Annotated in this window: 55 protein-coding genes and 2 pseudogenes (1 of these 57 only partly in view); 15 read left to right on the forward strand and 42 right to left on the reverse strand. The window is 63.9% G+C overall.

Annotation, left to right across the window (positions count from 1 at the left end; translation table 11 throughout):
* The 4 genes from AC6LJW_RS01825 to AC6LJW_RS01840 form a co-directional block, all read left to right on the forward strand.
* On the forward strand, positions 1-3,745 hold a 3,745-nt coding region (locus tag AC6LJW_RS01825; protein ID WP_498086335.1), incomplete at its 5' end, for a cadherin-like domain-containing protein.
* Positions 3,746-3,804: 59 nt separating this feature from the next.
* Entirely contained in the window at positions 3,805-4,314 is a 510-nt protein-coding gene (locus AC6LJW_RS01830; protein ID WP_056571298.1) for a hypothetical protein, read from the forward strand.
* Positions 4,315-4,377: 63 nt separating this feature from the next.
* Positions 4,378-5,058, forward strand: coding sequence for a transglutaminase-like cysteine peptidase (locus tag AC6LJW_RS01835; protein WP_427987142.1), 681 nt, complete (start codon positions 4,378-4,380; stop codon positions 5,056-5,058).
* Between the two features lie 17 nt (positions 5,059-5,075).
* Entirely contained in the window at positions 5,076-7,037 is a 1,962-nt protein-coding gene (locus AC6LJW_RS01840; protein WP_498086336.1) for a bifunctional diguanylate cyclase/phosphodiesterase, read from the forward strand.
* A gap of 45 nt (positions 7,038-7,082) precedes the next feature.
* Here the strand turns inward: AC6LJW_RS01840 and AC6LJW_RS01845 are convergent, their stop codons facing one another.
* The 3 genes from AC6LJW_RS01845 to AC6LJW_RS01855 are packed head-to-tail and all read right to left on the reverse strand — an operon-like array spanning position 7,083 to position 10,449.
* The gene (locus tag AC6LJW_RS01845; RefSeq protein ID WP_056571587.1) at positions 7,083-7,922 is read right to left on the reverse strand and encodes a M48 family metallopeptidase; all 840 of its coding nucleotides are present in this window, start codon (positions 7,920-7,922) and stop codon (positions 7,083-7,085) included.
* 37 nt (positions 7,923-7,959) lie between these two features.
* Complete coding sequence (gene aroC, locus AC6LJW_RS01850; protein WP_056571304.1) at positions 7,960-9,030, reverse strand: chorismate synthase; 1,071 nt, start codon at positions 9,028-9,030, stop codon at positions 7,960-7,962.
* A gap of 36 nt (positions 9,031-9,066) precedes the next feature.
* Entirely contained in the window at positions 9,067-10,449 is a 1,383-nt protein-coding gene (locus AC6LJW_RS01855; RefSeq protein WP_056571306.1) for a putative bifunctional diguanylate cyclase/phosphodiesterase, read from the reverse strand.
* A 449-nt stretch (positions 10,450-10,898) separates the two neighbouring features.
* Here AC6LJW_RS01855 and AC6LJW_RS01860 point away from each other — a divergent pair, with 449 nt between their 5' ends.
* Together AC6LJW_RS01860 and AC6LJW_RS01865 are read left to right on the forward strand one after the other, a co-directional pair.
* Positions 10,899-12,869: a bifunctional diguanylate cyclase/phosphodiesterase gene (locus AC6LJW_RS01860; protein WP_498086337.1), complete on the forward strand. Its 1,971-nt coding sequence runs from the start codon at positions 10,899-10,901 to the stop codon at positions 12,867-12,869.
* An 8-nt stretch (positions 12,870-12,877) separates the two neighbouring features.
* On the forward strand, positions 12,878-14,425 hold the full coding sequence (locus tag AC6LJW_RS01865) for a sensor histidine kinase (protein WP_498086338.1): 1,548 nt from the start codon (positions 12,878-12,880) through the stop codon (positions 14,423-14,425).
* A gap of 30 nt (positions 14,426-14,455) precedes the next feature.
* Here the strand turns inward: AC6LJW_RS01865 and AC6LJW_RS01870 are convergent, their stop codons facing one another.
* From AC6LJW_RS01870 to AC6LJW_RS01880, 3 genes are all read right to left on the reverse strand, one after another.
* Positions 14,456-15,175 carry a response regulator transcription factor gene (locus AC6LJW_RS01870; protein WP_043518814.1) on the reverse strand — a complete coding sequence of 240 codons (720 nt, stop codon included), beginning with the start codon at positions 15,173-15,175 and terminating at the stop codon, positions 14,456-14,458.
* A gap of 211 nt (positions 15,176-15,386) precedes the next feature.
* Positions 15,387-16,874: a protein adenylyltransferase SelO gene (locus AC6LJW_RS01875; RefSeq protein ID WP_498086339.1), complete on the reverse strand. Its 1,488-nt coding sequence runs from the start codon at positions 16,872-16,874 to the stop codon at positions 15,387-15,389.
* Positions 16,871-17,242 (reverse strand): DUF2069 domain-containing protein, encoded by a 372-nt coding sequence (locus tag AC6LJW_RS01880; RefSeq protein WP_056571311.1) that lies wholly within the window; start codon positions 17,240-17,242, stop codon positions 16,871-16,873. Before AC6LJW_RS01880 ends, AC6LJW_RS01875 begins: the two co-directional genes overlap by 4 nt.
* A 17-nt stretch (positions 17,243-17,259) precedes the next feature.
* On the opposite strand from AC6LJW_RS01880, the gene AC6LJW_RS01885 reads away from it, so the two are divergent.
* Both AC6LJW_RS01885 and AC6LJW_RS01890 read left to right on the forward strand, forming a co-directional pair.
* Positions 17,260-18,573, forward strand: coding sequence for a YihY family inner membrane protein (locus AC6LJW_RS01885; protein ID WP_400522978.1), 1,314 nt, complete (start codon positions 17,260-17,262; stop codon positions 18,571-18,573).
* A gap of 37 nt (positions 18,574-18,610) precedes the next feature.
* On the forward strand, positions 18,611-19,069 hold the full coding sequence (locus AC6LJW_RS01890; protein WP_056315762.1) for a CBS domain-containing protein: 459 nt from the start codon (positions 18,611-18,613) through the stop codon (positions 19,067-19,069).
* Between the two features lie 34 nt (positions 19,070-19,103).
* On the opposite strand, the gene dusA is transcribed toward AC6LJW_RS01890, so the two are convergent.
* Positions 19,104-20,084 (reverse strand): tRNA dihydrouridine(20/20a) synthase DusA, encoded by a 981-nt coding sequence (gene dusA / locus AC6LJW_RS01895; RefSeq protein WP_427984746.1) that lies wholly within the window; start codon positions 20,082-20,084, stop codon positions 19,104-19,106.
* 217 nt (positions 20,085-20,301) lie between these two features.
* On the opposite strand from dusA, the gene AC6LJW_RS01900 reads away from it, so the two are divergent.
* Together AC6LJW_RS01900 and AC6LJW_RS01905 are read left to right on the forward strand one after the other, a co-directional pair.
* Positions 20,302-21,270: a homoserine kinase gene (locus tag AC6LJW_RS01900; RefSeq protein WP_056571317.1), complete on the forward strand. Its 969-nt coding sequence runs from the start codon at positions 20,302-20,304 to the stop codon at positions 21,268-21,270.
* A gap of 63 nt (positions 21,271-21,333) precedes the next feature.
* Positions 21,334-22,137: a BPSS1780 family membrane protein gene (locus AC6LJW_RS01905; protein ID WP_056571319.1), complete on the forward strand. Its 804-nt coding sequence runs from the start codon at positions 21,334-21,336 to the stop codon at positions 22,135-22,137.
* A 6-nt stretch (positions 22,138-22,143) separates the two neighbouring features.
* Here AC6LJW_RS01905 and AC6LJW_RS01910 read toward each other — a convergent pair.
* The 13 genes and pseudogenes from AC6LJW_RS01910 to AC6LJW_RS01970 form a co-directional block, all read right to left on the reverse strand.
* Positions 22,144-22,377: pseudogene (locus tag AC6LJW_RS01910) on the reverse strand (DUF192 domain-containing protein); the annotation flags it as partial.
* A complete protein-coding gene (locus tag AC6LJW_RS01915; RefSeq protein ID WP_498086340.1) occupies positions 22,374-23,258 on the reverse strand; it encodes a type II secretion system F family protein in 885 nt (294 codons plus the stop codon). The gene AC6LJW_RS01915 and the pseudogene AC6LJW_RS01910, both read right to left, overlap by 4 nt.
* A gap of 12 nt (positions 23,259-23,270) precedes the next feature.
* The gene (locus tag AC6LJW_RS01920; RefSeq protein ID WP_056571323.1) at positions 23,271-24,116 is read right to left on the reverse strand and encodes a type II secretion system F family protein; all 846 of its coding nucleotides are present in this window, start codon (positions 24,114-24,116) and stop codon (positions 23,271-23,273) included.
* Positions 24,113-25,804 carry a TadA family conjugal transfer-associated ATPase gene (locus AC6LJW_RS01925; protein ID WP_498086341.1) on the reverse strand — a complete coding sequence of 564 codons (1,692 nt, stop codon included), beginning with the start codon at positions 25,802-25,804 and terminating at the stop codon, positions 24,113-24,115. The genes AC6LJW_RS01920 and AC6LJW_RS01925 overlap by 4 nt, the downstream gene beginning before the upstream one ends.
* The gene (locus AC6LJW_RS01930) at positions 25,791-27,170 is read right to left on the reverse strand and encodes a type II and III secretion system protein family protein (RefSeq protein WP_498086342.1); all 1,380 of its coding nucleotides are present in this window, start codon (positions 27,168-27,170) and stop codon (positions 25,791-25,793) included. Before AC6LJW_RS01930 ends, AC6LJW_RS01925 begins: the two co-directional genes overlap by 14 nt.
* Positions 27,167-27,970: a Flp pilus assembly protein CpaB gene (gene cpaB / locus AC6LJW_RS01935; RefSeq protein ID WP_498086343.1), complete on the reverse strand. Its 804-nt coding sequence runs from the start codon at positions 27,968-27,970 to the stop codon at positions 27,167-27,169. The genes AC6LJW_RS01930 and cpaB overlap by 4 nt, the downstream gene beginning before the upstream one ends.
* Positions 27,967-28,671: a hypothetical protein gene (locus tag AC6LJW_RS01940; protein ID WP_498086344.1), complete on the reverse strand. Its 705-nt coding sequence runs from the start codon at positions 28,669-28,671 to the stop codon at positions 27,967-27,969. Before AC6LJW_RS01940 ends, cpaB begins: the two co-directional genes overlap by 4 nt.
* Entirely contained in the window at positions 28,668-29,282 is a 615-nt protein-coding gene (locus tag AC6LJW_RS01945; RefSeq protein WP_056571331.1) for a TadE/TadG family type IV pilus assembly protein, read from the reverse strand. The genes AC6LJW_RS01940 and AC6LJW_RS01945 overlap by 4 nt, the downstream gene beginning before the upstream one ends.
* Positions 29,279-30,679 carry a pilus assembly protein TadG-related protein gene (locus tag AC6LJW_RS01950; RefSeq protein WP_498086345.1) on the reverse strand — a complete coding sequence of 467 codons (1,401 nt, stop codon included), beginning with the start codon at positions 30,677-30,679 and terminating at the stop codon, positions 29,279-29,281. The genes AC6LJW_RS01945 and AC6LJW_RS01950 overlap by 4 nt, the downstream gene beginning before the upstream one ends.
* Before the next feature lie 14 nt (positions 30,680-30,693).
* Positions 30,694-30,960 (reverse strand): hypothetical protein, encoded by a 267-nt coding sequence (locus AC6LJW_RS01955; protein WP_056315734.1) that lies wholly within the window; start codon positions 30,958-30,960, stop codon positions 30,694-30,696.
* 265 nt (positions 30,961-31,225) lie between these two features.
* Positions 31,226-33,118, reverse strand: a complete 1,893-nt coding sequence (locus AC6LJW_RS01960) for an autotransporter family protein (RefSeq protein ID WP_498086446.1) — start codon at positions 33,116-33,118, stop codon at positions 31,226-31,228.
* Between the two features lie 18 nt (positions 33,119-33,136).
* Positions 33,137-33,805, reverse strand: a pseudogene (locus AC6LJW_RS01965) (hypothetical protein); the annotation flags it as partial.
* A 662-nt stretch (positions 33,806-34,467) separates the two neighbouring features.
* Positions 34,468-34,839 carry a response regulator gene (locus tag AC6LJW_RS01970; RefSeq protein ID WP_498086346.1) on the reverse strand — a complete coding sequence of 124 codons (372 nt, stop codon included), beginning with the start codon at positions 34,837-34,839 and terminating at the stop codon, positions 34,468-34,470.
* Positions 34,840-35,003: 164 nt separating this feature from the next.
* Here AC6LJW_RS01970 and AC6LJW_RS01975 point away from each other — a divergent pair, with 164 nt between their 5' ends.
* From AC6LJW_RS01975 to AC6LJW_RS01990, 4 genes are all read left to right on the forward strand, one after another.
* A complete protein-coding gene (locus AC6LJW_RS01975; protein WP_498086347.1) occupies positions 35,004-35,666 on the forward strand; it encodes an SOS response-associated peptidase in 663 nt (220 codons plus the stop codon).
* A gap of 55 nt (positions 35,667-35,721) precedes the next feature.
* Complete coding sequence (locus AC6LJW_RS01980) at positions 35,722-36,036, forward strand: hypothetical protein (RefSeq protein ID WP_498086348.1); 315 nt, start codon at positions 35,722-35,724, stop codon at positions 36,034-36,036.
* Between the two features lie 102 nt (positions 36,037-36,138).
* Positions 36,139-36,306, forward strand: a complete 168-nt coding sequence (locus tag AC6LJW_RS01985; RefSeq protein ID WP_498086349.1) for a hypothetical protein — start codon at positions 36,139-36,141, stop codon at positions 36,304-36,306.
* Between the two features lie 32 nt (positions 36,307-36,338).
* A complete protein-coding gene (locus AC6LJW_RS01990) occupies positions 36,339-36,602 on the forward strand; it encodes an XRE family transcriptional regulator (RefSeq protein WP_498086350.1) in 264 nt (87 codons plus the stop codon).
* A 1,200-nt stretch (positions 36,603-37,802) separates the two neighbouring features.
* On the opposite strand, the gene AC6LJW_RS01995 is transcribed toward AC6LJW_RS01990, so the two are convergent.
* From AC6LJW_RS01995 to AC6LJW_RS02005, 3 genes are all read right to left on the reverse strand, one after another.
* Positions 37,803-38,303 carry a helix-turn-helix domain-containing protein gene (locus tag AC6LJW_RS01995; RefSeq protein WP_498086351.1) on the reverse strand — a complete coding sequence of 167 codons (501 nt, stop codon included), beginning with the start codon at positions 38,301-38,303 and terminating at the stop codon, positions 37,803-37,805.
* Positions 38,300-38,539 (reverse strand): hypothetical protein, encoded by a 240-nt coding sequence (locus AC6LJW_RS02000; protein WP_498086352.1) that lies wholly within the window; start codon positions 38,537-38,539, stop codon positions 38,300-38,302. The genes AC6LJW_RS01995 and AC6LJW_RS02000 overlap by 4 nt, the downstream gene beginning before the upstream one ends.
* Positions 38,540-38,767: 228 nt before the next feature.
* Positions 38,768-39,379 carry a hypothetical protein gene (locus tag AC6LJW_RS02005; protein WP_498086353.1) on the reverse strand — a complete coding sequence of 204 codons (612 nt, stop codon included), beginning with the start codon at positions 39,377-39,379 and terminating at the stop codon, positions 38,768-38,770.
* Between the two features lie 162 nt (positions 39,380-39,541).
* On the opposite strand from AC6LJW_RS02005, the gene AC6LJW_RS02010 reads away from it, so the two are divergent.
* Positions 39,542-39,904: a response regulator gene (locus AC6LJW_RS02010; protein WP_498086354.1), complete on the forward strand. Its 363-nt coding sequence runs from the start codon at positions 39,542-39,544 to the stop codon at positions 39,902-39,904.
* A gap of 170 nt (positions 39,905-40,074) precedes the next feature.
* On the opposite strand, the gene AC6LJW_RS02015 is transcribed toward AC6LJW_RS02010, so the two are convergent.
* The 19 genes from AC6LJW_RS02015 to AC6LJW_RS02105 form a co-directional block, all read right to left on the reverse strand.
* The gene (locus AC6LJW_RS02015; protein ID WP_498086355.1) at positions 40,075-40,461 is read right to left on the reverse strand and encodes a hypothetical protein; all 387 of its coding nucleotides are present in this window, start codon (positions 40,459-40,461) and stop codon (positions 40,075-40,077) included.
* A complete protein-coding gene (locus tag AC6LJW_RS02020) occupies positions 40,458-40,868 on the reverse strand; it encodes a M15 family metallopeptidase (RefSeq protein ID WP_498086356.1) in 411 nt (136 codons plus the stop codon). The genes AC6LJW_RS02015 and AC6LJW_RS02020 overlap by 4 nt, the downstream gene beginning before the upstream one ends.
* A gap of 3 nt (positions 40,869-40,871) precedes the next feature.
* Positions 40,872-41,315: a hypothetical protein gene (locus AC6LJW_RS02025; protein ID WP_498086357.1), complete on the reverse strand. Its 444-nt coding sequence runs from the start codon at positions 41,313-41,315 to the stop codon at positions 40,872-40,874.
* A 126-nt stretch (positions 41,316-41,441) separates the two neighbouring features.
* Positions 41,442-41,657, reverse strand: coding sequence for a hypothetical protein (locus AC6LJW_RS02030; protein ID WP_498086358.1), 216 nt, complete (start codon positions 41,655-41,657; stop codon positions 41,442-41,444).
* Between the two features lie 13 nt (positions 41,658-41,670).
* Complete coding sequence (locus AC6LJW_RS02035) at positions 41,671-42,672, reverse strand: tail fiber protein (RefSeq protein WP_498086359.1); 1,002 nt, start codon at positions 42,670-42,672, stop codon at positions 41,671-41,673.
* A complete protein-coding gene (locus AC6LJW_RS02040) occupies positions 42,672-43,562 on the reverse strand; it encodes a hypothetical protein (RefSeq protein ID WP_498086360.1) in 891 nt (296 codons plus the stop codon). The genes AC6LJW_RS02035 and AC6LJW_RS02040 overlap by 1 nt, the downstream gene beginning before the upstream one ends.
* Positions 43,559-49,171 (reverse strand): phage tail length tape measure family protein, encoded by a 5,613-nt coding sequence (locus AC6LJW_RS02045; protein ID WP_498086361.1) that lies wholly within the window; start codon positions 49,169-49,171, stop codon positions 43,559-43,561. Before AC6LJW_RS02045 ends, AC6LJW_RS02040 begins: the two co-directional genes overlap by 4 nt.
* Positions 49,172-49,205: 34 nt before the next feature.
* On the reverse strand, positions 49,206-49,451 hold the full coding sequence (locus tag AC6LJW_RS02050; RefSeq protein WP_498086362.1) for a DUF1799 domain-containing protein: 246 nt from the start codon (positions 49,449-49,451) through the stop codon (positions 49,206-49,208).
* Positions 49,452-49,513: 62 nt separating this feature from the next.
* On the reverse strand, positions 49,514-49,837 hold the full coding sequence (locus tag AC6LJW_RS02055; protein WP_498086363.1) for a phage tail assembly chaperone: 324 nt from the start codon (positions 49,835-49,837) through the stop codon (positions 49,514-49,516).
* Positions 49,838-49,923: 86 nt separating this feature from the next.
* A complete protein-coding gene (locus AC6LJW_RS02060) occupies positions 49,924-50,571 on the reverse strand; it encodes a phage tail protein (protein WP_498086364.1) in 648 nt (215 codons plus the stop codon).
* A 96-nt stretch (positions 50,572-50,667) separates the two neighbouring features.
* Positions 50,668-51,108 carry a hypothetical protein gene (locus AC6LJW_RS02065; protein ID WP_498086365.1) on the reverse strand — a complete coding sequence of 147 codons (441 nt, stop codon included), beginning with the start codon at positions 51,106-51,108 and terminating at the stop codon, positions 50,668-50,670.
* Positions 51,105-51,455: a DUF3168 domain-containing protein gene (locus AC6LJW_RS02070; RefSeq protein ID WP_498086366.1), complete on the reverse strand. Its 351-nt coding sequence runs from the start codon at positions 51,453-51,455 to the stop codon at positions 51,105-51,107. Before AC6LJW_RS02070 ends, AC6LJW_RS02065 begins: the two co-directional genes overlap by 4 nt.
* Complete coding sequence (locus tag AC6LJW_RS02075; protein ID WP_498086367.1) at positions 51,448-51,909, reverse strand: HK97 gp10 family phage protein; 462 nt, start codon at positions 51,907-51,909, stop codon at positions 51,448-51,450. Before AC6LJW_RS02075 ends, AC6LJW_RS02070 begins: the two co-directional genes overlap by 8 nt.
* A gap of 29 nt (positions 51,910-51,938) precedes the next feature.
* A complete protein-coding gene (locus AC6LJW_RS02080; protein ID WP_498086368.1) occupies positions 51,939-52,277 on the reverse strand; it encodes a phage head closure protein in 339 nt (112 codons plus the stop codon).
* Positions 52,278-52,286: 9 nt separating this feature from the next.
* Positions 52,287-52,607, reverse strand: a complete 321-nt coding sequence (locus AC6LJW_RS02085) for a head-tail connector protein (protein ID WP_498086369.1) — start codon at positions 52,605-52,607, stop codon at positions 52,287-52,289.
* Between the two features lie 40 nt (positions 52,608-52,647).
* Complete coding sequence (locus tag AC6LJW_RS02090) at positions 52,648-53,871, reverse strand: phage major capsid protein (RefSeq protein WP_498086370.1); 1,224 nt, start codon at positions 53,869-53,871, stop codon at positions 52,648-52,650.
* Positions 53,872-53,882: 11 nt separating this feature from the next.
* On the reverse strand, positions 53,883-54,509 hold the full coding sequence (locus tag AC6LJW_RS02095) for an HK97 family phage prohead protease (protein WP_498086371.1): 627 nt from the start codon (positions 54,507-54,509) through the stop codon (positions 53,883-53,885).
* Between the two features lie 8 nt (positions 54,510-54,517).
* A complete protein-coding gene (locus AC6LJW_RS02100; protein WP_498086372.1) occupies positions 54,518-55,747 on the reverse strand; it encodes a phage portal protein in 1,230 nt (409 codons plus the stop codon).
* 153 nt (positions 55,748-55,900) lie between these two features.
* Positions 55,901-56,208: the 3' portion of a terminase large subunit gene (locus AC6LJW_RS02105; RefSeq protein WP_498086373.1), read on the reverse strand. 1,417 nt of this gene lie beyond the right edge of the window; 308 of the gene's 1,725 nt are visible here — the last part of the coding sequence; its start codon lies off the right edge, out of view — the gene reads right to left on this strand; its stop codon occupies positions 55,901-55,903.

Raw genomic sequence — 56,208 nt, forward strand, 5'->3', positions numbered from 1 at the left:
GGCGACCAACGTGGGCGCAGCAATCACCGGTTCCAACGGTGGCACCTTCACGCTGAACGCTGACGGTTCGTACTCGTTCAATCCTGGTTCGGCCTTTAACAACCTGGGCGCCAACCAGACGGCCACGTCGTCGATCACCTACACCGTCTCCGACGGCGAAGGCGGCACGTCGACCGCGACCTTGACGGTCACGATCACTGGCACCAACGACACCCCGATCCTCACCCCGGGCGTCACGCTGGATGACCAAGCCAACAACGACGGCCAAGCCATCACCCCGGTGAACATCTCCGGTCAGTTCACCGATGTGGACTCGGGCGATGTGCTGACGTACTCGGCCAATGGTCTGCCCCCGGGCCTGACCATCGATCCCAAGACCGGCATCATCTCCGGCACGCTCGACAAGTCGGCCTCGCAAGGTGGCAATGAAGGCGTCTACGCCGTCACCATCACGGCGACCGACAAGTCCGGCGCCTCGGTGTCGCAAGACTTCTCGTGGGACGTCAAGAACCCTGCCCCGACCGCGGTCAACGATTCGGGCAGCACCAAGCAAGGCGTCGGCCTCTCCGCCGATGCGGCGCACGGCGTGCTGTCCAACGACACCGATCCGGACGGCGACACCCTGCACGTCTCGGCCGTCAACGGCCAAGCGGCTGGCGTCGGCAAGGCCATCACCGGCTCCAACGGCGGCACCTTCACGCTGAACGCCGACGGTTCGTACTCGTTCAACCCGGGCTCCGCGTTCCAGCATCTGGCCAATGGCGCCAGCGCCACGACGTCGATCTCCTACACCGTCTCGGACGGCGAAGGCGGCCTCTCGACGGCGACGCTGACCGTGACCGTCACGGGCACGAACTCGGGTCCCACGTCGACCGTCATCGCCGACCAGACCGGCGTGGACTCGCAGACGGTCACGAGCGTGGATCTGTCCAGCCACTTCAAGGACGTGGACCTGGCGACCGGCGACAAACTGACGTTCAGCGCGTCCGGCTTGCCGAAGGGCCTGACGATCGATCCGAACACCGGCATCATCAGCGGCAAGATCGATCATTCCGCTTCGCAACTGGGCGGCACCGGCGTTCACACGATCACCGTCACCGCCACCGACAAGGCTGGCCTGTCGACGACCCAGACCTTCAAGTGGAACATCACGAATCCGCTGCCCCAGGCTCAGAACGACCAGGGCACGACGGACGAGGATACGACGCTGAGGGTGACGGACGCCAAGAAGGGCGTGCTTGCCAATGACGTGGATCCCGATGGCGACCCGCTGCAGGTTTCCGCTGTGGGCGGCAATGCCAACAGCGTGGGCAAGTCGATTGCCGGCCTGAATGGCGGCACGTTCACCATCAACGCCGACGGCACCTACACGTTCAACCCGGGCAACGACTTCCAGTACCTGAACGCCAACCAGACCGCACAGTCGTCGATCTGGTACACGGTGTCCGACGGCGAAGGCGGCACCAGCCAGGCCCTGCTGACGGTCACCGTCACGGGCAAGAACGACGTCGCCACGATCGGTGGCGCGGGCTCGGGCACGGTGTACGAGGACTCCCCGGCGTTTGCGAGCGGCAAGCTGACCGTGACCGATCCGGATGCCGGCCAGAGCTTCGTGCAGCCCCGCACCGCCGTGCAGGGCACTTACGGCACGTTCACCGTGGACGCCAACGGCAACTGGACCTACCAGCTCAACAACGCGCTGGCCGCCGTGCAGAACCTGAAGGCCGGCCAGACCCTGAGCGAAGTGTTCACGGTCACGTCCCAGGACGGCACCGCGACCAAGCCGGTCAACGTCACCATCGTGGGCACGAACGACGCGCCGATTTCGGGCGACGCGGAAGCGCACTCGACCGTCAACGCCTCGTACACGCTCAAGGTGTCCGACTTCCCGTTCAATGACGGCGTCGAAAATGACGGCTTCCAGAGCGTGGTCATCACCCGCATCCCGGGCGCCGGCGAAGGCACGCTGACCTTTGGCGGCCAACCCGTGACGGCTGGCCAGGTCATCTCTGTTGCCGACATCCAGTCGGGCAAGCTGGTGTTCACCCCGGCCACCGCGGGCGGCGATGCCACGTTCGACTTCTCGGTCCGTGATGCCGGCGGCACCGCGAACGGCGGACAGAACACCTCGGCCGAGCACACCTTCACGCTGTCCACGGACAAGCTGGCGGTGGGCAACAACACCTCCAACACGGACATCAACGGCGGTGGCGGCAACGACATCCTCGTGGGCGACCGTGGCGGTTCCGTGACGGCCGTCGAGCCGGGCAAGAACTACAACATCTCGCTCATCGTCGACGTGTCGGGCAGCATGACCGAGAAGATCGGCAACACGAACGTGACGCGGATCGCCCTGTTGAAGAGTTCGCTCGTCGCACTGGCCAATCAGCTGTCGAACCATGACGGCGTCGTGAACGTACGCCTCATTCCGTTCTCGGACAAGGCGCAGAGCGGTGTCACGATCAACAACCTGAGCAAGGCCAATGTCCAGCTGTTGCTCGACGCCATCGACGGATTGAAGGCCGACGGCAACACCAACTATCAGGACGCCTTCAACAAGGCCGTAAGCTGGTTCAACTCGCAGGTTTCGGGCGGCAAGGACGCGGATCACAACTACCAGAACCTGACGTTCTTCCTGACGGACGGCAACCCCAACGTCTACGGCACCAGCGGCAACCAAAGCAACGGCGCAATGCAGCAGGCCATCGATGCAGCCAAGCCCCTGGTGGATGGATCCGGCGTGCTGGTGGGTGGCAACAAGGTCGTGATGTATGGCATTGGCATTGGCACCGGGGTCAACAGCGACTACCTGCGGTTCTTTGACAATACCAACGCCACGGGCCAGGGTTCGACGAAGGTTACGGAAGGCAGCGGCTGCAACTCCTCGGAATACACCGTCAACGGTACGGTGGGTCAGCCCCAGATCGTCAACAGCGCCAACGAGCTGAACGCCGCTCTGCAAGGCGGCCAGACGACGACGGACCCGGCGCCGGTTTCCGGCGACACGATCCATGGCGGTGATGGCAACGACATCATCTTCGGCGACACCATCAACACCGACCATCTGTCGTGGACCGGCAATGCCGCAGGCAGCCATAACGGCCAAGGCTGGCAGGCGCTGGTGGACTACATGACCGCGCAGAAGGGCGGCGTCGCGCCGACGACCCTGGAGCTCTACAACTACCTGCAGCAGCACAGCGCCGAGTTCGACAAGGCCGGCGACACGCGCGGCGGAGACGACTTCCTGTACGGCGGCAAGGGCGACGACACCCTCTTCGGCCAAGGCGGCAATGACTACCTGCATGGCGGCGAGGGCAACGACACCCTCTACGGCGGCACGGGCAATGACGTCCTGGTCGGCGGCAAGGGCAACGACATCCTCGTCGGCGGCGCGGGCAGCGACACCTTCCGTTGGGAACTCAACGATCAGGGCACGGCGGCCGCACCCGCCGTCGACCGGATCAAGGATTTCTCGACGGCCACGCCCGCCAACAATGGCGACGTGCTGGACCTGCGCGACCTGCTGCAGCAAGAAGAGTCCAACCCGCTGACCAACTACCTGCAGGTCAAGAAGGAAGGCAGCAACACCGTCATCAATGTGAGCACCAATGGCGATCTCGCCCACAACATCGACCAGAAGATCATTCTGGAGAATGTGGACCTGACCAACAATGGTTCGCTGACCAGCGCCCAAGTCATCAATGACCTGATGAACAAGGGTAAACTGATCGTCGATCACAACTGACCCACGCGCCACGCGCTCCGGCCTTTGCGGGCCGGAGCGCGGCCTTTTGCCGGTATCCCATGCCCAAGCATTTTTTTGAACGCGACCAGCTTCTTGCCTGGTTCAAAGGAAACGCCGCCGCGGCCGACTACGTGGACATGGTGTGCCGCATTGCGCATCTCTGGGACGATCTCATCGACCGCGACAAGGAAGTCCCGGATGACGAGATCAACCAGGGCTTTTTCGAGGCGCTCATCAAGCTGCCGCGCAATCCGTTCTACCGCACGCATTTCGATCACCTGAACGCCGTGCTCATCAACGCCGTCTCCAACTGGCAGATCGCGACCAAGCTCGAGCGCGAGGGCGGTGACTACGAAAAAAGCATCGCGTTTGTCCTGCGCTCTTCCTATGCCGACCTCATCACGCAGTCCGCGCTGATCGTGGGCGGTGAAAAATGGGCCTGCCAGGTCGGCGAAGAGGTCCGCAAGGCGACGCACGGCGAAACCTTCGATGGCTACATCAAAAATCTGTCGCAGGAGGCCTCGGACCGGACGCGCATGAAGGCCGCCCGGCAGGCAAAGAACAGCTAGTCCGAGCATGACCGCCCGGGAGATCGGCATCGACATGCGGCGACATCATCCGCACACTGATTCATGCCTGGCCGCCGCCCGCTTCGGCTGAAACGGGCCATCAGCCTGGCATTGCTTGGCCTTGCCTGCTGGTGGGGCGGCAGCTTTGCGATCGAAGTCGATGCCGTCAAGCTTCAAAAGCTGTCGGCCAGCCGCTATGGCGCGAAAGGCGCCAGGTCGGTCGACAACTGGCTGCAACTGCTGCGCACCCCTGCCCCCGCAACTGACCGCGACCGTCTAACCGTCGCCAACGATTTCTGGAACCGCGCCCTGCTGTCTGGCGAGGATTCCATCATCTGGAAGCAAGCCGATTACTGGGCCACGCCGCTGGAGTCGCTGGGCAAGGGCGCGGGCGATTGCGAAGACTACGTCATCGGCAAGTACTTCACCCTGCTCTCGATGGGCGTGCCGGCCAACAAGCTGCGTTTCATCTACGTACGCGCCCGGATCGGCGGCGCGGCCAGCAGCAGCCAGGTGGCCCACATGGTGCTGGGCTATTACGAAACCCCGAATGCCGTCCCGCTCGTGCTGGACAGCCTGATCTCAACCATCCTGCCGGCCACGCAGCGGCGCGACCTGACGCCGGTTTTCAGTTTCAACGCCGACGGCGTCTACGTGGACGGCAAGGCGGCCGCCCCTGTCGACCGCCTAAGCCGCTGGCGCGACCTACTTCAACGCATGGAACGGGAAGGCATCCGCCCCTGATGTCCGGAAACAAGACTATGTCCATACTTCGTCAGCTACTGCTCAGTGTGACCCTCGCCATCAGCGTGATTTTGCTGGGGACGCTGGCGCTCAGCGTCAATTCGGCGCGCGAGTACCTGTCGGGCCAGCTCCAGGTGCAAAGCACCGACGCGGCCGTCTCCCTGGCCCTGTCCTTGTCACAACCGGCGAACAACGACCCGGTCGTGCAGGAACTGCTGGTGTCGGCGCTGTACGACGGCGGCCACTTCTCGCTGGTGCGCCTGACGGATCCCGACGGCAAGGTGCTGATCGAACGCAAGTCGACGGCCACCGCCGCTTCCGTGCCGGCATGGTTCCAGGCGCTGGCGCCGCTGGATAGCCAGGCGGCCAGCCACGCGGTCAGCGACGGCTGGCGGCAGATCGGCGAAGTCACCCTTATTGCCAACGACGCCTACGCCTGGGAAGCCCTGTGGCGCAGCAGCTTGAAGATGATCGCGCTGGTCGTGGGCGCGGGCATCCTGTGGGCCATGTTTGCCTTCGTGCTGGTCGGGTGGATCAAGAACCGCCTGCTGCGCGAGATCAGCGACCACGTCCGCGGCATCGGCCGCGACGCGCCGGGCGAGCAGGTCGAGGCACGCGTGCCGGAACTGTCCGGCGTGGTGCAGGCGCTGAACCAGACGCGCGAACGCATCCATGCCAGCGTCGAGGAACAGAACGCCAAGATCGAGTCGCTGGAACTGGAGCTGAACCAGGACCCGGTGACCGGCCTGCCCAACCGCAAATACTTCGTCAACGAGTTCCGGCGCGCGCTGGAAACCCGGCCGGCGTCGGGAACGTCGCGGATCGACGGCGGGCATGTGCTGGTGTTCCGCCAGCGCGACCTGGCCGACCTGAACCGCCATATGCCGCGCGAATTCATCGACCAGTGGCTGCGCACCGCCTGCGAACGCATCCAGGGCACGCTCAAGCGCATGCACGTCGCGACGCCCATGCTGGCGCGGCTGAACGGCTCCGACTTTGCGCTGCTGCTGCCCGGCTGCGCGGCGCCCCAAGCCATGATGGTGGCCGAGCAGGTGCGCGCGGATCTGCATGCCTCGCGCATTCCGGTTGGCGAGGGCCATCTGTGCCGCTGGGCGCAGGCCATGACCGATTACGGACACAGCAGCCAGGCTGGCGCCGTGCTCGCGCGTCTGGATTTTGGTCTGATGCGCGCGGAAAGCGCCGGCAACGACCAGGTCGTGATCGCCGGCGCCACCGACATGCAATCGCCGTCGGAAGCGGGCGAACGCGCCTGGAAGGACGCCATCCAGACGGCGCTGGAAAACCGGCAGTTCGAACTGTCGACGGAACCGCTGCTGGCGCTGGACGGTCACGTCGTGCGCACCGAAGCCATGCTGATGCTGCGCACCGCGCCCGACCAGGAACCTATCCCGGCCACCCTCTTCATCCCGCCGGCGGTGCGGCTGGATCTGGTGGCGGAATGCGATCTGGAATCCGTGAGGCTCGGCCTGGAATGGCTGGCCAGCCATTCGGGCGAATTGGCCGTCCGCGTGGCGCTGCCCTCGCTGCGGGGCCAGAAGTTCCTGCGCCAGCTCGCGTTGCTGCTGACCGAGAACCGCCCCCTGGCGCGCCGCCTGTACGTGGAAATCGACGCGCACGGGCTAGTGGAATGCCACGAACAGATCACCGCGTTTGCGCGCGTGGCCGCAGAATTCGGCGCACACATCGGCGTGCGCCGGCTGGCGCAGCAGTTTGGCGCGGTGGCGCAGCTGCATACGCTGCCGTTGTCCTACGTGAAACTGGGCGGGGGATTCGTGGGCGGCATGTCGCAGAGCCCGGGCAGCCAGCAATTGACCGCGTCGGTGCTGGAAACGGCCCGTTCGCTGGGGATTGCGGTCTATGCGGAAGACGTGCCGGACGCCGAGACGCAGCGCATTCTGCACGGTCTGGGGATCGAGATCATGCGCGGTCAGGGCGTCAGGACGGCGGGCCAGGTTTAGGCCGGGCCGGCGCCCCTGCGAGGGGGCGCCGCGCCGGCATCGCGCTTAGCGCGCGGCCTGGCCCTTGGACTGTTCGTACAGCGGCATCACCTTCTGCGCGGCCGTTTGCAGGTCGCTGATGCGCGAAGCGGCCGACGGGTGGGTCGACAGGATCTCGGGCGGCGCGCTGCCCTGGCTGGCCGCGCCCATCTTCTGCCACAGCGTCACGGCGGCGCGCGGATCGAAGCCTGCCCTGGCCGCCAGTTCCACGCCCATCCGGTCCGCTTCGGTCTCGTGCGTGCGGCTGTTGGGCAAGGTGAACATCACGCTGGTCAACTCACCGCCCAGGTCCGACGCCGCCGGGGATCCCGTGGCGATTGCCAACACCTGCAGGCCCAGGTCGGTCGCCATCTGTTGCGACACGCGCTCACGCGCATGTTCACGCAAGGCGTGGGCGATTTCGTGGCCCAGCACCGCGGCCAGTTCATCATCGGTGGGTTTGATCTGCGAGATCAGGCCGGTGTAGACGGCGATCTTGCCGCCGGGCATGCACCAGGCGTTGACCTCGTTTTGGGACAGCACGTGGACTTCCCATTTCCAGTTGGCCGCATCCGGACGGAACACGCCCGCCTGTGCGATCAGGCGCTGCGAGATCTCGCGCACGCGCGCAAGCTGCTTGGCGTCGCGATCCAGCAGGCCCTTGTCCTTGGCTTCCTGCAGGATCTGGGCGTACTGCTGGTTCGCTTCCTGTTCCAGCGCCTGCGCCGGCACCATGCTGGACATGTATTGCTTGCGGTCGACGCCCACGGCGCCTGACTGCGTGGTGTTCATGCCGGTGCAGCCTGCCAGCACGGCCAGCGACAACACGGCCCCGGCATTGCGCAGAAAATGACGCTTCTGTTTCATGTCGGCCTCCAAGCCAATTCAACAACGGGAAAACGTATCAGACGGGGGCCGCGCCGCATTGTCCGCGATGGCGCAACGCGTGGTCGATCAGCACAAGCGCCAGCATGGCCTCGGCGATCGGCGTTGCGCGGATGCCCACGCACGGGTCGTGGCGGCCCAGCGTCTGCACCATCACCGGCTCGTTGGCGCGGTTGACGGAGCGGCGCTCGACGCGGATGCTGGACGTGGGTTTGATCGCGAGCGACACGGTAATGGGCTGGCCGGTCGAAATGCCGCCCAACACGCCCCCGGCGTGGTTGCTCAGGAAGCCATCGGGCGTGATCTCGTCGCCATGTTCCGACCCGCGCTGCGCGATGCAGTCGAAGCCGGCGCCAATAGAAACCCCCTTAACCGCGTTCAGACCCATCATGACGTGGGCAATGTCGGCGTCCAGGCGGTCGTAGATGGGCTCGCCCCAGCCGGCCGGCAGGTTCTCTGCCACGACTTCAATGCGCGCACCGATGGAATCGCCGTCCCGGCGCAACTGGTCCATGTAGGCTTCCAGTTCGGGGACGACCTCGGCGTTGGGCGCATAGAAGGGATTGTTGGGCACTTCGTCCCACGAAACGAACGGGATGGCGACAGGGCCCAGTTGGCTCATGTAGCCGCGGACCTTGACGCCGTATTGCTCGGCCAGCCACTTCTTGGCGATGGCGCCGGCTGCCACGGTGGGCGCGGTCAGCCGCGCCGAGGAACGTCCGCCGCCGCGCGGGTCGCGCACGCCAAATTTGCGCCAGTAGGCAAAATCGGCGTGGCCCGGGCGGAAGGTGTCCTGGATGTTGGAGTAGTCCTTGCTGCGCGCGTCGGTGTTGCGGATCAGCAGCCCGATCGGCGTGCCGGTGGTGACCCCTTCGTAGACGCCGGACAGGATCTCGACCTGGTCGGCTTCCTGGCGCTGCGTCACGTGGCGCGAGGTGCCCGGGCGGCGGCGGTCCAGTTCGAACTGGATGTCGGATACGTCCAGGGCCAGTCCGGGGGGACAGCCGTCCACGACGCAGCCGATGGCCGGCCCGTGGGATTCGCCGAAATTCGTGACGGTAAAGAGAGTACCTAGGGTATTGCCGGGCATAAGGAGTCAACAGGTCGGGTTTGCAAGCAACCCCGATTATGACACCGCCGCAGCCAAAGCCTGGATTTCAGCGGCGGGCGCCGGGCGCCCCAGCAGAAAGCCCTGCATCACGCGGCATCCCAACGACTTCAGGATTTCGCGCTGCCCTTCGGTTTCGACGCCTTCGGCCACGACCGGCAGGTGCATCGCCTGGCACAGGCCGAACAGGGCGGAGACCACTTCGCGGCTGCCGGCGTCCGATTCCAGGGCGGAAATGAAGCTGCGGTCGATCTTGACCCAGTCGATGGGCAGATGGCGCAGATGGTTCAGGCTGGAATAGCCGCAGCCAAAGTCATCCAGCGCCACGCCGATGCCCATCTCGCGCAGCGTGTTCAGGATCTTCACGTGCCGCTCGTAGTGCAGGATGAAGATAGATTCGGTGATCTCCAGCACCAGCTTGCGCGGCGACAACCGGGTGGCGGCCAGCACGTCCGACACAAGCTGCACCAGCCCGTCTTCGTTCATCTGCTTGACCGACAGGTTCACGTGGACCCGCCACGCCGTCGGCCACAACGCCGCCTGCGTGCACGCGCGCTCCAGGATCCAGGCGCCCAGCGGCACGATCAGGCCGCTGCGCTCGGCCAGTTCGATCGTCACGGCGGGCGACACACTGCCCAGCACGGGATGATGCCAGCGCAGCAGCGCTTCGCACCCCTGCACCACGCCGGTCGCGCTGTCGCAAACCGGCTGGTAATAGAGTTCGAACTGTTCCATGGCCGGCGTCGTCAGCGCCAGTCTCAAGTCGTTTTCCAGGCCCTGCTGGTCCCGCTGCCGCGCCAGCAGCCGGAAGTCGAAGAGATTCCAGCCCTCGCCGCCCCGATCCTTGAGCGGCACCATCGCCACCTGCACGCAGCGTTGCAATTCCTCGACGCTGCGGCCGTGGGCGGGATACAGGGCCGCGCCAATCCGGAAGACGGCAATCAGGGGACGCGCGCCCAATTCATACGGCGCGCTCAGGTCGGCGAGGAGCTTGGCGGACACCTGGGCGGCGCCCTCCTCGTCCACGCCGGGCACACAGACGGTGAACGAATCGGTCCCGGTGCGCGCGGCCATCCCGCCAAGCGTGCGTGCGACCAGGCTGATGCGATCCGCCACCTGAACCAAAAGCGCCTGGTCTTCGCCGGCGCGCAGCATGGCGCTGATCTGTGCGTAGTGTTCGAAACTGACGAGAAAAAAGGCGCCACGGCGCGTCGTGCCCTGCGGCTGGCCCAGCCAGACACGCACGCGACGATGCAACTCCTGTTGGCTAAGGAGGCCGGTCAGTTCATCCCGCGTCAGGCGGCGGCGTAGCGCACGCTCCCGGCGGAAGAACAGCAGACTGATCGCTGCAAGTGCGCCCGCGAGCGTCAGGCACAGTGCGAGCAGGTAACTCTCACGCACGGAGCCCCCCTATCCAAAAGCCCCCGGCGTTGCGACCCGATCTCGGGCCCGGGGGCTGTAACATATTTTAAATTATGCATTGTTTTCGCAAAAAAACGCCACATTTCGGAGGCAACGCGCCCCTTTCTCCTGACTTTCTTTGGATCCGATGGTGCTCGTAGCGGTCATGGCGGGGTCCTGGATTGGCGGTCGCTGGCCAGTCCTCTCGCCATGCCTCGACCCATCTACGACACCGCAACCCCAAAAATTAATACGCAGTGTCTCAATAGTTCTCAAACGGGCAATTCTCACGAACGAAATAATTGCACACCTTGTCTGATATAACCGAGGATTTCGTAATATTCTGTGCGTTCTGTGACAGGTCCCATTACAGTGTCAGCGTTGTCGGCTGTCGTTTCGTAACGTGTGTCACGTTTGATATCCAGGTCCCGGAAGCGACTCGCAAGTTCATGCCCACCCTACGCCGGCTGCTTTTATGCTCCGCCCTTCTGATCGGCTTCATCCTGCTGGGCGCCCAAGCCCTCGGGATGCTGGCGGCCCACCGCTATCTGAATACGCAGCTCGCCCAGCAAAGCGAATCGGGCGCGAACGCGCTCGCGTGGGCCTTGTCGCACAGTTCGGGCAGCCACCGCGAGCAGGTTGAGCTTGCCGATGAACTGTTCGGGCAGGGCCTGTATGCGCTGGTCAATATCACGAACGAAGGGAGCGGGCTGCGCGTAGAGCGCCGGGCGGGGCCGGCTGCCGCCGGCCGGGAGCGCGACTGGCGCGCCGCCTGGCTGAATATGGAAGCGCCGGCCGCTTCCCGGCCGTTCGTCATTCCGGGCGGCCAAGCCAAGGGCACCCTTACGGTGCAGGCCGACGCGCGCCTGGCTCGCGACACCCTCTGGCAAGGCGGCGTCCGGGTGCTGGGTCTGGTGCTGGCCGCCGCCGCCTTCTGGGCGCTGTTCGCCACCAATCTCGTGCGATGGATCGAGGCCCGCACGTCCCGCGACATCTGCGAACGTGTGCGCGCCCTGGCTCCCGGCGCCGACGCGCCGCTGAGCGGTTCGTGCGAAGTGCCCGGCGTGGATCAGGCGCTGGTCGACGCGCAGCGCCGTGTCGCCGCCACCGTCGAGGAACAGAATGCCCGCATCGAATCGCTGCAAAGCGAGATCTACCGGGATCCCATCTCGCGTCTGTCGAACCGCAAGCACTTTGTCGACCAGTTCAGGCTCGCGCTGGCCGACAAATCCGACGAGGCCGGCGGCCATCTGCTGATGTTCCGCCAGCGGGACCTCGCACAAATCAACCGCCACCTGTCGCGCGCATTCACTGACCAGTGGCTGCGCTCATCGTCGGACCGCCTGCGCAAGCTCGTGCAGGAATTCGGCGGCCCGGGCACGCTGATCGCCCGGATCAGCGGATCGGATTTCGCCCTCTTGCTGCCGCGCACATCGGCGCCGCAGGCCAGCGTGCTGGCCGAACGCGTGCGGCGCGAGTTGCGGTCGCTGCGCGTGCCCATGGACAAATACGGGTGGTGCCGCTGGGCGCTGGCCATGGCGGCGTTTGCCCCGGGCGACAACATGAGCGACATCCTGGCGCGTCTGGACCACGCACTTATGTGCGCCGAAAGCGCGGACGACGACCAGATCACCCCGGCAAGCCAGGCCGCCGACAGCACCCGCATCGGCGAATACAGTTGGCACGACGCGCTGGTCACGGCGCTGGAGCAGCACCGGTTCTCACTGTCTGCCCAGCCCCTGCATGACCTGTCCGGCGCCTTGCTGCACCACGAGGCCTGCCTGACGCTGCACGATGCCTCCGGCACCGATCCCGTGCCTGCCTCGATCTTCATGCCGCCAGCCGTGCGCCTGGGCCTGTCCGCCGAATGCGATATCCAGGCGATCCGCCTTGGCCTGGACTGGCTGTTCACCCATGACGGCGCGCTCACAGTGCCGGTATCGCTCGCCACTCTTGCGCAAGGATCGTTCTTCGCGCGCCTTGAACGCATGCTCGAGGACCGGCCCGCACTATCCACGCGCCTGATCCTCGAAGTCGACGCCGCAGGTCTCGTCGAACAAGGCGCCGACGTGCGCCAGCTCTGCGACATCGTCACGGGCGCCCGCGGACGAGTCGGGGTATCGCGGCTGTCGCAGCAGTTTGGCGCCATGGAGCACCTGCATGAATTCCCCGTCTCGTACGTGACGCTGAGCGGCAGTTTCATCAGCGGCATCCTGCAAAGCCCCGGCAGCCAGCACCTCGCGGCCACCGTGGTCACGACCGCGACGACGCTCGGCATGGCGGTCTATGCGGCCGACGTGCCCGACTCGGCCACGCAGCTCGTACTGGAAGAAATCGGCGTCCGTGCAATAAGCGGGCCTGTCGTAAACTCCGCCCGCGCGCATGACCTTGCGCACGATCACCAATGGGTTCCTAGTTGACGGAAGTATTGCTTCTTCGCACCCGCTGGCGTTTGCGCCGCCCTCGCGCAAGCCAGCCCGTCGCCTTCCGGACATCCGTCCGGTCGGGAATCGGGCTGCTGCTGTGCGCCTTCTTCTGGCCGGCCTACGCGCTCGCTTATGGGTTGAATGCCGACGCGCTGAATGCCGGCACGCTGACTACCGGCTATGACAACCTGCACTCGGGCCTGACCGCCGGCGTTGCAATCGCCTGCGCGATGGCATGCGGCGTGGCCTGGGCGCATACGCGCAACGCCCTGTATGCGGCGGGTGTGGCCTTCGCGCTGGTCGAAGGCCTGTTCCGTTCCCTGCCCGATCTGATGCCGCCCGGCGCGCTGCAGGCCGCCTCCTATGCCGCCCTGCTCGCCCTGACCTCGCCCCTGCTGCAGGGATCGCGCATTGCGGCCGGATTGGGCGCCGCGTGCCGGTGGGTCTGCATCGCACTCTCGGGCGTGGCGGCGCTGGCGTTGATCTTCGTGTACGAAACCGAATCGGGAATGCTGCCGGCGGCTATCGCCGGTGTATGCGCGGCGCTCAGCGTGCCGTTGGCGCTGTGGTTCCTGGCCAGCGCGGTACGGCAGCGGTCCGGCCGCCCGGCCAACCTGGCGCTGATGCTTGCCTTTGGGGTATCAGCCTGGATCCTCGGACACGACGCTTGGCGCGCAAGCGGGGCAGACGCCGCGGATGCAAGCTTCGAAGTGCTGAGACTGATGCTGGTGTCAGGCACGCTCGTGTGGCTGGCTCTGGAGGCATCCAACCGCGCCGCACCCGCGCCAAACAAGAGCGCCAGCTCCGACGCCGAACATCTGGCGCAAGGCGAACTGCGCCTGGCCGAACTTGCCGGCGCGCTGGACACGCAGCGGCAGATGAACGCGCTGATTTCGCACGAGTTGCGCGCGCCCCTGGCCACCATCAGCGCCGCGGCGCAATCCCTGGACATGATTCTCTCGGACAGCGGCGAAACCGTGGACACGCGGCTGGCGCGCATACACCGGTCGGTCGCACGCATGACCGAACTGATGGATCAGTTGTTGAACCAGGATCGCCTCGAGGAACACGCCTGGAGCCCGCGCGGCGAACAGACCGACATGGCCGAACTGGCGCGCGACGTGGTGAACGCCATGCGCCCGGATACCGCCCATGCCTTGGTGCTGGAAGCGCAGGCGCCGCAGCCGGTGTTCTGCGATCGCCCGCTCACCAGCGTCGTCGTGCGCAACCTGATCCACAACGCCATCAAGTATTCGCCGGCCAACGAGCCGGTGCGGATCGAAACAGGCCACACGCGGGTTGGCGACACATTCATGACGTGGGCCGCCGTGGTGGACCGTGGGCCCGGTATCGGGGAAGATGAGCAGGCTCGGATCTTTGAACCGCGCTTTCGGCGGTCCGCGCACCGCGAAACTCAGGGCATGGGGATAGGGCTGTACCTGGCCCGGCGCATCTGCCAAAGCCAGGGCGGATCGCTGACGATGCAAAGCAAGGTGGGCGTGGGCACGCGCTTTGTCATCACCCTGCCCGCCAGCGCGCCGTCAGCTTAGGCGCTGAGGTCGCTTAGGCCCGGAGGTGGCCTAAGCCGCGAACACGTAGCCCTGGCCGCGTACCGACAACACCGGCAGCTTAAGACCGGCGCTCTGCGCCTTGGCGCGCAAACGGCTCACCAGCACGTCGATGCGCCGCAATTCAAACCCGCCCGGACTGTCGGGCAGGAAGAGTTCGGCCAGTGCCTGGCGGCTGACGGCGCTGCCTGCTGCATCCATCAGCGCAACGAGGAACGTCCGTTCCTGCGCGCTCAGGTGCAGCGATGCGCCATCGGGCGCCACAAGAATCCAGCCGCCGTCCTGCAGCGACCAGTTCGTATCCGCCGAGGCGCGCGTTTCGGCGTCGGCCGGGCGCGGCGCCTTGGCCAGCCGCATGCGGCGCGCCAGGCTGCGGATGACCGAGCTGAGTTCCAGCAGATCCACCGGCTTGGTCATGTAGACGTCGGCCCCGCCTTCCAACCCGCGGACGCGGTCTTCCAGCGCGCTGCGGCCCGTCAGCATGACGATGCCCACCGGGCTCAGGGCGCGCAGGCGGGTCGCGACGGAAAAGCCGTCTTCGCCGGGAAGATGAGCGTCGAGAATGACGATGTCGCACGGCTGTTCCTGCAGGCGGCGGTAAAACGCCACTGCATTGTCACAGGCGAACGCCACGCGAAAGCCGTAGCCGCCCAAGCCCAACGCCAATTCCTCACGGAAGTCGGCGTCGTCCTCAAGCAGACCTATACATAGCAAACCATCTGCACCAGGCATATTCAGAGTGCTTTACATTGAAATTGTCGACAAACCCCTGGAGCGCCCACGCAACAAAAATGCCCCGGAGCCGGCAATCTTACGACTTTTACAATAGAAACGAATGATTGCAGCGAAAAAAACGGCGATATTTCACATTTTTGCCAAGGATTTTCCTTAATCCCGGCAATAACGCGTGATTAATACCGCCGACGATATCGCAAATCCATCCTCAGGACGAGCAACTCACTTCAATTCCGCCCGCCCAATCGGGCGGCAAGCCGGCATAGCGTTCAAAACCGTCCTGCGCGACGAACGGATTGCGCAGCAGTTTCATGAGCGTTTCAATTTCGCTGGCGTCGCCAGCTTTGGCCGCGCGAATCGCCTCTTCCGCCAGATGGTTACGCAGCACATATAACGGATTCACGCCATTCATGGCGGCCGCCGTTTCCGCGGCGGGCCTTCCGTCCTGTGCATGGCGTGCCAACAGGCGGTCAAGCCAGGCGCCGGCGGCGGGCCGGTCAATAAACAAATCTTCAAAACCGCTGCGCTGCCCTTGCGTGGCATCGGCCAGCCGCCGCCACGACAGCGTAAAGTCCGCCTGATTGGCGTCCATCAGTTTAAGCAGATCGTCCAGCAGCGCTTCATCTTCCGGCCGCCACGCCGCCAATCCCATCTTGGCGCCCATCTTGTCATGGAAGGCGCGCGTAAAAATGGCTTCGAATTCGTCCAGCACCGCCCGAAGCGCGTCGGCGTCCTGGACCAGCATGTGCAGACTGCCGCCCAGCCGATACAGGTTCCACAGCGCCACGGAAGGCTGCCGATTCCAGGAGTAGCGTCCCTCGGCATCCGAATGGTTGCAAATATGGCCCAGCCGGAATCCGTCCATGAAACCATAAGGACCGTAATCCAGCGTCAGCCCCAGGATCGACATATTGTCGGTATTCATGACGCCGTGGCAAAACCCGACTGCCTGCCAGTCCGCCATCAGCAACGCCGTGCGCCGCGTGACTTCCCGCAGCAGATTCACGTACCGTGCGGTATCGGACGCCGAATCCCCCATCTGCACCTCGCGGCATTCTGGGTAGTAGCGGTCGATCACATAATCGGCCAGCGTTTTCAGCAGGTCGGGCTGGCGCCGCGACGACCAATGTTCAAACGAGCCGAATCTGACAAAACTGGGCGACATCCGGGTCACGATCGCCGCAGTCTCGACGGTCTCGCGCATTACCGGATCATCGGAGACAACCAGCGCCAGGGCACGCGTGGTGGGCACGCCCAGCCCGAACATGGCCTCGCTGGCCAAATATTCGCGCACGGACGACCGCAACACGGCCCGCCCGTCCCCCATTCGCGAATACGGCGTCATGCCGGAACCCTTGAGCTGCAGCTCCCAAGCGCCCGCGGGCCCTTGAACTTCCCCCAGGAGATGCGCCCGTCCATCGCCAAGCTGACCCGCCCACACCCCGAACTGGTGGCCGCTATAGACGGCCGCAAGCGTATCGCCGCCCGGCATAGGTTGGCCGCCGGAAAATACCTGCAGGAATTCGGGGGTGGTCAGGACCGACGGATCCAGGCCGATCAGAGCGGCCGCCTGCTCGTTGGCATGCAGCAGACGAGGATTGTTCAGCCCACGCGGCGCCAGCCGGGTGTAGAAGGCTTCGGGCAGAGCTGCAAAAGAATTGACGGCTTGCAGTTCGGACAGGGACAGGGCGTTCATGCGCGTTGACTCCGGGCAGCGCGCTTGGCGGGCCGCACATAGAAGATGGCGCTGAGGAAAAAGGTGGTGGACAAGATGATCTCGCCCCACGCCATCAAGACGGACAGCGGCGCCGGATCCGACATGGCGCGCACCACGCCTTCCATCAGATACAGCAGCGACAGCATGGCCGCCCACTGATAAGTGTAGAGATTGCCGCGCACGATGCCGCGCAGCGGAAACGCCAGCGGCAAGGCTTTCAGCAGCATCCAGGAACCGCCCGGCCGCACGGGCGCCACCACGGTTTCCCAGGCGACGCACAACACGATCAGGGCAAACAATGAAACCGAGGCCACGAGGCGCAGGCGGGGGTTGAGTTCGGGATTCATGCTGCTATTATCGCCTGATGAATCGCCCCGCCGAGCCCGCCGCCGCTACGCCGGCGGTCAAAGAACGACCAACCTCGCGCATTTCCCGGGTCGCGAGGACCGGACGCGTATTTCGTTTCGTCGTCCAACGCGCCAACGAAGAAAAGCTGCTGCAGGTCGCCTCCAGCCTCACCTTCACCACCGTTCTGGCAATCGTCCCCATGCTTGCGGTGGTGCTGTCGCTGTTCACGGCCTTTCCCGTATTCCAGGAATTCCGGGTCGCCCTCGAGGACTTCCTCACCACCAGCCTGATGCCGCCGTCCGTCTCGGACAACATCATGGACTACCTGAACCAGTTCGCCCATCAGGCATCGCGCCTGACCGCGATTGGCGGGGCGTTCCTGCTGGTCACGTCGCTGCTGCTGATCATGACGATCGACCAGGCCTTCAACGACATCTGGCGCGTCTCGCGCCAGCGCCCCTTGCCGCAACGGGCGCTGGTGTACTGGGCCATCATCACGCTTGGTCCCGTTCTGGCGGGCGCCAGCCTGTGGGCGACTTCATTCGTGGCCCGCGAATCGTTGGGCCTCATCAAGGACGTGCCCGAAGTCATCAGTGTCATCGTCTCGTTCATTCCGCTGGTGCTGACCGGCCTGGGCTTTGCCGCGCTGTTCGTTGTCGTGCCCAACCGCGACGTGCTGTGGCGCGACGCGTTGGTCGGGGGCTGCGTCACGGCCATCGTGCTGGAAATCATGAAGTCCGCGTTCGCCTTCTACCTGACGCGGTTTCCCACCTACACGGTCATCTACGGCGCGTTTGCCACCCTGCCCATCTTCCTGCTGTGGATCTACCTGTCATGGCTGGCCGTGCTGCTGGGCGCAACGCTTGCCTCCAGTGCGCCGCTGATCCGGCTGGGACGCTGGCACATCAACCGTTATCCGGGCGCCTCGTTCGTCGATGCGCTGGACGCCCTGCGCGCGCTGCGCCGCGCGCAGTTGTCGACGCCCGGCGGTGTGGCCGCCAACACGCTGGCTTCGCAACTGCGGCTGCATCAGGATGAACTCAATGAAGTCCTGGAAACGCTGAGCACGATGGGACTGGCCACCCGCAGTCCCGACGACAACTGGATGCTGACGTGCGACGCGCGCGAGACCTCGCTGGCGCCTGTCGTGGATCGCTTTCTGCTGGACCGAAGCCAATCTCGCGTTCGCAACGACCCCGACATCCTGCGCATCGTATCGTCCGTAAATTCGCCGCAAACCACGCCAACGCTGGAAGAACTCTGCGGAGAAGCGCAAAATACCGGAAATGGAGTCGCCCCAGTGCTGCAACTGGAAGCGAACAAGAAATAGCAAAGCATAGGGCGCAGTCCGCCCCCAGGAGATACCGATGTTGAAGGTCAGTGAGATTTTGCGCGTCAAGGGCGATACGCTCTATACGGCGTCGCCCGACATGCCCGTGGCCCAGGCCGTGCAAACCATGAGCGAACAAGACATAGGCTCGCTGGTCATCATGGAATTCGGCACCCTGACCGGCATGCTTACATTCCGCGAAATCATCCGCCACATGCACGCGCATGGCGGCGCGGGCGATACGACCATCCGTTCCATCATGGACGACGCGCCCGTCAGCGTTTCGCCCAACACCAGCGCCGACGAAGTCCAGCGCCTGATGCTGGAAAAGCACGCCCGCTACATCCCCGTCATGGACGGCCCCACGTTGATGGGCGTCATTTCGTTCTACGACATGGCGCAGGCTATCGTCGCGGCCCAGCAGTTCGAAAACAACATGCTGAAGGCCTACATTCGCGATTGGCCCGCCGAAAGCGCGGAACCGGCCCAGTCCTGAACCAGCCGGCGCCATTGCAGCGCCGGCCGCGGGTTCACATCCCGGCGGGCGCGGACTCGCGCGTGGCGTCTCGTGCGCCCGGCGCATGACGCTGGCTGCGCCACGCGTCATAGATCAGCTCCGGGTTGTTCGCGGCCAGCAAAGCCGGATCCGACAGCATCCGGCGCCACCGGCGCGCACCCGACTGGCCGTTCACCAGTCCCAGCATCGGCCGCGTCATCACTCGCAGCGGCACGCCCTTGGCAACCTGCCGCGCGGCGTATTCCGTCATGGCGTCCACGACCTGCGCATCGCTGGGCAGCCGCACCGACGGCCACAACTGCATTGATACCTCAGACAGCACCCGCGGCGTATGCCAAGCGGCACGCCCGAGCATCACCCCATCAAAGGCCTCGGCCGCTTGCACCGACTGCCCGGCGTCGGCCAGTCCGCCATTGAGCACAAAGGTGCAATCCGGAAAATCGCGCTTCAACTGCGCAACCACGTCATAGCGCAGCGGGGGGACTTCGCGATTGTCCTTGGGCGACAAGCCCTTGAGCACCGCATTGCGCGCATGCGCGATGAATACGCGGCAGCCGGTGTCATAGACCTTGCCCACGAAATCGCGCACGAATTCATACGATTCGTTGTAGTCCAGCCCCAGGCGGTGTTTGACCGTGACAGGAATGTCCACGGCGTCCTGCATGGCCTTCATGCAGTCGGCCACGAGCGCCGGCTCGGCCATCAGGCAGGCGCCAAAGGCGCCCTTCTGCACCCGTTCGGACGGGCATCCGCAATTCAGGTTGATTTCGTCATAGCCCCATTGCTTGCCCAGCTTGGCGGCATGCGCCAGCGCGTCGGGCTCGCTGCCGCCCAGTTGCAACGCAACGGGATGCTCGGCCTCGTCAAAGTCCAGGTGGCGGGCCACGTTGCCGTGCAGCAGCGCACCGGTGGTGATCATTTCGGTGTACAGGCGGGCGCGCGGCGCGAGCAGCCGGTGAAAGTACCGGCAATGGCGATCAGTGACGTCGATCATCGGGGCGACGCAAAGCCGCCAGTCGGGGGAGTCCAAGAATCACTCTACAAAACAAGGGGATGCGGTATTTTACGGTGCTTGGCGACATTCTGCCCGCCGGGTTCGGCGGACCACCAGGAACGGCGGCCAGAGGCTGCCCGCCATGTGGTCTAAAATTGCGGCGCCGCGCCCCTGCACGCCCGTGCGCGCGTCCGTTCAACCCTCATACCGAAGATCCATGGCCGTATTCACCCCCGTATCCGATGACGACGCGCGCGCCCTGCTGGCGCATTTCGATCTGGGCGAGTTCGTCTCGCTTCGAGGTATTACGGCGGGTATCGAAAACACCAACTATTTTCTGTACACGACGCGCGGCGAATATGTCCTGACGCTGTTCGAGGTGCTGACGCAGGCCCAGTTGCCCTTTTACATTGAGCTGATGTATCACCTGGCCGAACGCGGCATCCCGGTGCCGCAGCCGCAGACCCTGCGCGACGGCACCCGCCTGACCACGCTGCACGGCAAGCCGTGCGCCATCGTCTCGCGCCTGCCCGGCGGCTACGAGCCGGCCCCAGGCCCCGCCCACTGCGCGCTCGCCGGCGCCACCCTCGCCCGCGCCCACGTCGCGGCGCAAGACTTTCCGATTCACCAGCCCAACCTGCGCGGGCTTTCGTGGTGGCTAGAGACCGCGCCCAAGGTCATGCCCTTCCTCAGCCCGGCCCAGGCCGAACTGCTGACGTCCGAGCTGGCTGCGCAGCAGGCCGCCACCAAGACGCCCGCATGGCAGGCCTTGCAGTCCGGCCCCGCCCACTGCGACCTGTTCCGGGACAACGTCCTGTTCGCAGGCACATTCGAGGATCCGCTCATGGGCGGCATCATCGACTTCTATTTCGCGGGCTGCGACACCTGGCTATTCGACGTTGCCGTCAGCGTCAACGACTGGTGCATCGATCGCGACACCGGTGAATTCATCCCCGAGCTTGTGCAATCCTGGCTGGCCGCCTACGCCGCGGTGCGCCCGTTCACCGAGGCCGAGCGCGAAGTCTGGCCCCAGATGCTGCGAGCGGCTGCCCTGCGTTTCTGGCTGTCCCGGTTGTATGACTTCTTCCTGCCCCGCCCGGCGCAGACGCTCAAACCGCACGACCCGCGCCACTTCGAAAGAGTGTTGCAAGCGCGCCACCGCTCGGAACTGCCCGTCTTGCCGTAACCGCTACGCCCCCCATAATGGGAACAGCATCCCCTATTTGAGAGACCTCCCCTCTAGAGAGCCATGCAAGCAGCATTTCTACCCGCGACGTCCGGCTGGCTTTGGGTCCGCGACGGATTCCGTCTGTTCCGCAAACAACCCCTTGCCATGTTCACCTGGGCCATGGCCATCAGCCTGCTCGTCGTCTTCGCTTCGGCAACGCCACCCATCGGCCCGATGCTCGTCGTGGCCCTGATGCCCATCATCACCCTGATGACGCTGTCCGCGTGCAAGCACGTAGAGGCCGACCGCGTCATGCTGCCGTCCATGTGGGGCAAGCCCCTCAAGCAGCCGGGCGTGTTCCGCAAGCTGTTCCTGATGGGTGTGTTGTATGCCGGCACCTGCCTGCTGATGGGCCTGGCCATCTTCCTGCCCTTCTCCGACGCGATGATGGAAGGCATGCGCATCGCCTCGGTCGAAAAGAGCATGGAGCCGATTCTGTCGGCCATGGCCATGCCGCTGATGCTGTTCGCGATCTGCTACGTGGTGATCGCAGCGCTGTTCTGGCACGCGCCCGTGCTGGTGGCTTGGCACGGTCTGCGCCTGACTCAGGCCCTGTTCTTCTCCGGCATCGCCTGCTGGCGCAACAAGCTGCCGTTCCTGGTGTACGGCATCTGCTGGATCATGGTGTTCCTGTTCATCGACCTGTGCGCCGGGCTGCTGGTTGCCGTCGGGTTGTCGCCTCAGTTTGCCGGCACGCTGCAGATCCCGTTCAACATTGCGGCGGGCGGCGTTCTGTACTGCAGCTTCTATCCGGCCTATACCTCCGTGTTCGGCATCCAAAGCGCCAGCACGCATCTCGACAACGGCGACGGCGCGCAGGCATAACGCTACCCGCCACGGTGCAAGCGCCGGCCGCAGTCTCACCACCCGGCCGTCCTGGCCGATAAACGCCACGTCGATGGCGTAACGCATGCCGAAGGTATGCACCGCGGCGCAGGGAGTCAGCAGCACGCCTGCCCGCGGCCCCGGCGGGGCCCTTCCCAGCAACCCGCGCATCCGCCCCCACCAGTGATTCACCATCAGCAATCGCAGACGCCCTTTGCGCAATGACATGGGGCGGCTCATTGCACGCTCTGCAGCAGCTGGACCGCAATGGGAAACGCCAGCACGATGAACGTGCACGGAAAGATGCAGCCGATCAAAGGCAGCAGCATCTTCACCGGCGCCTGCATCGCCAGCTGCTCGGCCCGCGTGTGGCGGTCGCTACGGCACTGCGCCGCTTGCGCGCGCAAGACCGGCCCCAGACTGGCCCCAAGCGCCTCCGCCTGCGCCAAGGCTGCCGCCCAATTGCGTGCCAGCGCACTGTTGCTGCGCTCGGCCAACGTCTTGATCGCCGCGGTTCTGGACATCCCCGCCCGCATCTCGGCCAGCGCATCGGCCAGGGCGTCGCACAGCACGCCCGGCGGCCCGCTCTGCGCCGCCAATTGCAGCGCACCCTGGACGCTCAATCCGGCTTCGACGCACAGCGTCATCATGTCGAACACGAAGGGCAGATCCCGCTCGATGTCGCGGCATCGCTGTGTGCCCAGGCCCTTCAACCACAAGACCGGCGCCACTGCGGCGGCTGCGGCCGCCCCCAGCGACCAGGGCAGCCACGCCACAGCGCCTGGCGGCGCCAGCGCAAGCGCTCCCACAGCGGCCATGCTGCCGGCAGCGATGGCCGCACTACCGCACAACGCCGCGATGTGCGCATACCCCACTGCCCGGGGCAACGCCGCCCGTTCTATGGCCCGGTCCAGCCGAAGCCGCCACCGCCAAGCGCACAGCGGGCCCGCCAATGGCGCCACCGCCGCGATCCATGGCCATGCGACGCGCCACCACCACGGCATGGCACGCGCCGGTTCCAGTTCCTCGCTCAGCAATGGACTCAACAACGGACTCAACAGCACCCAGGCAAGCCAGGCAGTGCCGGCCGCCGTCGCGATCATGCTCAGGTAAAGCCACATCCCCGCCTCCTTTCAGATATCGATCCGCATGATTCGCCGGATCAGCAGCACGCCAGCCGTCTCCAGCACCGCCACGATGGCAAGCACGCCCCATCCCATTGGCGTGTGCCATAACAGCCCCATGATTTCCGGCTCCAGCCGGTCGAGCACCGCCAGCAGCAGCAAGGGCAACGCCCCCACGATCCACGCCTGCAGCCGCCCCTGCGACGTCAGCGCCAGCAGCTTCGCCTGCAACTGAAGGCGGCCACGCAACGTCTGCGCGATGCTTTCCAGGGCTTCTGCCAGATTGCCGCCGGTCTTGGCCGCGATGCGCATTGCCGCCACCACCAGGGAGGTCGAATCGGCCGGCATCCTGGCCTGCAGGTTGCCGAGCGCAACGTCCCACGGCACGCCCAGACGCTGTTCGCGCAGCATCAGACCGAACTCCTGGGCGAGCGGCGCGCTGCTCTGGTCCACGACATGGCGCAAACCCGTCGTCATGGCCACGCCGGCCCGCAACGCAGAAGCCAGCATCAACAGCGCCATGGGCAACTGCGCTTCAAAGCGCCGCGCACGCCGGCGCCGCAATCCTTCTACAACCATCCGCGGCACGCGCGAGGCCGGAAGGGCGAACAAGGCCGCCATCAGCGCGCTACCGGTGGCCGCGAACGCAACGACCGCAGTCACCAATCCGCAGCCGACAGCGCCCGCCCACAATTGGCGCGGGTCGATGAACAGGAACACTTCGCTCAGCCGCACGCCCGCGTCCTGCGTATAGACCTCGCGGTATCGGCGAAGCGCGGGCGAAAACCAGGTCTGTGCGCGCCACGCCAGCAGTCCGGCGCACACCATGGCGGCCGCTGCCGCAAGCCAGATCATGGCAAGCCCTGCGCATAAGAACCGAATTCCGGCGACTGCCCCGCCAAGTCTGAAAACCAGGCGGCATCCAGATGCACGCCCCTATCCGCCCATTCCTGCGCGAATCCCGGCTGCGCGCCGCATCCGCGGAATCCCTGCGTTCGGTCAAAGCCAAACAACGCCTGCAGCTGAATGCGGCCGCTCTCCATGCCTGCCACTTCGACGATCGACGTGACAACACGGCGTCCGTCCGAGAGTCTTGCCTGCTGCACGAGCACATCCACACTTGCGGCAATGTGCTCGCGGACCGCCGGCAGCGGCAGGTCCAGCCCCGCCATGAGAATCATGGATTCCAGCCGGGCCAACGCATCCCGCGGAGAATTGGCGTGCAGCGTGGTCAGAGAGCCTTCATGGCCCGTATTCATGGCCGTCAACATGTCGAACGCCTCGGCGCCCCGGCATTCGCCCACAACGATGCGGTCCGGCCGCATGCGCAGCGCATTGCGCACGAGCTCCCGGATGTCGATTCGGCCTCTGCCTTCCTGGTTTGCCGGCCGCGCCTCCAGCGCGACCAGATGTGCATGGTTCAGCCGCAGCTCTGCCGCGTCTTCAATCGTGACCACGCGCTCGCCGTCGGGAATCTCGTTGGACAGGATGTTCAGCAGCGTCGTCTTGCCAGAGCCGGTACCGCCCGAAACGACCAGGTTCTTGCGCATCCTGACGCATAACGCCAGAAACCGCGCCATCGGGTCGCTCAGGGCGCCCAGCGCGATCAGGTCGGGCATCTGCGGCCGCCGCTGCGGAAACTTCCGTATGGTCAGGCTGGCGCCCTTCATCGCCACGGGGGGAATGATGGCGTGCACCCGCGAGCCGTCCGGCAGACGTGCATCCACCATCGGCGAGCTTTCGTCGATGCGGCGGCCCAAGGGGGTGACGATGCGTTCGATCACCCAGCGCACCGACTGCTCGCTGGTGAACGCGGCCTGCTCACGCCACAGGCGGCCCGCACGCTCGACGTAGATCTCGTCATAGCGATTAACCATGATTTCCGTGATGTCCGGCGCCGCGAGCAACGGTTCCAGCGGCCCGAGCCCCACTGCTTCATCCAGCACCTCGCGGCAAAGCGCCGCCTTGTCGGCCTGCGACGGAACCTCGGCGTCCTTGGCCACGATCTGCATCAGAAGGCGCTCGGCTTCGACGCGAAGCATGCCATCGCTCATCCCGGCCACGTCTCGCCGGCGCAGGTCCAGCGCGCTTAGCAGCGCCGCGTGCAGGCGTCGGCGGTCGTGCAGCCGGTGCGCGGTGGATGGCGGCGCCGACTGCGGTGGGCCGGCCATGTCATCACCCGTTGCCGGTTGCCCGGATTGCGCGGGCCCCTGCGCCGCGGCATCCGTGGCGTCGATGCGGGCAGCCGCGTCCTGCTTCTGCCTGGATACGCGCAGCCGGCAAGGCCCGATAAGGATCTCGTCGTGAGGCAGCACCGGCGCGTGCCGCACGACTCTTAGGCCGTTGACCATCGTGCCCGCCAGCGTGCCCAGGTCTTCCAGGACGATGATGTCTGCTTCGCACAGCAGCCGCGCGTGCTGGCGGCCGATTCTCCACGTGGGAATCCGCAGCCCGCAATCGGCGCCCCTTCCAATCAGCACTGGCACAGGCAGCTTGAGCTGCTGCTGCGCGGCGTCCTCGAAGGTCAGTTCAATGTTCAACATCACGGCCCTCCGGCAACATCGAATTGGCACCGGCCGCACGGGTGACCCATTGCGAGCCGGCGCCGGCGTACGGATCCCACCCTGCCGCGTCGGAAGGCACCGCCGTTCCCAGACGCGGAGGATTCGCAAACGTCGTCTCCAGCATCTCGCGGCCGCGCCGAACGCGATCCGCCATGGCGGGCTCACCCTGCGACACGATCTTCGGCGTCACGAAGATCGCCAGTTCGGTCTCGCGACGTTGGTAGCGCGTGGATGAAAACAACGCGCCCAGGATGGGAATGCTCCGTAGGCCCGGCAGGCCGCTGACGTCGGTGCCCTGCTCGCGCGAGAGAAATCCGCCAATGACCAGCGTGTTGCCGGAGCGCACATTGAATTCGGTCGACGCGCGACGTGTCCGCAGCGCCGGACCGCCCGGAAGGCTCAACGAGGTATCCACCGAGCTGGCCTCCACCTCGATCAGCGACCGGATGACGCCATTGCGGTCGATCCGAGGTGTGATGTTCAGCGAAACGCCATAGGGCTTGAACAGCGTGGTGGGGTTGCCCCGTGCGTCGGTGGAGGCATAGGGCACCTCCCCGCCCGCGAGAAAAGTGGCGCTGGCGCCGCTTCGTGCAAGAAGCTGGGGTTGTGCAAGCATGACCGCTTCGCCTGTTTGGGCCAGCGCGGCGATACGTGCCGACAGCAAGGCGTTGACGCCGAAGTAGCCCGCGGCGGATGAAACCGGCGCCGCCGTCTCGATGATCTGCTCCCCGGGACGAGTCATACGGCCACGGGATCCGCCATCCCACGCCAATCCCGCATTGACGCCGCCTTGCGTCATGCCATCCCAGCGCACGCCGAACTCATGCAGCCGCGACGTGGGAATCTCGACCACCTGCACGTCCAGCAGCACCATGCGGTCCCACCCCACCTGTCCCGTGAAATCCACGACATCCGGATATCGGTCAGCCAAGGCCGCGATCCGCGAGCGGTCATCATCCGACAGGTCGTCGCCTTCGATCACGATGCGGCCACCGACGTTCGAACTTCGCGCTCCGGGAATGCGGGAGAGCAGGCTTTGGACCTCGTCGCGCAAGCGCGGCGTGCCAGCGGCAACCACGCGCAACTCGTAGGCCGCGATGCGATCGCGGCCCGCCCAGACATGCACGGACGACACCCCTTCCGCCCGCGCGAACACCACGACCTCGCGCCCTTCGGCCGCCACGGCGTTGACCACCTGGCTATTGCCGATGGCTACTCGCCTCACGCCCGGATGCGGCAACACGCGGGTCTCGCCGACTTGCAGCTCCAGCGTCTGGGTGTCGGACCACGCGGGCAGGCAAACCAGGCACAGCACGATGCCCAAGAGGATTTTCATTCGTGTCATGGATGCTCCGCTTCGAAACTTGCCTGCGCGTCCAGGCGGTCGCCATACAGGATGGCGACACCAGGCACGGGCGTGGGTTCAGCGGCCAATCCAATGAGCGCGGCCAGGTCGCTTTGAACAGCGGGGTTCACGGAAGCCGCGTCATCGGGATGTCTCAGCATCGCAGTCAACACCCCCGCCTGCCGCGCGGCGATGAACCGCATGGCTTCGTCGGGCGATGCCGCCAAGGTGACGTTGCCCGCGCCGTCCTCGCCCCCGACGGTCAGGATGCGCATGCGCTGCAGCACCGGTACGGTGATCTCTCGCTGGCGATGATTGAAGGTCACGTAGATATCGATCGCATCGCCCCCCTTCAGCATGTCCGCCAGCCCCCCCAGGTCCGCGGCGGCCACCGTTAAGGCGCGCTGGCCCGCCCGAAGCCGCGCCGACAGAGAGGGCTCCGGCGCTTCGAAGGTCATGAAGCTTCTCAGCAAGGGTTCGCCATGCGCAACATCCGCGAGAAGCGTGGCGCCAATCACGCTGCCGACCTCAAGCGGATCGACGCTGGCGCCAGGCGCCCAGGGCTGAGGTATCTTGCGCACGGCCAAGTGCACGTCTTCGAGCAGCGTGCCGGCCGGCAAGTCGTAGGCCGCCACCAGACGGCTGACGAGCGGGGTGTGCGCCTCGGCTTCCAGCGCCTGGACGCGCTGCTGGACGTGTTCTTGCACGGCCCAGGCGGCAACCAGTCCCGCAAGCACCGCCAATCCATACACACCGGTACGGCGCAGCCGCGCGGCGCCGCGAGATATCCAGGGCTTCATGGCGCCCACCCCAGAGCACGCAGCCCGCTACCGCCGTCCACCGAAACCAACCACAGCTTCATCCGCTCGCGTTCGCGCACCCACCAGTGTCCGGCACCATCATCTTGCAGAACCCATCCCGCCCGCCGCAGACCGGCATCGAGGAGTTCGGCCAGTTTTTGCGGCGGCACGGCGTACTGCCAGATGCGGTCGGAAACCTTGACGCCAGATTCCATAACGGCGACGTCAGATCTGACGCGCGCGCCCTTCGGCAGCCAGCCGGGCAACTGCGCGGAGGGAGCCGCGCGAACACTGATCGCCGACAGGCTGCCAACGGTGCGGTCCACTCCGGCCCTTTCCATTTGCGCCACCCATCGGTCGTTGCCAACGCGGCCGGACAAGATGAGTTGCCCGGGCAGCACGTGCAGATCGGCCAACGCAGGCTGTTGCGCAGCCAGCGCTTTGGCAAAGGCGGACGGGCGTTGCGGCACGTCGAACACCCACACCTGGGCCGGCATCCCATGCAGCCACATCCGATCCGCGATGCGTTCACGCACCGCGCCCGCAGGCAGTCGTAGTGCCTCGAGGCTGGAGACGCCGCCCGACGCGCCCGCGCGCTGTGGCAACAGCATCAACACACCACAAAGACCGGCCGCTGCGGCAAGCAAACCAACACCGCGCCACGCGTCGCGCCGCTTGGGCAAAATTCCGACCTGCTTCATCTTCCGTCCTCCGCTCGCTTGCCAAGCCGATCATTGGGCGCCACGTCACCCCAGGCCGATAGCCAATCCAGCGACATCGCGGGCCGCCCCCAGGGGGCCTCGACCTTGCCGACCTGACGCTGCATCCGTTCCGCCTCGGCCCGCGACGTCCGGCTGGCCTGCAGCCATCCGGTGGACGATGCGCCAACACGGCGTTGCGCGTCCGCGTCGCCATGCGCATAGCCCGCTCCGCTTGCGACGCTGAGGTGACGCGATATCGGCAATCCAAACATGGCGATCCCAGGACTCGGCAGCGAACGGGTTTGCACGGAGAGCAACTGCATTGCCGCACCGAACCATTCGTCCTGCAAGGAAGCACCGGCCACGGCTGAGCCGGGCCAGCGTTGGGCGGTGCCGGCCAGGTCCATCCCCAACGGCACACGAAGTGTGGCCACCGGCTGCCCCAACGCCGCCGCCATGACGGCCTGCCTGCTGGCCTGCGTGATTCGTTGCGCTGAAAACTGCATCGCGCCGATATCGGAGACCGCCCAGAGCAGCACAGCCATGAGCGGCAACATCAGCAGCGCCTCTACCACTGCCTGCCCGCGTTCGTTTGCCGCGCGCCTGATCATGGAAGCCTCCCGGCCTGCATGGCTTCCTGGGACGTGACCGCGGACAGGCGGGCTTGCCAATACGGCCGAAAGAGCGTGGCCAGTTCCAACCGGCCGTCGGCTCGCCGTTCCGGCCGCGCAAAGTACGTTTCGGCGGCCGTGCTGACCGCGACGGCGCCGGACCGCCCCAGCGCGGCATAGCGAAACTGGCCGGTTGGCGTGGCGACGGCGCTGTCGGCGTCCGTGGTTTTCACAACGCCGGAATCCAGGCTGACCGCCACGGCAAAGCGCAATGGCTCAGCAAGACGCTTCGGCGAGACCTCTAGATAGGCCGGCAACCCGCGCCCCGGCCAGCGCCGCGCCGATGCCATGGCGTATGAGTTCGCCATGGGATTGGTGGCCCCGTCGAAGATGTCCCACGAGGTGGCGTGTTCCACCCATCGCCAGAAGTCTTCCTGCGAGAAGTCCGCAGGCGGATCCTCGATAAATTCCACGTCGTCGGGAGCACGGCTTTTTTCGCCCTGCACGGTTCCCCACCCCATCGCATACTCGCGAAAATAACAGCCGATCCAACGGTTCGAGCGCAGCGCGTGATAGGACTGCGTGTCCAAGGCGCCCCACTGGCCGTCCGGCCCAAGCCAGGTCGAGCCGCGCCGCCTAAGTTCGTGCCGAAGCAAGGGGCACCTTGAGCTGATCGCCCAAGGATTGCGGCGTGTGGCGTTGCGGCGATCCAGAAATCCATAGCGGGCCACCGCGTCTTCGGTTGCAGGACGCAGGCCGGCCTTGCGAGTCGCGGCGTGGCGTTCGGTGTAGCCAGGCCACCCATCTGTCAGCAGACGCAAAGCAAGTGGCGATGCTGCCGGCGCATTGCCGGCGTTGATCGGTCCAAACGCCGGATAGTTGGCGGCCAGCACCTCGCGCATTGCGTGGTCGCGTGAGGCTGTAAGATCGTCCACGATTTCTCGCGCCGCCGTTTCCAGCACCTGATGCACGACGCGATCGTGTTGCGCGAAAGCTCGGGCCAGCCGGCCTTCGGCATTGGATGGCGCCTGTGCGACCTGATAGGCCGCACCGGCATCGGGCCCGAAAAGCATCGCGATGAGGCCAGCCGGCGGATTGCCCCGCCGGCGCTGCGATTGCAACGCGTCGAGGTACTGCGCGGACGCCCCCAACGTCACCAGATGCGCCATGGCAACCTGATGCGCAATCTGGCTGCGGTTGACGTAGGCAATGGCATTGAGCGCACGCGCCTGGACGAGCGCGCCACTATAGGCCGCCGCGTCGGCGGCGTGGGTCAGGCGGCTTCGAGCCTCGATGGTCTGGCCCACGTTGTACAGGACCACCAGCGACGCCGCGCCAACGGCCGCAATCACGATACCCAGGAACAGGGCCTGGCCCCGCTGTTGATCGGCGAACATGATTGGATGCGCCCTCAATTCGCGATCTCGGCATTGCCGGTAAACGACTTGAGCGACCGCGCCTTGGTCTGCGCGGCAGCCTTCTGCGCCGCCTGCTGCGCAGCCTTGGATTGCGTGCTGCCGTCCTCACCGGCCAGCTCGCGGGCCATCGCCGCGGTCTGCGAACGCACGACTTGCCCGAAGTACTGATAGACCGCGATCGCCGCAACGGCGACCAGCGCCACGACGACGATGTACTCGGTCATGCCTTGGCCCAATTGGCGCTTTCGATGCCCCCACATGCCTGTTCTCCCGTGCAATGAACGTGGAGGACAGTGTCGCCAGCGGGCGACGGGCGGACAATTCGTGGATGCCGAGGCGGACAAATCCGCCCCCAGATCTTGACGTTCCAACCCTGTTTATCGCAAGGGTTTCCCCTATTGCCGGGCCGGAGTGCCAGCAGTAGATTTGAGTTGCCGGGCTGTCTGACACCCATCGCGTGCGAAGCCGGGCAGGAGCGCCTCAGACTCACCTTGAGCTGGGGCGCTCTTCCATTTCAGCCCCCCATCACCACTGCACTCGAAAGCCGATCATCCCGCCCACGGAGTGGTTGTCGCTCATGTTGTTGGTGGCGCCGGCCAAGCTCAAGTTGCCGTACACGCCGTAGCGCCCCTTGTTCCATTGATAGGTGCCGCCCACGCCAAGCTCTGCCCAAAGCCGCTCGTCCCGGCTCCGAAAGGCCACGCCCCCCACGTTGACGTTGGTGCCATTCATGAACTCGTTGTAGAGATTCGCGATGACGTACACATGGGTTTGGCCCGCTGCGCCCGCTGCGACGCCTGAGCCGGGTTCGTAATCCAGCGATACGCCGAGGCGTCCGCTGAGACTGTCGCCATCGTCCAGGCGCACCTTCGCACCGAACGGATCTGTGAAGCTGTCGAAGTCCACGCGGGACCGGACCAATTGCGCCTGCGGGGTAAGCGACCACCCGTTGGCGATGGGATAGCGATAGCCGGTCTCCACCGAGACCGCGACGCCGTTTCCGTTGTTGCCCTTCACCTCCCGGCGCCCGATCGTGCGCGACGAGATATCGCTGTCGAACCACATCGCCTGCAACTGCCCGTCCACATAGAACCCGCTGGCGCCGTACCACGTCAGACTCGCGCCAACTCCGGTGCCGGTCGAGTCGATCTTGCCCCGCCCGTACGGAGATCGGATATCGGCCGACGCGCTGCCATGAGACAGATTGACGCCCGCCACCAGCATCGACCCATCCGCCCGGCGGTTCGCTACGACGTCGATCCCGGTTTGCAGCTTCCACAGATCGACATCCCGGCTCGATTTGGTGGCCGACTGCGACGGCGTCATTGAGCTGGTGGAACCCTGAATGCGGCCCCAGGCGCCAAACTTCTCGCCCGTGGCGGGCTGCCCGTCCGTCCGCCAATAGCGGTTGCCGACGCGTTGCTGCAACGTCGGCAAGGAATTCAGGGAAGCGAGTACCAGGGGATATTGTTCATAAAGCGGTACGCCGGGTTGATAGCGCGGTCCGTCTTCCGTACCGCCGGGAATTTCCTCCTCCGGCGCGCCGGGTTCGGGTTGTGGTTCGGGTCCAGATCCGGGTCCCGGGCCAGGTCCAGGCTCAGGTTCGGGGGCCGTCTCCGGCGCTGTATACGCGGACACGAGATACCAATTTCCATCAGCCGGCGTTTCGTTGCCGCCGCGCCGCAGCGTGTACGCATACGCGCCCGCAATCACGGCTTGCTGTCCGCCTTCGGTCTGATAATCACCTCTGAGCGTGAACGCGTTGGCGGGAGACGCACCGCCGATCTCAATAACGCGGATACCGTTTACCGTCTGCGCGCCACCGCCGTTCAGATTGGTCACTTTGACGGCAGTATTTCCCGCAACGTCTCCAACGACAATCAACTTGTCCGTGGGTGAATCATCACCGCCGAGCGCCGTCTGAAGTTGCAGCAGCGAGCCGCTGCTGCCCACGTAGTTTCCAGTGATGGTCAGCGCTCCCAAAGACGCCCCGGGCGAGACCGTGCCTGCATTGACGACACTTCCAACCCGACCGATCCCTTCCAACGTACCGCCGGCAAGTATCTGCATTGCCGCACCGGACAGATCGCGGTTGACCTGGAAAATGCCCGTGCCACCAACCTGCGCAACCCCGGTGAAGTCGCGATGATCCGCGTTCAGAATGGTGCGACCGGCCATCGCCTCGATCCGGCCGCCCCCCACCAACCCGGTATTGGAACCCATCGCATTGTTGGCGCCGTTATTGATTGAGGCGTCGAACACATAATCGAGCGACGTGTGATTGAAGAGAACCCGACTGTCGCCCGGACCAAATGAAATTCGAGCGGTGTTCAAAGAGCCAGGCGCGACCAGTGCGGCCCCCGAGTCGCTGCCGATGACGATCGTGCCGCTTCCGGGAGCAGCCGTCGCCAGAAGCATCCCGGGCGCAGAGACCTTGCCCCCCTCGGCAATCGTCAACTTGCCTGTCCCTAGCGTGCCGATCTGAATGGGCGAGGCGGAAACCCATTGTGATGCTGCCCCGCGAACCGTCACCGCGCCCGTTCCTTCAGAGAACCCGACATAACTGGAGTCCGTCGAGACGTATCCGCCGTCCGCGATAATCAAGCTGCCGCTGCCGGACATCCCGACAAATAGCTGCTGCGCGTTGATCCATTGCGAGTCCGCGCCGCTGATGGTCACAATACCCATCCCATCATCAAACTCCCCGATGATGGCGCGCGGACTCCGTACGACACCGCCCCCGGCCACCGTCAACGTTCCCGCCGCGATCCAGCCGACATTCAACACGCTTGCGCTGTTGCCAGACAATTCCCATCGCGCGCCTGCACCGGTAACCGTAACCACGCCCGCACCACCTGCAATGCCCCCCAAGTAGGCATCCAAGCTGGAAACCACGCCGCCATTCGAGATGTTCAGCGTACCGTCTCCCGCATTTCCCACCGCGAGCTCACCGTTGACATTCCAGGGAGACGCCTGCGTCCCAGGAACTGTTACCGTCTGCCCACCCTCGATTGTTATCTGAGCGATGGACACACAAGGAACTGCCAGGAGGGAGAGCAACGACGAGCGAGAAAGCACGCCGGCGTGCAGAGGGTTGTTTTTCATGAAACGTCCTCCGATCGGGATTCGGTATCAGCACATGCGAAACATGAGATGGCCTGGGCTGGGACTACGCACGGCCGCGGCGTCAGGAGCGCCTTGAAGATTATTGAGGATAGATCTTTCGGATGAGCGGGAGTAATACCGGTGACAGGAATCGTGGTTCCGCTGCAACGGCAAAAAACCTTTCCAGACTGAATTCGGTGGGAAAAACGCTCAGCTCACCGCAAAATGAATCAGCCGCCAGTATGGGCGGCTGCGAGCCTTGATTTTCATTTTGTTCCCTATGGCGTGGGGGGTGATGTCGTCGTGCTTTGCGCAAGGCGATTTCATCCAGTTTCGTGACGATTAAGCCGGTTTCCGAGCCGCATTTTTTCTCGCTCGCCCCACCGAGAACGCCCCTATCGCGTCATGCCCGCGCCGAAAACAAAACAGCCGCCATTGCTGGCGGCTGCGGTACCTGATTGCTCAGGATTTCTTTGGTAGGCCCCCCGAGAGTCGAACTCGGCACCAACGGATTATGAGTCTGTCGGGGAATCTAGGATTTATGCGGCGTGGCGGCCGATTTCTGTTCCGCAATCAACGCTGCGAGCGCTCGAAAAATCCCTTTAGAATCAAACGCCGATTTTCAATTGCGGAACAGGAAAAGTGGTTGGCATGCCTTTCCGTCAGAGCATTTTCTCGCCGCCTGCGGGGCGAAAAATGCAGTCGAGTAGCGTGTCTAGATCCACCGGCTTGGTTAGCCAAGCGTCGATACCGTTAGGTAGAGAACGGGCGTCACCCTGCGCACTTCCGGTAAAAACGATTATGCGAGGCGCGCGCTCGGGATTCATTTCCTTAAATCGCGGGGCGAGTTCCAGGCCGGGTTCGTCAGGCAACTCGAGGTCCAACAAAATCACGTCCGGGTCGAACTCCGTTAGCGCGCGAAGTGCTGTAGCGCCATCGCCAGCAGTTCTGGCCGAAACACCCGGGTCCAACATCAAACACTCGGCGGTCAATTCTGCCGTCGTCGAATCGTCGTCAACGATTAGAACTCGCATTGCTCAGGATCCTTAAACAGCTGAAAGATACCTGCACGACGCACTAGTGCTTGAGCGCCGTTGCGATGGCTCCGAGCCTTGTACTTTGCGACAGATCCGCATCAGGGTCAACCCGGTCCGATTGTCCCTCTGCACCTATACTGACCCTCCCCTAGGAGGATTTCATGTGCAGCCACTACCAGACTCTGAAAGACGCTGAGCTGCTGCTCAAGAAGTTCGGCGTGACCCGGCCGGGCGTGCTTGGCAAGTACGACATGTGGCCGCGCTACCAAGGCATCTTCATCCGCCGGCCGCCCGAGCATGACGCCGGCGACGAGGCCGTACCCGGCATCGAAGCCGTGACGGGCCGCTGGGGTCTGATATCAGGCTCCACCCGGCCCGACGCGCTGGCCGGCGCAGAAAAGCTATCTACCTTCAACGCGCGTGACGACCGCGTCGCCAACGCCTTCACCTTCCGCAACGCCTGGCGCCGGGCGCAGCACTGCATCATCCCAGCCGATGCCATCTTTGAGCCTGACTGGCGTTCGGGCAAGGCCGTCGCCACACGGTTTACACGGGCGGATGGCGCGCCGCTAGGCGTGGCCGGACTGTGGGACCGCTACCGCGACGCGGCTGGGCAATGGCAGGAGAGCTACACGATGCTCACCATCAACGCAGACCAGGATCCGCTGTTCCGCGACTACCACCAACCTAACAAAGAAAAACGCATGGTGGTGATCCTTCCCGAGGGAGCCTACCGCGACTGGCTGACGGCCAGCACTGAAGAAAGCCGCGACTTCCTCGCGCCCTTCCCCTCCGACAAGCTGATCGCCACACCGATGACCTGACCCTAATTCTGCTGCCATATACTGTATATCCATACAGCTTTACAGCAGCAGAACCATGCTTTGCTCCGTCGTCCGCACCCACTACCTCGGCCAGAAGCGCCGCGACAATGACCCGGCCCCGGCGGTCACCGGCTCAGTGCGGATGTACTCGATCACACGCGAGGACATGCGCCGTCAGGTGCGGGTCATGACCATGGACGGGCTGGCCAAGTTCGGCGCGACCGAGAAAGGCCCAATCCCCGATCTGCTTGAACCCGAGCTGCTGACGTTCTGCTCCGACCGGGGCATGATGGTCTGCGGCTTCGAAGAGATCGACGGCCGGTGCTACTACCAAGGGTGGTGGATGCAGTGGATCGAGCAAAAACTCTAAAATAGTTCTTGCCGACTAGCGCATAATGCGCTATTATTCTGTACATGGATAGCGCAGCCCGCGCAGTCCGAAAACCCGAAAGGACGAGAAATGGAAAAAGCCTTGGACACCATCAAGACCGAAGCGGAAATCGCGAAGCTGATGGCCGAGACCAGCAAGCTGAACGCGGAAGCCGCCAAGATGATCCGCGAACGTGCCTGGTACCCCATGGTGATGATCGCCGCAGCATTCACCACCGGCGCGGCCCTTGCAAAAGTGATGATCGGATAAACAAGGAACCCGCCGTAAGGCGGGTTTTTCATATGGACTACGTACCCCCCACCCCGGCCGACCTCCAGGCCCTCAAGAACGAACTCGGCTACACGGGTAAGCAGATGGCCGCGCTTGCGTGCGTCGGTGAACAGCACTGGCGCAAGTACACGGGCGGCGCTGCCCCCAAGGATATGCCGTACCCGAACCTGTTCCATCTGGCGGCCGTGCTGGAACTGAAGCCGGAAGACATGGCCCGCGTTCACGCTCGAATGCAAGCCATCGGTGCGACGATTCGCGGCGCCGAAGAAGCCTAGCGCAACCGCGCCTGACACGCGGCCAGCGGGGCCGTGACTTGCTGGGTTCCAGCCCGGAGGGCGAAATAATTCGGTCGCGCAGCGGATCAGGCGCCGCGCCATCAGCCATCAGAGGGTCAAGCGCAGCGAGTTCGGCCACTGGGTCCAGTTGGCCCAGCGGGCTACGTGCCTCGCATAACTACCGTCAACCCAGGCGCACTGTATATCCATCTGGCTGGTGCCCGTCTTTGAACGAAACTGGTATAGGTATTACGCCACGGGATTGGGTGCCTGCTGGCGCGACCACCCGAATGCAGGCACCGCTATCGAGGTAAGCCACATGGCAACAGGAACGCGACTAGCGGACGTCATTGTGAAGCTTCCAGACCGATCCACCTGTCGAGTACAACGTCGACTGGTAATCAACAGAGGAGCGTCGGGGCCGCCAAAATCCGAGTACCACTGTTCTCTTCCAACTGGAGAGCCCGTTACGTGGCTAGGCGACGGAAAGTACCGCCTTCCAGACGGGTCGGTTGCGGTGGCCGTCGCACATCGGCCGCCCGCACCGTAGGCGTTCTCGCACGATCGTCCCGCGTCGCGGGCGTCATCCCCTCCCTCTGGGGTGTCAACGAACATGTCCGCCGACGCGACGCACTTGCAGCGCCATCGGTGAGCATGACCCGCTCCACAGTAGCGACCGTGGCCCACCTTCCGATCCTATGGAGGATTATGGTCGGCGGCTTCCAAGAGGTCTGCGGACGGTATTACCAGGGATGGTGGATGCAGTGGCTTGACGGCTGAGCCAACGCGCGACGCTGCGATCCGTCGGACGAACGATGGCCGCGATGGCCGCATCGGTGGACACTGGATCAAGGGGCGGTCCACCGCCCGCCCCACTCGACCCGCAGGGGAACGAAGGACGGCTCATAATGCCAGCCGGTTCTAGACTGTCTGATGTGGTTCTCGAACTGCCCGACCATTCGACGTGCCGAGTGCAGCGCCGCTTGGTTGTGGCACCTGGACGCGGCGGAGCGCTGCACACCCAGTTGATCTGCATTCTTCCTACCGGAGAATTGGTGACGTGGCTCTCCGGGAAAAGATACCGATTGCCCGACGGTAAGGTAGGAATAGCGGTAGCAGATACGCCCGAGAGTATGCGGGCTCCCGAGTCGGGACACTAAGCAGAACGAACGGGCCCATGGTGGGTCCCCGGAGTAACTCCTATTCCACTCGGCGTAACCGACGGGGCCGTGAAACAAGTTGCTCCACCTCAATGCCTAACCCGTCAGCAAGACGCTCCCTACTTGTGGCGGGCAAGCGTGCGAACTCCGTTTCCATCGTCAGATACGACGACACACTTACGCCCAATCGCTGCGCAAGGGCTAGCTGATTCAGTCCGAGGTACTCGCGCCAGGCGCGTGCAAGCGTCCAATGGTTATGAACCGCGGCGCTGACCACTTCATGCGGTATCAGGCCATTCAAAGGAATTCGTGGCTGCGCAGATTCGTCGCGAATCGGCAGGGCCGACCGGTCAGTCGATGGCGTGATTAATTCGTCCTCTGTCGCACGGTGGTGGTCGCCTGCGGGGGGACTCGAAGCATCGACAGGCCTTGCCGGAGAGGCCGCTGCTAGTTCGAGCAAGCGCTGATACTCAGCAAAGCGCAGCACCACGAACGCAGGGACACCATCCACGTGTAATATTTTTGGGCCGATTTCCTTCATCGCCCCTCCTCCCTTACTGTGATCTGCTGCACTTCCACCGCACCGTCCAGCACTCGAAGCCGGACGTCGTAGTTGCCGGCCGTCATGCTGTACTGCTCGGCGCCGGACGATAATCTTGCCTCGTCTTCAATCCGCCAGCGAAACCCCTCGACCGCATCAACGATTCGGCGCTGATCCGCGGTCGCCAAACCCAGCACCGCTCTTGCGGCCTCTGGCTGCCAATCAATTTTCACCATGAGGCGGTTCCTCTCCCTTCCGGGGCTTCGGGCCGACCTCGTACAAACGCCAGCAAAAGTCACAAGCCCCGCATTCTTGGTCGTTGTACGACGGGCCGGCGCACTGGGTCAACCCTTCCCCACCGGTGCTGTGTCTCCATCATGTGCCGCCCCCCCCTCGAAGCAAAAAAAGCCCCTTCACGAAAGGGGCATGGTCAGACATTCAATCGGGAAGGGAAAACGGCAGGCCTAAAGCATTTGCTCCCGCGCCTGTTCCGCCCTCGATGCACCGATGGCACTCTCGACTTTCTTGACCTCTTCAGGCGGAGGCAAGACGGCTGGGAACCCAAGCGCCTCAATCCAAAGCTCGCGCGCCCAGCCCATCGTGTGATACAGGTGATGGTCCTCGTCCTTTTCCACCGCGTCGAACGCCTTTTTTAGGACCTTCGCTTCGGGCCCGGAAAGCTTGCCCGCAACCAGGCCAATTAGCTCCCAGTTTTGATGGTCCTTCGTCTCAGCGAGCACCACGCACTCAGCGGCCACAATCTGCGCCGCCGCCGGGTCACCGGCCGTCTTGGCAAGTTCGATGGCTGCAACCAGAGACTGACCATGGTGCCGCACGACTTCACGACTGGGAACCTCCTCATTCGGATCTAAGCCCAATTCTTCAAATACGGTCAGCAGCACCTGCTTGTGGGTCGTTGTCTCCTCTAGGTACCCCTGCCACTCCTTTGCCAGATCTTCGTTTGTTGCACAGCTCAACGCCGCGGTATACACCTCGATGCCGCCCATTTCTGTTTCTAGCGCCTGGAACAGCAGGTCCTGAATCTTCGCTTTGTCGCCCTTCTTGCTGGTAGCCATACGGTTCTCCGGTGACGAAAATGATGTGCATCGCGCACGCTTGAGCCGGCACGGCAAGTTGCGTTCCCGCCCCCCCCGTTTGCTAAACTTGGGCTCCCAATCTCAGTTGCCACCCAACCGCGGAAGCGCGAACCCGCGAAACATCATTTCGAGGCCGAAGCCATGCGTGTCCTTATCATTGACGACGACCAATTGTCGGCGGAGATGACCGCAGAATGTTTGATGATGTACGACTCCGTGTCCGTCAAAATTGCGGGGGACGGTGCATCCGCCCTCAGGCTCGTGAGGGAATTTGCACCCGAACTCATTTTTTTGGACGTACACCTCCCGGACGCGTCGGGCGTCGCTCTGGCGCCGCAGTTGAAGGCCGAAAGTTCCTCACCTAACGTGCAGATCGTCATTCTGAGCGGAACCGCTCACAGAGACTCGACGGAATATCCAGAGGGCATCGACGCGTGGCTCGATAAGCCAGTGAAGATTGACACCCTTCTGGCGTTTGTTTCCCGCAAGGCCAAACCGGAGTGACTTCAGCCGCCGCCCGTCATTTGGGCCACGCTGCGACCGTCGCCTGGTGCTTGGCAGCACATATCCCGTATCGCACCAAAACCTCATCCTGCAGCCAGGCCTGCCAATCGTCGTAACTGGCGGGCGCCTGCGGCGGATCAGGAATTTCCGGACACGGCGCCGCTAGGCCGCTATCGAGCGGTGGCACCGCGCGCGGCACGTACAGCGTCCGTGAGAGTCCGCACCCGGTCAGCATCAGGCCGGCAACCAGCAGGCAGAGGATTCGCATTTTTCAAAGCCTTGGAAAGTGCGCCGATCGACGCGGTAAGCTCGGGGCCGATCGCCGCCGCAGCGCGAGCGTTCTGAGCCATTGCCTGCAAGTCCCGGTTGGTTTGCTCGATCGAGCCGCGCGCGACCACCAAGTCATCAGCAATCCGCTCCAATCTCACTTCGGCCAGTTCGCGGCCATGGACGGCGCCCAGCACACACCAAACTGTGCCGGCGCCTGCCAGCGCCGCCGCTGCATAGCCCCTCCAGCCCAACAGCACGCCGGCAAACTTCTCGGCGCCGGACATCATCCTGCTGCCCTCCAGCCGCGCGGCAATTGGAAATGCGGCCCGTCCTTGAGCGTCTTCCAGTCTCCCCCCCACTCCACGGGCACACCCACCGTTGCGGCGCAGGCCTTTACGACGTCGGCCAAGTCCTGGAACTTGGCCCAGTCATTCCAGGGAATGGCACCTCCAACAAGCGGCGCCAAGTCGACGGCATGGCCGTAGCCGTCCGCCTGCCGCAGGTGAAGGCCGTTCAGGGTCTGGCTCTTCCCCGCCGCCACCAGCTCGCGCTGACGCGCGGGTGTCCGCAGGCCTTCCACCACCGTGAAATCAACAGTCGTGCGAAGAATGGCACTCTTCACGACCTCGATCAAAACGGGATGAACGCCGTCCAGACGTGCCAGACTGCGCGGTGACAATCGAAAGTGCGCCATCGCTCAGCCCTCCCCGCCTGGCCGACGCCACGGCAGCCGCGCCAACAACTCATCCAACCACGGCAAGAAGCCCTGATCGCGCATGCGGGACATCCACCGCATGTACGCGCCTAACACCCACCATGCCGGAAGTCCGGCAAGCAACATGCTCGGCCCCAACACGTAGAACTTCGCCAGCAGTGCGTCGTCGCTGCCAGCGCCATGCTGCGCCAGCCATGTCATCGCATCCATCAGGCCCGGCTTCCAAGCGATCACGGCGCCGGCCAGCGCCGGCCCAAACATGAACGAACACACAACAGTCGAGACCGTGCGGACGGTGAACTCGCGCGCAGTCCGAGGCGGCATGATGAGCAAGCCAAGCATTGCGGCGATAGCCGCGGGCACGCCGTACGCCATCGCGACTTTCAACGCCGCGAGGCCTCCCAGCCCCGTTGAACCTGGTTCCATAGTTGAACTGCTCCTGTTTGGGGTCAGCATCTCAGCCTCCCTTATGAATAAAGAAAGCCCCGCAAGGGGGCTCGTGTTCATGACATGTTGGAGAAGTGAATCCGCGCGAAGGCGGCCGCACATTGGTCAAATCTCCAATTGCTCCGGCTGCTCTTCAAGAAGCCAATCGCCTCCGTTCCACCGCGCGCGCTTGCCATCCGGCACCTCCGGAATCGGCTCATCAATCGCACCACCAGGAATCAAGAATCGCCCTGGGCGAATCGGGTTCTCGAACGCGACCGCTTCGCCTACCAGATACCCTTCGGCGTCCAGCTGACAAACAATCTTGTAGTTCTCGGGCATCCTCATCTCCTATCTATTGGTACTTCACACACGCCAGGCGGGCGACGTTGCGCGGCCGAGTCGTAAACCGAGATACCGGAGTTCCGCCCCCCGACGATGACGCCAGGGCCGGACTTCCTCCGCCAGCGGTAGAATCGGCGTTCGCTGGAGACAAGAGGACTGGGCTTCCCGTTGTCGACGCGCCTGGCGCGGCGAGAATAGACGTCGCATCCTGCGCGCTGCCGACGATGCGGCCAGGGTCAACACCGCGCCCCATGTCAGCACCGCGAATAAACTCGCCTCGGCCCTCAGGCGCGCGGAAATTGGTGGTGCCGTTCCCCCCGTACATGGTCCCGATTCGCGCGAAAAGCGCCGGGAAATCAGAGATATTCAGCAGCGCGCCATCTTCGGCGATATATCCGGGTGGAGGGGTGGTACGGCTGAAATATCGGGTTTCCGCGCATTCGGCGCTGATGTACCGGCCGACCGCGCTATCCCAATAAAGGATGCCGTGCGGCTGCACGAGTACCGGCCCCCCCTGATCCGATGTTGGGATCGCCGGAAACGTGCGCAGCCCGGCGAGCGAACCGGCCAACTGCGCATAGTGCTTCGCCGAAAACTCCCCGTCCGCTATCGGCGCGCCGGTTTTGACCGCCCAATCGCGGGCCACGGCCGCGTGGTGCTTTGCTGAGAATTCACCGGCATCTACCGACTCGCCAACCTTCGTAGCCCATTGCCGCGCGAGCGCGGCACTATCGCTGGACTCTGCTGCTTTCTGACCGGCGCCTTGCTGCGAGGAAGCTGCGGCATCTGCCAGCGATGCGGCAGCGGCTCGACTTTCATTTGCAGCGTTTGCGCTCATCGCCGCGGCCGTCGCGTCGTTATCCGCGTTCAGAGCGGACTGCGTCACATCCGCCTGCAGGGCGTTGGTCTCATCGGCAAAGCGCGGGAGGGCCGCCATAAAGACGTCAGCCTTTTCCGCGAAATTCTCGGGGTCGCTCCGGCTGGGCGGAGTCGGCAAACTTGTGATTGCCATCAAGTAAGTCCTTCAATTTCAAGATTGCAGAAATTCACCATTTCGTACGCGACGTCGATGGAGAAATCTTTGTAGAACCCGTAGATCGTGAGTGGGCCGTACCCTTCGGCGTCCGTGCCAATCCAGACGCAGGGGGTGGCGCGAAGCTCAGAAAGCCGTCGATAAACAGCTGCGAATCGCGCGGTGTCCAGCCACAGGCGCTTGGACATACGCCGCGAGAATCGCCGACGGCGGAAGGTTGTTACCCCCGTTTCCGACGTGTCTTTGCGGCTGTAATCGACAATCCCCACGCTGCCGCCATACTCTGCGTCGCCGATGAAATACGCGCTCCCACAAATCATGGCGCCGCAAGCGGCTTCAGCGCCTGGCGCGAAGATCGAAACATCCAAGTGCAAGCTGCCGTAGGCCGGCAGATCGGTCAGAACAAGCTCCGATAGCGGAGAGAACGGTTCGAAAAAATACTCATACCAGTTGGTGACTATTGAGCCTTCTAGAACGCGCTCGGTCTCATACAGAATCGGACCGTCCAGGCCGTCGCGGCCGATCACCTTGACCCGTGTTCCGACCAGTTCGAGTAAGGCCAGGCTGTTGACCAAGCCAGGGCGTACAACCACCTGAAGCGGGCTATCGCCGACCGTCTGGGTGCTAACTTCACTGTCGAACATCGCCCAGCGATTGGTCGGCCCCGCCAGCGCCCAATGCAGTGGTGCCGCCCCCGGCGTATTCCCTACGTTCGGGGTTTGCACACACTCGAAGACCTGGGCCTGATACACCACCCGCGCTCCCACCGCGTAGTTTTCAGTTGAGACGTAGGCGGGATAGTCATCCTCGGCAACGCTCGACGAGATCAACCGATCTCGGCCGATGGAAACCGGCTTAATTACTTTCATGCGCTTGATACCTCCACTCGCAAGGGCTCGGCCGCATCAGGCCGGACAATCAAGCCGTCCGACTCAAGCCGGTCGAGCTGCCGCACGGTCTTTCCGGTATTGCTGGCCGTTGCACGCGCCTCGATCCGAAGGTTCTTCACTTCGTCACGCAAGGCTTTTTGCTCTTCCAACAATGCACGCATAAGCGCCAACGATTGCTCATCGCCGCCCCCTGCCAGAATTGCGCGGGTCCGCTCGGCACTGAAGATCCGCGATGGCCCGGTGACTTCCAACTCCGGGCCGTTCTCGCCGACCAGCCGCAAACCGCCGGCATGGTCGCCGCCCTTGGCAAACGCCGCCACCGGCCGCCCCGTCATGGCGTTGACGATTTGCCGCAGGCCGTTGACCGTGGCGTCTCGCGCCGCGTTGACGGCATTCGTCAGAACCTGGTCGCCGGACAGCGCGGACTTTTCCAACTCCAGCAGCTTGGCGTCAATTTCCGCAAGGAGGTCCAAACTGTCTTTCTGGTAGTCCTTTGGCGTCACGGAGTCCATTCGGCTCGCCACCGCCTCCGCACGGGCCAGCGCAGTCGCGACGAACGCTTGATACTGCTCATCCGACGAGAACGCGCCCTTTGCGGCCTCCAGCATGGGCAGCATCATGCCGTTGAGTTCGTCGGCAAAGCCGGCCAACTCTTCACCATCAGCGCCCATTGCCTTGGCGTATGCCTTGGCATACTCGCCCTGCATGTTGGCAAACTGCTCTTCCGGCGAAAGCTGGCTGATCCGATAGTCCTTCACGGTCTTGCGTAACCCAGCCGCGCCATTCGCCAACAGATCGGCCAGGGCCTTCTGCGCCTCGTAGTAGCGCAACGTCTCCGCACGAAGTTCGCCCAGCTTGGAAACAGACTTTCCGGCGTCAAGCGCAAAGCGTTGGAGCGCGTCCGCATATGCCGTCTGCTGCGACTTCGCGTAAACCGCCGCCTCAGTGGCCGCCGCTTGTGCGCTGGCGGCCGCCGTCACGGACGCAGCGTATTCAGCCTGCAAGCGTGCGACTTCTTCAAACGATGGCGCTACCGAGCCAGCAGCCTCAGCAGCGCGCAACGCCGCAACAGCCTCCTCCCAGGCCGCCCTGGCTGCCGGAAGCTGGGCCTGCGCAATGGTCCGCGCCTGGTCCAGCTCCTTCCAGTTGTCTTTCTTGTAGCCAACGGTCTTCGGCGCGTAGACATCCCAGTTCAGTTTGTCGATCAACGCTTGCGCGGCAGTTGCACGCTGCTGAGCGGCCTCCAGGTTGTTGACCGCGGCATCGCGCGAGGATTTCACGCCGTAGTACGCCGTTTCGGCCGCATTACGTGCGCTCGACCTCTGTGCACTGAGCGCCTCGGCCGCGCTCAACCGCGCCCCAGCAGCCACCAAGCCGGCATTGCTCGGCAAGTCGGTTTTGATGGCCTGAATGCCCTTGCTGATCGCCTCCGGAGACATGGGCGAGGGGTCGAGAATCTGCCGCGCCGCGTCCCGCACAGCAATGCGCTCATTCGCAATGCTGTCCAGAATGGACCGCATCCGGTCGCCAAGCTGCTCAAACGCTGCCGTCATGGTGGCAACGAACACATCCGTATCCACCCCTTTGAGCGCCTCAGCCAAGCCGGCAAAGTCGATGACGGTCCCGCCGACTCCAGCGCGCAAAGCCTCCATTTGCTCCAACAGCAAAACGCTGGCCTCCTGAGCGCCGGTCATCGAATCGCCCAACTGGCCGCTGGTGCTGGTGAAGTCCAACAAGCCCGAGCCGAGATCGAGGAACAGAAGCGAAATCTGCCCCGTGGATTCACCGACTTGGGTAAGGGACTCGCGCAGCAACAGCGCCTTTAGGGCCGCGCCATCAAGCGCCGGCGCCAACCCGCCGCGGCCGGTAAAGGCCTCCAGCATCCGGCCAGCCGCCTCCTGGCCACGCCGCGTCGTCGCCTCGATCACAGCCGCAAATTCGGGCGCGATTGCCAACAGCGCCACATACGACGCGCTGCGGCCGGCGTCAGTCGTCAGGTCCAGCGCCGTCACCATGGAGCGCAACTCCTCCATGGTGTTGGGCATGGCGATGTTCAGGCCTTGCAACGAATCGGCCATGTCCGCGAGGCTCAACTTGGCGCGCTCGGCCTCCGAGTAATAGAGCTGGTAATACTGCGCGGTGGCCTGGCTCATGGCGTCAATGCCGCCAAAAGCGTCCACAAGCTTCGATGCAGTTGCCGCCCCAGACACCGAGACGTCGTACAGGCTGAGATCCAGCAGCTTCAGCCCGCGATTCGTGGCGCCAAGATTCGCGCCCAACCGCTGCAACGTCTGCGAGGCGGTTTCGTTCTCCTTGGAGAACTCGGCAATGTTCGGCACCAACGACCGCACCATGTTCTCGCCGACCGTCGCCAGGGCCGCTTCCAGCAGCTTCTGGTTTTCCTCGCTGTCCTTGGTCAGCGTGATCCGGAACTGATCGCTGTATGTACCCAGCGAATCTGCCGACACGCCTACGGCCTGCGCCAGGCTGGCCGCATTCGACTTCATGAGGTCGAACGCCGCGCCGACGTCATCCAGGAACTGACCATCCAGCCCCTTCGCGTCCATCCCGCTGCGACCGCTGCGGAACCATCCTCCTTTCTGCTTCCAAGGGGTGGACGTGTATCCGGTGAACCCGAGCGAGCTGAAGTCGCCGACCATCGTCGTATCGTCGTACTCCTTCGGCCCGCGCCCGAAGGCTCGGGCGATAAGAGCCGAACCAGAAAGGATCGACGCCCACTCGCCATTGATTCCAACCGACCGCAGCGCCTTATCCGTCCACAGAGACGGTCCGGTAATGGGGTTGTACTTGGCAATGGGCGCCATCGTGCCGTTATCGGCATCCCAGCCCGCGCGGTACAGGCTGCGATTAATCAACATGCCAGCGGCAATCCAGCCTGCCACAGGAATCGCGCTGGACATCATCGAGCCGGCGGTTGCAGCCGTGCTGCCCGCCGTGGTCGGGCCCGCCAAGCCGGCGGCCAAGGTGGCGCCCTGACCAGTCATGCCAAGCGCGAATTGCTGGGCGGCCGTAGAACCGATGGCGCTCCCGATGGAGGAAATGCCGGATGCCAGAGTGGAGGTTAATCCCCCTGTCAAGGCGCCGTACGCCGCACGGGCGACGCTGAATGCGTCGGTCCAGCCCAAGCCGCCACCAACACCGCCCTGCCCGCCTCCTACGCCCGCCAACGCTGACAGGCCGCTAGCGCCTGCATTTGCGCCCATCACGCCCGCCACATTGGCGAAGATGGTCGCCACAAACGGCTGGGCGAACATCCGATAGATCTGATCGGCAACCGTCGTCTTAAACGTGGTCGTCAGCGACTTGGTGAACGACTTCCACCCGTCCTTGCCGTTATTCATCATATCGGCGAAGCCCTGGCGGAAGACGTCGCCATATTTGTCGACGCTACGCTCCCAGTCGCGCGCCATCTCGTCGGTCGCCTTCTTCTGGGCGTCCTTCACGTCCTTTGCTCGGATAGCCTGGCCCAACCGCTTCCGGGCTTCGATCTCCTGCTCAATCAGGGCGATCTCACGCTCAGACCCGTCAAAGCCCTGCAATGCCGCTTTACGCTCTTCCAGGCGTGCGATGGTCAGCGCCTCCAGGGCGGCCTTGCTCAGGCCGTAGGTGGAAACCTGATCTTCGACCGCCTGGGCTTCCTGACCGATCTTTGCGACGCCTTCTTCCAAGGCGGTGTAATACTTATCGCGCTCCTCCTGAAAGCCCTTCGTCGCGGCATTGGCACGGACCAACGCCCCCGCCTCATCGGCAAGCGCCTTGGTTCGCTCCAAGCTGGCGCGCACCTGGGACTTGAGATTTCCTTTCAGAAGCTCCCCAATCTCTGCGGAGCGTCGCTCATACTCATTGAGCTTGCTGGTTTGCAGCCCGCGCTGACCCAATTCGGCCGCCAATGCCTGCTCTTCAGCGATGCGAGCACGCAAACGGGCCGCGTCCGACTCCGCGCCAGATGGCCCCTTGTCACCGCCCTTGTCCTCGAATCGCTTATCGATTTCGTCCAGCGCCGTCTTGTGGGCGGCGTAGACCTCGCGGTATCTCTGGGTTCCCTCCGCCAAGCCTTTCAACGCCTTTTGAAAGGCTTGGCCTTCCTCCTTGATGGCCTGCTCTCGTTGCTGCGACCGCGTCATCCGGCCGGCCCCAGAAAGGTAGTCGTCTCGGTTTCGGGCTTCATCGAGCTGCCGCTTGCGATCTGCGGCAGCACTCGCCTCGGCGACCGCGGCGGCGTCCTTGGCTTGCATCGCACCAAGTTCCATCTGGGCGGCATCAAGGCCGCTTTGTTCAGTGGCGGAAATCTTCGCACCGTTTTGCTTGGCAATCCGGATGTTCTCCTGCCGCGCACGAACCTCGCGCTCCTTCCTGCCAATGACGTCCTCGACAGTGGCCGGACGCCCGACGTCCGCCATTGCATCCCAGGCCTTGCCCGCCATGTCGCGCACGCCCTTCCACGCGCGTTCCAGATAGCCGAGGTTCTCAGACAGCTTCGGGGCGCGGTCGTTCAGCGCGTCCGCATACGCCTTCTGCGCAACTGCCGCCGCATCGGCGGTTTTCCCCTGCCGCTCCAACGCCCGAATCTGCTCGTAGGTGGAGGCGGTCAGGAAATTCATGCCCTCGTTTAGCTTGAGCGCAGCCTCCAGCGGAGCCTTGCCCAACTCCACGAATTCCTTAACCGTGTCCTCGATGGCCGTGCCGGTCGTCTTCTCCCAGCGCACAGAAGCGGCCGCAAACAGCTCCATATTGGCTGCGCCAACCTTCGCCTCACGGCTGAACAGTTGGAGCGCATCTGCGGCCTTCCCTTGCGTACCGACCACATCACCAACCCGACGGGACATGGCTTGCAGTTGGCCGCCGGTCACACCAGCGATTGCGCCCGTCTGGATGACCGAACGGTTAAAGCCTTGAGACTCGCCAGCGCCCTTAAAGTACGCCGCCCCCAGCAGAGCCACGGCCCCCGCAGCCAGCGTGAAAGGGCTTGCGAGGCCAGCGATGTAGCTCCCCATGGCACGCGCCGCAGGCCCGATGCCGCCGAACATGTCTTTCAGCTGCCCGCCTTGCTGGAGCAGCACAGTCATGGGTCGTTGGCCGCCCTGCAGGGACACGAGAATGTCCGTGAACTGCGCCGGCACGCCTCGCATGGCCGCAGCAGTGGCTTTCGCCGACATGCCCAACTGTTCAACCGCCGGAGCCGTCGCCAGCATGGCAGCCTTTGCTTGCCCCTGCTTGACCGTAATGGCGTCCAACTGTGCCAAATAGGGCTTGAGTTGGTCTGCGTCAATCCCGCGCTGCTTTGCCAACGCCGCGTAATAGGTGGCCGTCCCTCGGGCGCCCGCGCTGGTAATGGCAATCTGGCGCTCAATCTGGTTGATGAGCCCCTGCGTGGCCCGTTCCTGCTTGCGGCCCGCCTGCGTACCGGCTTCCGCCGCTTTTCCCATTTCGCTGGACGCTTCACGGCCGAGCGTAGAAATGGATTTCTTGGCCTTGCCGGTCGCCTCCGTCACCTCGGCCATCGTCGCCGTCAGGCCGGAAGCATCGCCCGTTACGGCGACGACGCCCTCAGCAATCACATTTGTCATGGCAAATCCAGTAAAAAAGCCCGCACGGCGCGGGCTATTTCTTGCTCATTTCGTCGAGCGCGGCATGCTCAAGGACGCGCATCTGTTCTTCTAGCTCTTCGAACCGCTCCGGCGTGAGCCCCATGCGATCCATCTTGTGAAACATCACGCCGTAGTCCAGCCCGGTAGCACCCGCCATGCCGACGCGCCACTGCGAGCGCAGCGCCACAAAGAGTTCGAACGCTTCCAGATGCTCTGGCCAGATTTCGACGGGATCACCCGCCACGTCATCCGGCGTCAAGCCGAAGGCGGCCAGTTCCTTAGGATCTGGCCCCTTCGCGTAAAGTGCGGCCCCGAGCGCTCTTAGTTTCCCTCGCGGGCCTTGGACAGCTCATCGATATAAGTGCCCAGCACGGCACGGGCCGAGCCGACGTATCCCTGCACCAGGCGCCCGATGTTCTCGGCGTCGAACGCGTCTTCCAGTTCCCAGCCGCTGGCGATGTCCATCAGCAGCTCGACGTCGTCGGTGCGATCCTTCAGGCCGTCGAGGAACTCGCGATATTCGTCGCGGGAGCGATGCTTGAACGTGAATTCCACGCTCTCGAAGCCGTCGCCGGGAACCGGCAGCGGCACCTTCTTCTTGAAAGTGGGTTTCGGGTTGAGGGTGAACTTGGTCTTGGTGGCCATATGAGATTCCTGGTGGGTCGGTTGAAAGGATGAATTGAAGGAGCCGCCCACAGCGGGCGGCTCGTCGGGTTGCTGCTAGCCTGCGATCAGGCCGCGTAGCGCACGGGGCGCGACAGCAGGGAGAACGTGGCTTGCACGCCCATGACTTCGCCCTTCGTCATGGAGGGCGTTTCGTTGAACGAGACGTAGCCGTTGTAGAGCAGCACCGAGCCGTTCGGGAAGGCGATGCGCAGGGCGCGCACCTCGCGCAGCTCGGCGGCCGCTTGCAGGGCCTTGTAGCCAGGGAGAGACGGGTCGTCAGCGATGGTGATCGCCAGCGATTGCGCGCTCGCCTGAGTCGGGATCTGCGCCTCAAAGTCGTTTTCGAGGAAGCTGTACGTGGCGAACTGCATTTCGCCGCCAGACGTCGACGTTTCCAGAATCTGCGTGATCTGGGTGAACGACGTGATCTCACGGAAAGAGCCGTTTCCAGTGCCCGCGGGAAACTGGATCGGGGAAAGCGTGTTGGCGCCTTCCAGAGCGAACGTTCCGGCGGCCGCGTCGGCGACGCGCAGGACTCGCTCATTCACCTTTTGCCAGCCGGATTTCAGCTCGATCAGCGCGCCGTTGGTCAGGCCATGCGCGGCGCTGGAAGCGACGCCGGGATTCGCGTTGGTAATCGCCGTGATCGACTTCGACGCGCCGTAGGCGGTCGCGAGCGACAGAATCACGCCGTTGGGGAGAGAAACAGCCATAGGTTTTTTCCTATCAAGGGACGAAAAAAAGCCCGCCGAGGCGGGTTGAGGGATGTGCCCAAGAGAGGGCAAAGGTTTTGGTTCTACGTTGCTGGGCTATGCGGGCTCGATTACATGGCTCTCAAGTTCCAGCGTCACGCTGACGCCGGCCAGGTCTGCCCCTGTACCTCCAGAGAGCGAACGGCTGGAGACCTTCGCCAAGAAGTAATGCGGGCCGATCTGGGGGACGTCGATTCGAAAGCTGTAGGGCCGGTCCTCTTTGGCGGCGGTGCGCAACAGGTCTTGCCCCGCATCTGCAATCCGATAGAGGTCCAGTTGCAGCGATTGCGGCACCCTGGCGACCCGCCGAAGAAACGAGACCTTGGCACCGATGGGTTGATAGGCAACGGTTTGGTACTGAGAAGCGAGAGCGCCGAACACTCGCACCCCCCGGGCCTGTTTGAATGGCAGCGCGCCAAATGCGCCGGCATCCAGCGCCGCCGGTGCATCCGGGCACAGCGCCACCGTGGCGCCGGCCAACACATTGGGAGTTGTCATGGGGCGTACCACACGCTGAAGTCCTGCTCGGCGCCCTTGAAGCCGGTTTCATCGTCACGGCGCGAGACGGGAGCGCCCAGGGGCATGGCGTACACGGGCGCAGCACACAACGCCGCCTGCACCGCGCCAATCAGCTCAGAGGCTTGAGCCCGGCCCTTCGCCCATACCGTTATCTGCATCCGCGCGTTCTGCTTGTCCGGCAAGGCTCCATCCATGAATATCGGAGAAACGCCCCCAACCTGCTGGAACGTGGCAAAGGGCATTGGCGTATCGCCCTCAGCCGCGTCCGGGTAGATTCGGCCCCCGAAGATCGGCCCGAGGGTCTGCACAATCAGCGCCTCAACCATGCTGAATCTCCTTTATCTTCTCCGCCAGGCGCTTGCGGCCCGCCTCAACCGCATCTTTCAGCTTCGCGTCCACTGACACACGCAAATATGGTTGCGCTGGGACAAACACGGGGGTCTTCAGCGGCCTGCTTTTCAAGGTGATCCACTCACCGCCCTTGGTCTGGCGCACCGCGTGGCGGCGCCAATGGCCATGCTCCACCAGCCACCAATGGGGGGCTTTCGCCTTGTTGACCCCTACGATGTAGGTTTTTCTGTCCGGCCCGGAGTCCCTCTCATCGAACCAGCGATAGATCGCCGCCTGCAGCTTTCCGAGACGGTACGGCACCCGCGCTCGCATTTCGTCGTACAGCACGATAGCCATCGCGTGGGCGGCAGGCCGAACGGCCTCTTGCTTGATTCGGTCAAAGAAAGCCGAAACCTGCTTTTCGATATCGCCCTCAAAAGAGAACGCCATCGAGTTCGCTCGATGCTGCTTGCCAGTCCTCAAGGAATCACCTCCCGCTCGGTCAGCTTCCGGCAAACGAGGTCAACATGCCTTCGGCGTTCTTCGTCGGGCAGCACGGCTTCGACCTCATAAACGTCCGCCCCGTACGTGACACGCATCCCCATCTCGACGGTCCGCCGATAGGGGATGCGAATGCTGGCCTTCTTCACTTCTTGCTCGGCCCCTGCCTTGATTGCCGCGATGCCAGACACGTAGCGAATCGAAGCCCAAACGGCGCCGACCTTCACCCAAACGTCCAGGGGCTCATTCGCCGAATCCCGCTCTTCGCCACGCCGCAGAATGTCCACGCGGCGATTGCGTTTCCCCGCTTTTAACATTGCGCCCCCTTACTCCGGCCACCAGCGATAGGGATCAGCGAGCGCGTCAAAGCCCATCGGGATCTCCGCCAGATTCAAGTCCGTAGTCGCCTCGCGGTTCACGTCCCAATGACCAATAAGGAGGAGCAGCGCGAGCGCGATGTCGTCATCCAGCACAAGGGCGTTCGCTGGTGCCGGGGTCGGTACGTCATCCTTGCTGCGGAAGAGCTGACGGCCGGTTCTCGATTCAAATCGGCGAACCGCAGCGCCCTGATACCGAGTGAGCATTCCATCGCTTGTGTCCTCCGGATCAAGCCGTAGATGCTCGCGGATCTCATCCAGTTCCAGCATGCGTCATGACGGGCCGGTTTCCCAGCCCGCCCCTGGTTGATTAGGCCGCCTTGCCCTGCAACGCCTTGATGGCGGCGGTGTCCTGCAACACGCAACCGAAGCGATGGAAGGCCAAGAAGCCGGTCTGGTCATACTCGGCGTAGCGTTCCACGAGACGCTTAAGCACCATGTAGCGCACGCGACGCAAAATGAACTGATCGAAGTCGCCCGCGAACATGAACTTGGCGCCAGCCGCGACGGACGGAATGGCTTGGTCGATGACGTACTGATACTTCAGCAGGCGTGCCGGCGCCCCCGAATCCAGCCCCGGAATCCACAGCGGGCGGCCATTACCGTCCTCCATTTCTTCCAGGACTTGCAGAGTGGCGTCGTTGAATGCCAGGCGGAACTTGGGCGCGTTGCGGTAGGCCGGGTCGATGGAGTGAATCAGTGCGTTCACCTCCTTCCAGGTGAAGGCACCCGCGGCGGCTGTCTGTTTGCCCACAGAGGCGGACGCGGCCAGGCCTTTCGGCTGGGCAGGCGTACCAGCACCCGTGCCCGTGACGATCAAGCGCGATTCAGCACGCCCGATACGCGAGGCGATGCGACCCGCCAAGAACGTCTCCATGTCGATACCCGAATCCGCGAGCAGTTCGTTCGACACCCGGATAACTTTGGAGGTCAGCTTGTGGGCACCCACTGCGTCCATGCCGAAATCCACATCCTTTTCACCAGCGTCGGTGTTTTCACCGATCAGCTCGCCCTCATCGTTCGTGCCGTTGCTCGTCGGCCATTCGATCGGGTTGCCGCCGTCGGTGACGAGGATCTGAGCAACGCTGGCGATGCCGCCGTACTGCTTCATGGATTCCTGCACCTTCGCCAGGAACGTCGTCGGGACGGTGTAGCCACCCTTTTCCGGACCAGTCACGCCCTGGGCGCGGGCCTCTTGCAGCATCTTGCGTTCTTCCGAGGTCAGTTCGGCCGCGCCCTGACGCACGAACTTGATGAATGCCTGGGAACGCTGCTCGTCGGGGCTGCCCTGGCCGGCGGCGGCCGCGGCTTCGGCGGCCAACTGGCTGGCGTTGTCGTCGACGTAGCGCTGCTCGGTGTCGCGCAGCTCTTCTTCGCGCTGGATCTGCTCGTCCAGCTTCTTGAGGTCGGCCTTCATGCCGTCCCACTTGGAGCGCTGCTCGTCACCCCAGGCGTTTTCACCTTGGGCCTCGTGGAACGTGCGCATTTCAGCAGCGATCCGCGCACGTTTTTGCTTCAGTTCTGCAAGGGTCATATCGACTCCGATTAAATAGAGGTAAGAGAGGTCAGTTCAAGGAAGCGCTCGCGTGCGCGACGCTCGTTTACAGCCTTGGCGGCCAGTTCCTGGGCGCCTTGGGCCAACTTCTTCCAGCTATCCAGCGAGCGCTGGGCGGCATGGCTGTCGCCATAGGCCGGGTACGTGACTGGCGACACGTCGCGCAGTTCGGCCAGCCTGTGGATCGTCCGGACGATGATTTCCCCCTCTCGGCGCCACTCGTCGCCGTCCGGAGCTACGCGAAATCCGAAGCTCGATCCGGTCACGTCGCCGCGCTGAAGCGGCGTAAGCACGAGATCCCGGACGGTCTGCGTGTCCGGCGGGTCGATGGTGTAGGCCAGGCCCCGGGAGTCGATCTCCAAGCGCAGCGTATTGCTGCGGGTACGCCCAAGCACGAAGTTGGGATCGTGGTTAAAGAGTGCCCGCACGTCATCGCCCATGACTTCATCAAACGCGCCAGGGGCGATCTCCTCGACAAACGTGCCGAAGAGCAGTGCGCTGCGCGTGTTGAACACGGCGGCGTAGCCAGCGATCTGAGGGCGCTGCGCTTCACCGTCGCCAGACGTGCGAAGCTCGCACGGCTGGTTACCCAGCGTGCGCATTTCAAGGTCTTTCATGGGATTCCCTATTGGCTGTCGGCCGGCGGAGTCGCCGGCGGCTTTCCGACCTCGGCGGCCGGCTTGGCATTGACGCTGATGAGCAACTCGGACAACCCTTCACGCGGGCTGAGGTCTTCCAGGGCCCGGACTTCGTTGCGGTCCATCCAGCCATCCGTGATGGCGGCGTGGTAGAACTCCGCGCGCTCCTTGGGGGTGCCGCGCAGCAGCCCGGCCAGATTGAGCTTCACGTAATAGCCCGCGCGCCGCTCGGCAGGTGTGAACAGCTTGCAGTTCAATTCCTGCTCCCAGTTCACCCCCCACGGCATCATCGAATAGCGCACAAAGCGGATGCTCTGCTCAGTGATATTCGAGTTTGTCGCGCGCTCCAGGTCGTTAATCATGTCCGCCGGCACGTTGTAGATGGCCGCAATTTCCGTGCGGTTCATCTTTCGCGTTTCCAGGAACTGCGCGGCCTCAGGAGGAATGGTCAGCGCGCGGTAATCCAGATCCGCAGGCAGCAGAAGCGTCTTGTTCTCCGATTGGATAAGCCGGGCTACGGCTTTGGTCCAGAACTCTCGCAAGCGGCCCCACGTGTCTTTGTTGAGGTCCCCTTTGACGGTCAGAATCCCGGTCGGACGCCCGCCTCCTTCGAAGAACTCACGCCCATAACGCTGCGCGGCCAGGCCCAGCCCCAGCATTTCCGCATGCTGCTGAATGATGCTCTTGCCCATACGGCCGGAAGACCCGAGGGCGCGGACATGAACCATGTCTTCCGGAGCGACGGCCATTGCCTTGCCGTCTTCGTCCGTCGTGCTGTAGATCCAACGTCCCGCCGGCTTTATCAGGGTGGTGGTCCAAGGCAAGCAAAACTCCAGCGCACGCAGCTCGCCCGAGCGGCGCCGCTCGATCCGGGTGAAGCCGTTCCCCCATCCGAGAACATGGTGCTGCTTCGTCTCGCGCCATTTGTAGCTGGTCTGCCAGTCGTTGGGCTTGGAGTGAATCAGATCAAAGGCCGGATGATCCGTCGCCGGCTCAATTCGGTTGCCCTGGCGGCGCAGCACCACTGCGGGCAGCTGCGCCACGTTGCTGGACAGCACGTAGTGGCAGGCGTACACCGCCGAGAGACAAAGTGCCGCCTCCGGCGTCACGGCGATGCGTTTTCCCTCGCCGTGCAGATACTCCTGCAGGTTCTGGCCCGTGAGAGGAACGGAGGGGCTTTCGAGACTGCGGCCCTCGAAAAGCGATGACAGAATCATCGTTTCCCCCTTGCCGCGGCGCGCAGGGCGAAGGCTAGGAGCAACGCTCCAGCAGCCAACAAGGATGGCCCGGTGCCAAATTGCACGTACACCCCGGCCGCCACGCAGCAAAAGCCAGCGAGGCCGGCTGCGTCAATAAGCAGATTTTTCATGTCACATCACCAGAATGTCGTCATCGGTCAGGCTGTCCAACACTGAGCCGCTTCGCTCGGCCAGCATGGCGCGGCCTACGGCCATAATCAGCGCTACGGCGCCGTCAATCTTGTTGTCATTGCCTTGCTTGATCGGCCGCACTACGTCATCGTTACCGGGCAGGTTCTTGCCGATCACATTTCCGATACACCAGGTCATGATGGGGTTGCCGTCGTGGTGGAATCGCCCAGAATTAATGGCGGCCTCCAGCTCTTTCATGGGGTCGCTCATGTTGGTGTAGTTCTGGACGATGGTGATGGGCGTCAAGC

This window comes from Achromobacter sp. 1012554356 (assembly GCF_059760815.1).

Coding starts and splice junctions, on each gene's coding strand:
- AC6LJW_RS01980 (WP_498086348.1), top strand. CDS start 35,722: ATGCTTTGCTCCGTCGTCCGCACCCACTACCTCGGCCAGAAGCGCCGC.
- AC6LJW_RS01940 (WP_498086344.1), bottom strand. CDS start 28,671: ATGAAGCAGGTCGGAATTTTGCCCAAGCGGCGCGACGCGTGGCGCGGT.
- AC6LJW_RS02055 (WP_498086363.1), bottom strand. CDS start 49,837: ATGGCCACCAAGACCAAGTTCACCCTCAACCCGAAACCCACTTTCAAG.
- AC6LJW_RS02005 (WP_498086353.1), bottom strand. CDS start 39,379: ATGGCTACCAGCAAGAAGGGCGACAAAGCGAAGATTCAGGACCTGCTG.
- AC6LJW_RS01830 (WP_056571298.1), top strand. CDS start 3,805: ATGCCCAAGCATTTTTTTGAACGCGACCAGCTTCTTGCCTGGTTCAAA.
- AC6LJW_RS02060 (WP_498086364.1), bottom strand. CDS start 50,571: ATGGCTGTTTCTCTCCCCAACGGCGTGATTCTGTCGCTCGCGACCGCC.
- aroC (WP_056571304.1), bottom strand. CDS start 9,030: ATGCCCGGCAATACCCTAGGTACTCTCTTTACCGTCACGAATTTCGGC.
- AC6LJW_RS01960 (WP_498086446.1), bottom strand. CDS start 33,118: ATGCTTCTGGCGACGGCTGCTCCCGGAAGCGGCACGATCGTCATCGGC.
- AC6LJW_RS02075 (WP_498086367.1), bottom strand. CDS start 51,909: ATGGCGTTCTCTTTTGAGGGCGATATCGAAAAGCAGGTTTCGGCTTTC.
- AC6LJW_RS01835 (WP_427987142.1), top strand. CDS start 4,378: ATGCCTGGCCGCCGCCCGCTTCGGCTGAAACGGGCCATCAGCCTGGCA.
- AC6LJW_RS02090 (WP_498086370.1), bottom strand. CDS start 53,871: ATGACCCTTGCAGAACTGAAGCAAAAACGTGCGCGGATCGCTGCTGAA.
- AC6LJW_RS02040 (WP_498086360.1), bottom strand. CDS start 43,562: ATGAAAGTAATTAAGCCGGTTTCCATCGGCCGAGATCGGTTGATCTCG.
- AC6LJW_RS01860 (WP_498086337.1), top strand. CDS start 10,899: ATGCCCACCCTACGCCGGCTGCTTTTATGCTCCGCCCTTCTGATCGGC.
- AC6LJW_RS02020 (WP_498086356.1), bottom strand. CDS start 40,868: ATGGCGCACTTTCGATTGTCACCGCGCAGTCTGGCACGTCTGGACGGC.
- AC6LJW_RS02100 (WP_498086372.1), bottom strand. CDS start 55,747: ATGATTCTGTCATCGCTTTTCGAGGGCCGCAGTCTCGAAAGCCCCTCC.
- AC6LJW_RS01925 (WP_498086341.1), bottom strand. CDS start 25,804: ATGTTGAACATTGAACTGACCTTCGAGGACGCCGCGCAGCAGCAGCTC.
- AC6LJW_RS01845 (WP_056571587.1), bottom strand. CDS start 7,922: ATGAAACAGAAGCGTCATTTTCTGCGCAATGCCGGGGCCGTGTTGTCG.
- AC6LJW_RS02015 (WP_498086355.1), bottom strand. CDS start 40,461: ATGATGTCCGGCGCCGAGAAGTTTGCCGGCGTGCTGTTGGGCTGGAGG.
- AC6LJW_RS01880 (WP_056571311.1), bottom strand. CDS start 17,242: ATGAATCCCGAACTCAACCCCCGCCTGCGCCTCGTGGCCTCGGTTTCA.
- AC6LJW_RS01900 (WP_056571317.1), top strand. CDS start 20,302: ATGGCCGTATTCACCCCCGTATCCGATGACGACGCGCGCGCCCTGCTG.
- AC6LJW_RS01950 (WP_498086345.1), bottom strand. CDS start 30,679: ATGTTCGCCGATCAACAGCGGGGCCAGGCCCTGTTCCTGGGTATCGTG.
- AC6LJW_RS01955 (WP_056315734.1), bottom strand. CDS start 30,960: ATGTGGGGGCATCGAAAGCGCCAATTGGGCCAAGGCATGACCGAGTAC.
- AC6LJW_RS02065 (WP_498086365.1), bottom strand. CDS start 51,108: ATGACAACTCCCAATGTGTTGGCCGGCGCCACGGTGGCGCTGTGCCCG.
- AC6LJW_RS01890 (WP_056315762.1), top strand. CDS start 18,611: ATGTTGAAGGTCAGTGAGATTTTGCGCGTCAAGGGCGATACGCTCTAT.
- AC6LJW_RS01875 (WP_498086339.1), bottom strand. CDS start 16,874: ATGAACGCCCTGTCCCTGTCCGAACTGCAAGCCGTCAATTCTTTTGCA.
- AC6LJW_RS01930 (WP_498086342.1), bottom strand. CDS start 27,170: ATGACACGAATGAAAATCCTCTTGGGCATCGTGCTGTGCCTGGTTTGC.
- AC6LJW_RS01885 (WP_400522978.1), top strand. CDS start 17,260: ATGAATCGCCCCGCCGAGCCCGCCGCCGCTACGCCGGCGGTCAAAGAA.
- AC6LJW_RS01970 (WP_498086346.1), bottom strand. CDS start 34,839: ATGCGAGTTCTAATCGTTGACGACGATTCGACGACGGCAGAATTGACC.
- AC6LJW_RS02030 (WP_498086358.1), bottom strand. CDS start 41,657: ATGCCCGAGAACTACAAGATTGTTTGTCAGCTGGACGCCGAAGGGTAT.
- AC6LJW_RS01975 (WP_498086347.1), top strand. CDS start 35,004: ATGTGCAGCCACTACCAGACTCTGAAAGACGCTGAGCTGCTGCTCAAG.
- AC6LJW_RS02025 (WP_498086357.1), bottom strand. CDS start 41,315: ATGGAACCAGGTTCAACGGGGCTGGGAGGCCTCGCGGCGTTGAAAGTC.
- cpaB (WP_498086343.1), bottom strand. CDS start 27,970: ATGAAGCCCTGGATATCTCGCGGCGCCGCGCGGCTGCGCCGTACCGGT.
- AC6LJW_RS02070 (WP_498086366.1), bottom strand. CDS start 51,455: ATGGTTGAGGCGCTGATTGTGCAGACCCTCGGGCCGATCTTCGGGGGC.
- AC6LJW_RS02085 (WP_498086369.1), bottom strand. CDS start 52,607: ATGCTGGAACTGGATGAGATCCGCGAGCATCTACGGCTTGATCCGGAG.
- AC6LJW_RS01945 (WP_056571331.1), bottom strand. CDS start 29,282: ATGATCAGGCGCGCGGCAAACGAACGCGGGCAGGCAGTGGTAGAGGCG.
- AC6LJW_RS01915 (WP_498086340.1), bottom strand. CDS start 23,258: ATGTGGCTTTACCTGAGCATGATCGCGACGGCGGCCGGCACTGCCTGG.
- AC6LJW_RS02035 (WP_498086359.1), bottom strand. CDS start 42,672: ATGGCAATCACAAGTTTGCCGACTCCGCCCAGCCGGAGCGACCCCGAG.
- AC6LJW_RS01995 (WP_498086351.1), bottom strand. CDS start 38,303: ATGAAGGAAATCGGCCCAAAAATATTACACGTGGATGGTGTCCCTGCG.
- AC6LJW_RS01990 (WP_498086350.1), top strand. CDS start 36,339: ATGGACTACGTACCCCCCACCCCGGCCGACCTCCAGGCCCTCAAGAAC.
- AC6LJW_RS02010 (WP_498086354.1), top strand. CDS start 39,542: ATGCGTGTCCTTATCATTGACGACGACCAATTGTCGGCGGAGATGACC.
- AC6LJW_RS01905 (WP_056571319.1), top strand. CDS start 21,334: ATGCAAGCAGCATTTCTACCCGCGACGTCCGGCTGGCTTTGGGTCCGC.
- AC6LJW_RS01840 (WP_498086336.1), top strand. CDS start 5,076: ATGTCCATACTTCGTCAGCTACTGCTCAGTGTGACCCTCGCCATCAGC.
- AC6LJW_RS02000 (WP_498086352.1), bottom strand. CDS start 38,539: ATGGTGAAAATTGATTGGCAGCCAGAGGCCGCAAGAGCGGTGCTGGGT.
- AC6LJW_RS01870 (WP_043518814.1), bottom strand. CDS start 15,175: ATGCCTGGTGCAGATGGTTTGCTATGTATAGGTCTGCTTGAGGACGAC.
- AC6LJW_RS02045 (WP_498086361.1), bottom strand. CDS start 49,171: ATGACAAATGTGATTGCTGAGGGCGTCGTCGCCGTAACGGGCGATGCT.
- dusA (WP_427984746.1), bottom strand. CDS start 20,084: ATGATCGACGTCACTGATCGCCATTGCCGGTACTTTCACCGGCTGCTC.
- AC6LJW_RS01920 (WP_056571323.1), bottom strand. CDS start 24,116: ATGATCTGGCTTGCGGCAGCGGCCGCCATGGTGTGCGCCGGACTGCTG.
- AC6LJW_RS02095 (WP_498086371.1), bottom strand. CDS start 54,509: ATGAAAGACCTTGAAATGCGCACGCTGGGTAACCAGCCGTGCGAGCTT.
- AC6LJW_RS02080 (WP_498086368.1), bottom strand. CDS start 52,277: ATGTTAAAAGCGGGGAAACGCAATCGCCGCGTGGACATTCTGCGGCGT.